50 protein-coding genes (1 of these 50 cut by a window edge) are annotated in these 57671 nt (G+C 43.8%); all 50 read right to left on the bottom strand.

The window, feature by feature from the left end; translation table 11 throughout:
* Positions 1-562: 562 nt before the first annotated feature.
* The gene (locus tag QNH36_RS09485; protein ID WP_144474942.1) at positions 563-1360 is read right to left on the bottom strand and encodes a TIGR00282 family metallophosphoesterase; all 798 of its coding nucleotides are present in this window, start codon (positions 1358-1360) and stop codon (positions 563-565) included.
* 112 nt (positions 1361-1472) lie between these two features.
* Positions 1473-3035, bottom strand: coding sequence for a ribonuclease Y (gene rny / locus QNH36_RS09480; protein ID WP_144475011.1), 1563 nt, complete (start codon positions 3033-3035; stop codon positions 1473-1475).
* A 295-nt stretch (positions 3036-3330) separates the two neighbouring features.
* Entirely contained in the window at positions 3331-4371 is a 1041-nt protein-coding gene (gene recA, locus QNH36_RS09475; RefSeq protein WP_144474941.1) for a recombinase RecA, read from the bottom strand.
* Between the two features lie 283 nt (positions 4372-4654).
* A complete protein-coding gene (locus tag QNH36_RS09470) occupies positions 4655-5902 on the bottom strand; it encodes a competence/damage-inducible protein A (protein ID WP_283905081.1) in 1248 nt (415 codons plus the stop codon).
* Positions 5903-5925: 23 nt separating this feature from the next.
* A complete protein-coding gene (pgsA, locus tag QNH36_RS09465) occupies positions 5926-6504 on the bottom strand; it encodes a CDP-diacylglycerol--glycerol-3-phosphate 3-phosphatidyltransferase (protein ID WP_144474939.1) in 579 nt (192 codons plus the stop codon).
* A 223-nt stretch (positions 6505-6727) separates the two neighbouring features.
* Entirely contained in the window at positions 6728-7609 is an 882-nt protein-coding gene (locus QNH36_RS09460; RefSeq protein ID WP_144474938.1) for a helix-turn-helix domain-containing protein, read from the bottom strand.
* A gap of 20 nt (positions 7610-7629) precedes the next feature.
* The gene (locus tag QNH36_RS09455) at positions 7630-8421 is read right to left on the bottom strand and encodes a DUF3388 domain-containing protein (RefSeq protein WP_144475010.1); all 792 of its coding nucleotides are present in this window, start codon (positions 8419-8421) and stop codon (positions 7630-7632) included.
* 194 nt (positions 8422-8615) lie between these two features.
* The gene (locus QNH36_RS09450) at positions 8616-8873 is read right to left on the bottom strand and encodes a DUF3243 domain-containing protein (RefSeq protein WP_251541946.1); all 258 of its coding nucleotides are present in this window, start codon (positions 8871-8873) and stop codon (positions 8616-8618) included.
* A gap of 101 nt (positions 8874-8974) precedes the next feature.
* Complete coding sequence (gene ymfI, locus QNH36_RS09445; protein WP_251541948.1) at positions 8975-9697, bottom strand: elongation factor P 5-aminopentanone reductase; 723 nt, start codon at positions 9695-9697, stop codon at positions 8975-8977.
* 71 nt (positions 9698-9768) lie between these two features.
* Positions 9769-11061: an EF-P 5-aminopentanol modification-associated protein YfmH gene (gene yfmH, locus QNH36_RS09440; RefSeq protein ID WP_251541950.1), complete on the bottom strand. Its 1293-nt coding sequence runs from the start codon at positions 11059-11061 to the stop codon at positions 9769-9771.
* Entirely contained in the window at positions 11061-12338 is a 1278-nt protein-coding gene (gene yfmF, locus QNH36_RS09435) for an EF-P 5-aminopentanol modification-associated protein YfmF (RefSeq protein ID WP_144474934.1), read from the bottom strand. Before yfmF ends, yfmH begins: the two co-directional genes overlap by 1 nt.
* A 230-nt stretch (positions 12339-12568) precedes the next feature.
* Entirely contained in the window at positions 12569-13654 is a 1086-nt protein-coding gene (locus QNH36_RS09430) for a GGDEF domain-containing protein (protein WP_144474933.1), read from the bottom strand.
* A 186-nt stretch (positions 13655-13840) separates the two neighbouring features.
* Entirely contained in the window at positions 13841-14794 is a 954-nt protein-coding gene (locus tag QNH36_RS09425) for an ABC transporter permease (protein ID WP_144474932.1), read from the bottom strand.
* A gap of 1 nt (position 14795) precedes the next feature.
* Positions 14796-15875, bottom strand: a complete 1080-nt coding sequence (locus tag QNH36_RS09420) for an ABC transporter permease (RefSeq protein WP_144474931.1) — start codon at positions 15873-15875, stop codon at positions 14796-14798.
* On the bottom strand, positions 15872-17395 hold the full coding sequence (locus tag QNH36_RS09415) for an ABC transporter ATP-binding protein (RefSeq protein WP_251541954.1): 1524 nt from the start codon (positions 17393-17395) through the stop codon (positions 15872-15874). Before QNH36_RS09415 ends, QNH36_RS09420 begins: the two co-directional genes overlap by 4 nt.
* A 192-nt stretch (positions 17396-17587) precedes the next feature.
* A complete protein-coding gene (locus QNH36_RS09410; protein WP_251541956.1) occupies positions 17588-18685 on the bottom strand; it encodes a BMP family lipoprotein in 1098 nt (365 codons plus the stop codon).
* 88 nt (positions 18686-18773) lie between these two features.
* On the bottom strand, positions 18774-19499 hold the full coding sequence (locus QNH36_RS09405; RefSeq protein ID WP_144474929.1) for a GntR family transcriptional regulator: 726 nt from the start codon (positions 19497-19499) through the stop codon (positions 18774-18776).
* 309 nt (positions 19500-19808) lie between these two features.
* Entirely contained in the window at positions 19809-22145 is a 2337-nt protein-coding gene (locus tag QNH36_RS09400; protein WP_144474928.1) for a DNA translocase FtsK, read from the bottom strand.
* A gap of 182 nt (positions 22146-22327) precedes the next feature.
* Positions 22328-22540 (bottom strand): YlzJ-like family protein, encoded by a 213-nt coding sequence (locus tag QNH36_RS09395; RefSeq protein WP_144474927.1) that lies wholly within the window; start codon positions 22538-22540, stop codon positions 22328-22330.
* Positions 22537-23298 carry a ClpP family protease gene (locus QNH36_RS09390; RefSeq protein WP_395883494.1) on the bottom strand — a complete coding sequence of 254 codons (762 nt, stop codon included), beginning with the start codon at positions 23296-23298 and terminating at the stop codon, positions 22537-22539. Before QNH36_RS09390 ends, QNH36_RS09395 begins: the two co-directional genes overlap by 4 nt.
* 105 nt (positions 23299-23403) lie before the next feature.
* Positions 23404-23595, bottom strand: coding sequence for a hypothetical protein (locus QNH36_RS09385; protein WP_283905080.1), 192 nt, complete (start codon positions 23593-23595; stop codon positions 23404-23406).
* Between the two features lie 326 nt (positions 23596-23921).
* Positions 23922-25592 (bottom strand): ribonuclease J, encoded by a 1671-nt coding sequence (locus QNH36_RS09380; RefSeq protein WP_283905079.1) that lies wholly within the window; start codon positions 25590-25592, stop codon positions 23922-23924.
* A 195-nt stretch (positions 25593-25787) separates the two neighbouring features.
* Positions 25788-26654, bottom strand: a complete 867-nt coding sequence (dapA, locus tag QNH36_RS09375; protein ID WP_283905078.1) for a 4-hydroxy-tetrahydrodipicolinate synthase — start codon at positions 26652-26654, stop codon at positions 25788-25790.
* A 53-nt stretch (positions 26655-26707) separates the two neighbouring features.
* On the bottom strand, positions 26708-27952 hold the full coding sequence (dapG, locus tag QNH36_RS09370; RefSeq protein WP_144474923.1) for an aspartate kinase: 1245 nt from the start codon (positions 27950-27952) through the stop codon (positions 26708-26710).
* Between the two features lie 39 nt (positions 27953-27991).
* Positions 27992-29041 (bottom strand): aspartate-semialdehyde dehydrogenase, encoded by a 1050-nt coding sequence (gene asd, locus QNH36_RS09365; RefSeq protein ID WP_144474922.1) that lies wholly within the window; start codon positions 29039-29041, stop codon positions 27992-27994.
* A 377-nt stretch (positions 29042-29418) separates the two neighbouring features.
* Complete coding sequence (gene dpaB / locus QNH36_RS09360) at positions 29419-30015, bottom strand: dipicolinate synthase subunit B (RefSeq protein ID WP_144474921.1); 597 nt, start codon at positions 30013-30015, stop codon at positions 29419-29421.
* Positions 30012-30914 carry a dipicolinic acid synthetase subunit A gene (dpaA, locus tag QNH36_RS09355; RefSeq protein WP_144474920.1) on the bottom strand — a complete coding sequence of 301 codons (903 nt, stop codon included), beginning with the start codon at positions 30912-30914 and terminating at the stop codon, positions 30012-30014. The genes dpaB and dpaA overlap by 4 nt, the downstream gene beginning before the upstream one ends.
* A 191-nt stretch (positions 30915-31105) precedes the next feature.
* Positions 31106-31348 carry a YlmC/YmxH family sporulation protein gene (locus QNH36_RS09350; RefSeq protein WP_144474919.1) on the bottom strand — a complete coding sequence of 81 codons (243 nt, stop codon included), beginning with the start codon at positions 31346-31348 and terminating at the stop codon, positions 31106-31108.
* Positions 31349-31456: 108 nt separating this feature from the next.
* Positions 31457-32689, bottom strand: a complete 1233-nt coding sequence (locus QNH36_RS09345) for a M16 family metallopeptidase (protein WP_144474918.1) — start codon at positions 32687-32689, stop codon at positions 31457-31459.
* A gap of 86 nt (positions 32690-32775) precedes the next feature.
* Positions 32776-33741 carry a polysaccharide deacetylase family protein gene (locus tag QNH36_RS09340; RefSeq protein ID WP_144475007.1) on the bottom strand — a complete coding sequence of 322 codons (966 nt, stop codon included), beginning with the start codon at positions 33739-33741 and terminating at the stop codon, positions 32776-32778.
* 168 nt (positions 33742-33909) lie between these two features.
* Entirely contained in the window at positions 33910-36027 is a 2118-nt protein-coding gene (pnp, locus tag QNH36_RS09335; protein ID WP_144474917.1) for a polyribonucleotide nucleotidyltransferase, read from the bottom strand.
* Between the two features lie 294 nt (positions 36028-36321).
* Entirely contained in the window at positions 36322-36591 is a 270-nt protein-coding gene (gene rpsO, locus QNH36_RS09330; RefSeq protein WP_144474916.1) for a 30S ribosomal protein S15, read from the bottom strand.
* A 124-nt stretch (positions 36592-36715) separates the two neighbouring features.
* Positions 36716-37669 (bottom strand): bifunctional riboflavin kinase/FAD synthetase, encoded by a 954-nt coding sequence (ribF, locus tag QNH36_RS09325; protein ID WP_144474915.1) that lies wholly within the window; start codon positions 37667-37669, stop codon positions 36716-36718.
* Positions 37670-37759: 90 nt separating this feature from the next.
* Positions 37760-38677: a tRNA pseudouridine(55) synthase TruB gene (gene truB, locus QNH36_RS09320; RefSeq protein ID WP_144474914.1), complete on the bottom strand. Its 918-nt coding sequence runs from the start codon at positions 38675-38677 to the stop codon at positions 37760-37762.
* A 188-nt stretch (positions 38678-38865) separates the two neighbouring features.
* Complete coding sequence (gene rbfA / locus QNH36_RS09315; RefSeq protein WP_251541969.1) at positions 38866-39246, bottom strand: 30S ribosome-binding factor RbfA; 381 nt, start codon at positions 39244-39246, stop codon at positions 38866-38868.
* Between the two features lie 18 nt (positions 39247-39264).
* Positions 39265-39546: a DUF503 domain-containing protein gene (locus QNH36_RS09310; RefSeq protein WP_251541971.1), complete on the bottom strand. Its 282-nt coding sequence runs from the start codon at positions 39544-39546 to the stop codon at positions 39265-39267.
* Complete coding sequence (gene infB, locus QNH36_RS09305; protein WP_251541973.1) at positions 39546-41864, bottom strand: translation initiation factor IF-2; 2319 nt, start codon at positions 41862-41864, stop codon at positions 39546-39548. The genes QNH36_RS09310 and infB overlap by 1 nt, the downstream gene beginning before the upstream one ends.
* A gap of 19 nt (positions 41865-41883) precedes the next feature.
* Positions 41884-42186: a YlxQ family RNA-binding protein gene (locus QNH36_RS09300; protein WP_251541975.1), complete on the bottom strand. Its 303-nt coding sequence runs from the start codon at positions 42184-42186 to the stop codon at positions 41884-41886.
* Positions 42186-42467 carry an RNase P modulator RnpM gene (rnpM, locus tag QNH36_RS09295; protein ID WP_214704105.1) on the bottom strand — a complete coding sequence of 94 codons (282 nt, stop codon included), beginning with the start codon at positions 42465-42467 and terminating at the stop codon, positions 42186-42188. Before rnpM ends, QNH36_RS09300 begins: the two co-directional genes overlap by 1 nt.
* A 16-nt stretch (positions 42468-42483) precedes the next feature.
* The gene (nusA, locus tag QNH36_RS09290) at positions 42484-43593 is read right to left on the bottom strand and encodes a transcription termination factor NusA (RefSeq protein WP_251541977.1); all 1110 of its coding nucleotides are present in this window, start codon (positions 43591-43593) and stop codon (positions 42484-42486) included.
* Positions 43594-43711: 118 nt separating this feature from the next.
* Positions 43712-44182 (bottom strand): ribosome maturation factor RimP, encoded by a 471-nt coding sequence (rimP, locus tag QNH36_RS09285; RefSeq protein WP_144474907.1) that lies wholly within the window; start codon positions 44180-44182, stop codon positions 43712-43714.
* 269 nt (positions 44183-44451) lie between these two features.
* The gene (locus QNH36_RS09280) at positions 44452-48777 is read right to left on the bottom strand and encodes a PolC-type DNA polymerase III (RefSeq protein ID WP_283905077.1); all 4326 of its coding nucleotides are present in this window, start codon (positions 48775-48777) and stop codon (positions 44452-44454) included.
* 944 nt (positions 48778-49721) lie between these two features.
* Complete coding sequence (locus QNH36_RS09275) at positions 49722-51425, bottom strand: proline--tRNA ligase (RefSeq protein WP_283905076.1); 1704 nt, start codon at positions 51423-51425, stop codon at positions 49722-49724.
* Between the two features lie 96 nt (positions 51426-51521).
* Positions 51522-52784, bottom strand: coding sequence for an RIP metalloprotease RseP (gene rseP, locus QNH36_RS09270; RefSeq protein ID WP_283905075.1), 1263 nt, complete (start codon positions 52782-52784; stop codon positions 51522-51524).
* Between the two features lie 52 nt (positions 52785-52836).
* Entirely contained in the window at positions 52837-53979 is a 1143-nt protein-coding gene (gene dxr / locus QNH36_RS09265; protein ID WP_251541991.1) for a 1-deoxy-D-xylulose-5-phosphate reductoisomerase, read from the bottom strand.
* 93 nt (positions 53980-54072) lie between these two features.
* Positions 54073-54861 carry a phosphatidate cytidylyltransferase gene (locus QNH36_RS09260; RefSeq protein WP_251541992.1) on the bottom strand — a complete coding sequence of 263 codons (789 nt, stop codon included), beginning with the start codon at positions 54859-54861 and terminating at the stop codon, positions 54073-54075.
* Between the two features lie 19 nt (positions 54862-54880).
* The gene (locus QNH36_RS09255) at positions 54881-55657 is read right to left on the bottom strand and encodes an undecaprenyl pyrophosphate synthase (protein WP_283905074.1); all 777 of its coding nucleotides are present in this window, start codon (positions 55655-55657) and stop codon (positions 54881-54883) included.
* A gap of 520 nt (positions 55658-56177) precedes the next feature.
* Positions 56178-56735, bottom strand: a complete 558-nt coding sequence (frr, locus tag QNH36_RS09250) for a ribosome recycling factor (protein WP_251541993.1) — start codon at positions 56733-56735, stop codon at positions 56178-56180.
* Positions 56735-57460: a UMP kinase gene (gene pyrH / locus QNH36_RS09245; RefSeq protein ID WP_079508458.1), complete on the bottom strand. Its 726-nt coding sequence runs from the start codon at positions 57458-57460 to the stop codon at positions 56735-56737. The genes frr and pyrH overlap by 1 nt, the downstream gene beginning before the upstream one ends.
* 129 nt (positions 57461-57589) lie before the next feature.
* On the bottom strand, positions 57590-57671 hold the final stretch of the coding sequence (gene tsf / locus QNH36_RS09240; RefSeq protein ID WP_144474899.1) for a translation elongation factor Ts. It continues 803 nt past the right edge of the window; only the last 82 of its 885 coding nucleotides appear in the window; its start codon lies beyond the right edge, outside the window; it ends in the stop codon at positions 57590-57592.

Below are 57671 nucleotides of genomic sequence, written 5' to 3'. Positions count from 1 at the left end.
CGTTCTCTTGCCTCTTCATAAGGGTGTCTCTCGGGCGGAATGATGCCCTTATGTGGACTCTTAGCTCTTCATAAGGGTGTCTCTCAGGCAGAATGATACCCTTATCCACACTCTTTTCTCGTCATAAGGGTATCTCTCGACAGGAATGATACCCTTATGTGGACTCTTAGCTCTTCATAAGGGTGTCTCTCGGGCGGAATGGTGACCTTATGCGCAATCTTCACTCTTCATAAGGGTGTCTCTCGGCGGCAATGGTGACCTTATGTGCACTCTTCACTCTTCATAAGGGTATCTCTCTGGCAGAATGATACCCTTATCCACACTCTTTTCTCGTCATAAGGGTATCTCTCGACAGGAATGATACCCTTATGCGCACTCTTTTCCCATCAAAAGGGTATTTCTCGACAGCAATGATACCCTTATCCACCCTCCTACCTCTTCACAAGGGTATCTTTCATCCAACTTAATCCTTCTCCAAATAACCAAATTCAGCTCATAAGTAAAGACTGCAGATAAACTCGAATGAGTTTTCCTGCAGTCTCACGATTGTCACTCTAATGTCTTATTCATAAAAAGGGTGGTCTTCATTGATAAGGATTTTCTGGATTTTCACTGCTTTGCCAGTTTTCTTATCCAAATCGATCAATACTGCTGATAGCTGGTTCCTTCCTTCCTTGGCTACTTCGAAACGTGTTGGCAGGCTTGTAATGAACCTTCTGAGAACTGCTTCTTTTTCTACTCCCAAAATGCCATCATATGGACCGGTCATGCCTACATCGGTCAGATATGCTGTACCAGAAGGCAAAATTCGCTCATCTGCAGTTTGGACATGAGTATGCGTACCGACCACGGCGGAAACTTTTCCATCAAGATACCATCCCATTGCCTGCTTTTCGCTAGTTGCTTCTGCATGGAAATCAACGAATATGAGGGATGTGCGCTTTCTAGCTTCTTCAATCAGTTCATCGGCTTTTTTAAATGGGCAATCAATTGGCGTCAAGAATGTTCGGCCTTGCAAATTGATTATTGCCAGTTCCTCCTGGTTGATTTTTAAATAAACAATCCCTTTGCCAGGAACTTCTTCTGGGAAATTAGCAGGCCGTACCAGATATTTAGCTCCATCGATGAACTCAAAAATATCACGGTTATCCCATGCGTGGTTTCCTAGAGTGACAGCCTGTGCGCCCTGCTCGAGAAACTGCCGGTAAATCTTTTCGGTAATCCCTTTACCGCTCGCTGCATTCTCACCATTTATGATCGTAACAGTCGGACGAAATTTCCCCTTCAGCTTTGGCAGGTATTCCGTAACCATATCCCTGCCTGGAGAACCTACAACATCCCCTACAAATAAAATTCTCATTAATCTTCATTCCTGCCTATAAGTTATTTATATAAAAATTGTATCATATCATCGTGATCAGAGGAAAACAGCAATGTGACCACAATATAAAAAGCGGCGCCGAAGCACCGCTTTATTTTGCGTATTCAACTGCACGTGTTTCACGGATGACTGTAACCTTGATATGTCCTGGATAATCGAGCTCTTCCTCGATTTTCTTACGGATATCACGAGCGAGGCGGTGTGCCTGCAAGTCATCGATTTGATCAGGTCGAACCATGATCCTGATTTCTCTTCCCGCTTGAATAGCGAAGGACTTCTCGACCCCTTCATAGGATTCCGAGATTTCTTCGAGTCTTTCAAGACGGCGGATATAGTTTTCAAGTGCTTCGCTGCGGGCACCTGGCCTTGCAGCTGATAATGCATCAGCAGCAGCAACTAGAACTGCGATGATCGATGTAGGCTCAGTATCACCATGGTGGGAAGCAATGCTGTTGATGACAACAGGATGTTCCTTGTACTTGGTAGCGAGCTCCACGCCAATTTCAACGTGGCTGCCTTCTACTTCATGGTCAATTGCCTTTCCGATGTCATGCAGGAGTCCTGCTCGGCGAGCCAATGTTTCATCTTCACCTAGCTCTGCAGCAAGCAATCCGGACAATTGGGCTACTTCCATTGAATGCTTAAGAACATTCTGTCCGTAGCTTGTACGATACTTCAAGCGGCCAAGAATCTTGATGAGGTCTGGATGCAGCCCATGTACTCCCACTTCGAAGGTCGTCTGTTCACCAACCTCGCGAATATGTTCATCCACTTCACGGCGTGCCTTCTCAACCATTTCTTCGATTCGGGCCGGATGAATACGTCCATCCTGGACAAGCTTTTCCAGAGCTAATCGGGCTGTTTCACGTCTGATTGGGTCAAATCCGGATAATATAACTGCTTCCGGAGTATCATCAATTATGAGGTCTATTCCCGTCAACGTTTCCAGGGTGCGGATATTCCGTCCCTCACGTCCGATAATGCGTCCCTTCATTTCATCATTCGGAAGATTCACGACCGACACAGTCGTTTCAGCGACATGGTCAGCTGCGCATCTTTGGATGGCAAGTGAAAGTACCTCTTTCGCTTTCTTATCGGATTCTTCTTTCGCCCTGTTTTCGTTTTCCTTAATCATTAGTGCAATGTCGTGAGCAAGTTCTTGCTCAGTACGCTCCAAAATGATGGATTTAGCCTCATCACGCGTTAAGCTCGAGATGCGTTCCAGTTCAGCCTGCTGATTTCGTACCATCTCGTCCACTTTGCTTTCCATCTCTTCAATATGCTGTTGTCTTTTGGTAAGAGCGTCATCTTTTTTCTCTAAAAGATTCTCGCGTTTGTTCAACGACTCATCTTTACGATCAAGATTCTCCTCTTTTTGCAATAAACGATTTTCTTGTTTTTGCAGTTCATTTCTTCGTTCACGAATCTCACGTTCTGCTTCAGTACGCAGTTTGTGATTTTCATCCTTAGCCTCCAGCAGGGCTTCCTTCTTCATTGCCTCTGCTCCACGCTTCGCATCTTCAATAATTTGTTCTGCGGCGTTTTTGGCACCTGCAATTTTTGCTTCCGCAACGGATTTACGATAAAAATAGCCAACAACTGCACCGACGAATAGGCCAAGCAAAATGGAGATGATTGAAATAATTAGATCCATCATTTTCACCTCCTCTTGCTATGAACTTGTGTTACGTTTTTTAAAGTGTCGGCATGTACATTGTTACAAGCATCAACATACAGCTCTAATGCTTTTAAACGTTTTTAATACCATGAAAATGTAAAATATACATTTTTAATTGTAAAGCTGCCAAATTTTATTGTCAAGGGTTTGTCCCATAAGGATGTCATCGATTTTAATTAATTATTCAATCAATTCTTATTTTTAGAGTGAATTCATACCAAAAAGGCCTCCTGTCATTCAGGAGACCTTGCTAATCCTTAGTGTAAATCTATTAATCCAGTTGAAGTTCTTCCTGGTCTTCGTCTGTTTCAGTCACAGTGAATTCGCCATCCAGACCGTAGTGGTCACGGATTTTCTTCTGAATTTCAAGACGGATGGATGGGTTTTCTTTAAGGAAAATCTTTGCGTTTTCCCTTCCCTGTCCAAGACGTTCACCATTATAGGAATACCATGAACCGCTTTTATCTACGATATCAAGGTCTGATCCCATATCGATGATTTCACCTTCTTTGGAGATTCCTTCACCGTACATGATATCCACTTCAGCTGTACGGAACGGAGGTGCAACCTTGTTCTTGACAACTTTAATCTTCGTTTTGTTACCGACCATGTCATTGCCCTGCTTCAACGTTTCAGCACGGCGCACTTCAAGACGGACACTTGAGTAGAACTTCAAAGCACGGCCGCCTGGTGTAGTCTCAGGGTTACCGAACATGACGCCAACCTTTTCACGAATCTGGTTGATGAAGATCGCGATAGTCTTTGATTTGTTGATTGCACCGGAAAGTTTGCGCAATGCCTGGGACATCAAACGAGCCTGAAGACCGACATGGGAATCACCCATCTCACCTTCGATTTCTGCCTTAGGGACTAGAGCTGCAACGGAGTCAATAACAATGATATCAATCGCGCCGCTTCGTACAAGTGCTTCAGCGATTTCAAGCGCCTGCTCTCCTGTGTCCGGCTGTGACAAAAGAAGCTCATCAATGTTTACACCGAGTTTTTGTGCATATACAGGATCCAGCGCGTGTTCAGCGTCAATGAACGCTGCCTGGCCGCCATTAGCCTGCACCTCAGCAATCGCATGGAGCGCAACAGTTGTCTTACCTGAACTTTCAGGTCCATAGATTTCGATAACACGTCCGCGAGGATAGCCGCCTATTCCCAGCGCTGTGTCCAGCGCAAGAGAACCACTTGGAGAAGTAGAAATCTTGGTATCTGTCTTCTCACCCAACTTCATTACAGAGCCTTTACCAAATTGCTTTTCGATTTGTTTTAATGCCATATCTAACGCCGCTTGACGATCACTCACACAATTTCCTCCTTTTATATAAAAAACGAACTGCATACTGCCTGTCCGCAAATCTCTTATTCAAAGCCTACTATTACTATACCTTTTTCCATGCGGTTTGTCCATTAAAAAATCGAACATTTATTCGTTTTTTTTTGAAGCTGGAATAATCATTAAAACTGAATTTTAAATAGCTTTTTTACTAATTTTGAGTAGGAACATCCCCTTTAAAACACGAATTCGGCAAGTAATCTGCCTATTCGGTACTCCAGGAACCTCGCTAATGAAAAAACACGGAAGCAAATCACTTCCGTGTTTCTGATAATCTATTAATTAGCAGCTGGCAGCCAAACTTCACTGACCTGCTCCTGATTGCAGCTCGTGACCCGCTCAGGTTCAATTTTTCTACATGCACTGGCTTCCCCTTTACATGTACACCAATGAAAACAGTTCCTGCCGGATGCCCTTCAAGAGAGTCAGGGCCTGCCACTCCCGTGAAGCCTAAGCCAATTTCCGAATTGGTGATCGATGCAATATTGACCGCAAGCTCTTCCGCACATTCTTTGCTGACAGCCCCGAAGTTCTCTATTGTAGCAGGGCTGACGTTCACCAGTCCGATTTTAGCCTCATTTGAATAGCATACAATCCCGCCCTTAAAAAGGCTGCTGGCTCCGGAAACAGAGGTCAATTCCTCCTGGAACATCCCGCCTGTAAGGCTTTCCGCTGCTGATATCGTCAAGTTCTTGCTTTTTACTAGTTTGGAAAGTTCCAATATTAGTGAGGTTTCGTCGTAACCATAGAAATACTCGCCGACTCTGTCCATGATTTCCGCTTCCACTTTATCAATTAATTCCTGGGCAGTGCCATTAGCATCATCTCTTGCTGTAAGCCTCAGGGTCACTTCCCCGTCACCTGCCAGCGGGGCAATGGTCGGATTGCTTTGCTGATCGATTAAATCCTCTATTTGTGCTTCCAATGCTGCCTCGCCTATTCCAAAAAAACGCAGGACTCTTGATTCAATCCTTGCCTGGCTGCCATTTATGCCAGTGATAGCTGCCTGGCCATATTTCAGGAACATGGGCTCCATTTCAGAAGGAGGACCCGGCAACAGCATATACTTGTGGTCAGATGTTGACAGGAACATACCCGGAGCCATGCCATTTTCGTTCTTAAGAATAACGGAACCGTCAATCACGAGAGCCTGCTTCCTGTTATTCTCGGTCATTACCCTCTTCGTTTTTTCAAAATAGAGTTCGATCGACCTCATGGCTTCCTCATCAAGCACCAATTTCTTTCCGAGCTGAGCGGCAATGGTATCTTTGGTGAGGTCATCTTTAGTTGGCCCAAGGCCGCCAGTGAAAATGATCAATTCTGCACGTTCCTGGGCAATCCTGATTGCACTTTTCAGCCTATCGGAATTATCCCCGACAACCGTGTGATAGAATACATTGATTCCCAGGTCTGCAAGCTGCCTTGACAGGAACCTGGCGTTTGTATTGACAATTTGCCCGAGAAGCAATTCAGATCCAACTGCTATGATTTCTGCATTCATATGACATCCTCCTGGCAAATCCTTTATTTAGAATTGCTGAATATTTGCTTGTTCTTGGCGAAGTAGTCCCAACCAGACCAGATTGTAAAGAACATCGCCACCCATAAGGCGATATCGGCAAACGGGATTGAGAAAGCTTCAAAGATGATATTATGCAGCAACAAAGCGGAAATCGCGACTGTTTGAGCCCACATTTTGATTTTCCCTGGCATCTTGGCAGCAACAACCTCGCCGCCTCCCGCAAGCAATAAACGAAGCCCTGTCACGGCAAACTCCCTGCTGATGATCACGATGACAATCCACGCTGGGGCATACCCAAGTTCAACAAGCACAATCAGTGCCGAGGAGACCAGAAGTTTATCCGCCAGCGGATCAAGGAATTTCCCCAGATTCGTAACGAGATTATGTTTCCGTGCAAGATACCCATCAACCCAGTCTGTAACAGAAGCGAAAATATAAATCAGCGCTCCTACTAAATGAGTGACCGGCATTGTCGTTCCAAGCAGGGCAATCTCGCCCCAGGAAAATGGAACAACCATCACGATCAAGAATAACGGAATCAATAAAATGCGTGAAACCGTAATTTTATTTGGCAAGTTCATATCCTATTCCTCCAGATGTTAATTACACAGCCATTTGGCTGACTTCTTCATTATATCCAATATGTAAAAAACGACATTAAATATGCCTGAAGCGGCAAGCACCTCAACAAGCTCCGAGAAGCGCTGGAGCTTAGCACTAATAGTATAGCCCGTATAAACAAACGTCCATACGGGCATTTTTGTTGCAGCAGCCTCTAATCGGACTGCATTTTATTACGTTACATTATTTCACAAATTTGATTGTGATCAGCTGGGTCATATCCTCTTCCGGCGAAACGGCGTACTCTAGCTTTTGGTCGTTTACGTAAATTTCCGTTTCGGTAGCCCGTCCGATATTGATGACTGCCTCTGTTTCACTGGTCATATCTTCTGTATGGCTTCCAGTTTTGTCTTTATCCAGCATACCCTGGAAGATCGATTTCCCAGCCCCATTAGAAAGGCCAACCCATGTTTGCCCAAGTGAAACAATCTTGATGGCAAATTTATCGGTATTCTTCAGTTCGTATACCGTCTTGCTGCCATTGCTAGAAGAGACTGTAAGCTCCTGTGCCGGGGTTTCAGGCTCTGCTTCTTCTTCAGCAGGTTTTTCCTCAGCAGGGGTATCAGATTCGCTTGGATCATCATCAGCGGCATCTTCCGCGCTCCCTGCAGGTTCTTCAACGATTGGCTGGTCCTTTTTGGTATTCGCAGTCTGTCCAGCGTCATCGCCAGCGTTTTTGACAATTAAATACCACACGAGAGCTATCGCGCCAATAATGAAGATGCCAATCAATATTTTTGGAAGTACATTCAGAACCTTAGAAGTTTCTGGTGAAAGACTCTTCCTCGATTGGACACGTGACAGCTGTTCTGGCAACTCTTCGTTATATGAAGATGGGATTTCGGATTTATGCTGTTCAAAAAGCTGGTCCGGATCAAGGCCCACTGCTTCGGCATATTGTTTGATGAATGCCCGAACATAGAACTTACCTGGCATCATAGAATAATTGCCTTCTTCAATGCCCAGGAGATAACGCTTTTGAATTTTCGTGATGGACTGCAGTTCGTCCAGGCTGAGACCTTTTGCTTCCCGTGCTTCCTTTAAAATAATTCCTAACTCAGACACGATAACACCTTCCAATACTGTTAAAAATCAAATCCTCCAAAATCGGAATCAGTAAACATGTGATTCTTCTGGACCATATCATATACGATTTCCTCATCGGGGTTATTTCTTAATTCGATAATATAATCAAAATCATCCAATGTATATTCTGTGTTCTGGACAAAAATATCAGGATGTTCCACAACCTTGACTGCAGGAAGGCGCATGATTTCCCTGACAAGCTGCCAGTGCTTTTCATTGGCTCTCCTTGTTGAAACAATACCATCGATGATGAATAGGTTATCAGCATTGTACTCATCCTCAATCAACTGATTGCGAATTGTCTGCTTCAATAATGTAGAGGAAACAAAAAGCCATCTTTTATTGGCACAAACACTTGATGCCACAACAGATTCTGTCTTTCCGACACGAGGCATTCCACGTATGCCAATCAGTTTATGCCCCTCCATCTTAAACAATTCTGCCATAAAGTCGACCAGCAGTCCAAGTTCATCCCTTACAAACCGGAATGTTTTTTTATCGTCCGCATCACGTTGTATGTACCTGCCATGTCTTACCGCCATCCGGTCACGCAGTTTAGGCTCCCTGATTTTAATTACCCTTATTGTATCCATAGTATTTAAAATTGACTCAAGTCTCTCAATTTGATCATCATCTTTCGCAAGGATCAATAGGCCACGTCTTCCTTCATCCACACCATTGATCGTTACAATATTGATGGACAGCATTCCAAGCAAAGAGGAAATATCACCTAGCAGTCCTGGACGGTTAATCATTATTTCATATTCCAAGTACCATTCTTTCTTCTCCATCATTCTCCTCCTCTGCTTTCAGCCAATAATTGCAACACATTTTGACATCGATTATCTAGCTACTATAATATATGATTTTCTAAGAAGATGAAAGGAAAAACAAGCCAGAAATGAAAACTGGCCTAATGCATCTGATATGGACTGTTATAAATAAAAAAAGAGAGGAATGTAAGTCCCCTCTTCATCAAACTCACCTATTTACTTCCGTTGTTTTGAACAAGCTTTACCATCATGGTAGCGATCGCATGCTGCTCGTCCGGGCTTGCTACTGACCAAAGGTCTGAAAGAACTCTTTCCTGTTCGTTCTTAGGGTCGACGTTCTTGGCAAGATAGTCGCCGATCTGGTATGCAAGATCACCCATTACTTCTTTATTCATCCCTTGATCCTGCGCCTGATGAAGACGGTCTCCCAGGAAGTCTTTCCACTGATTCCAATTTTCCAATACAGACATATTGACAACCTCCTTGTCTAAAATAGTACAAGGTTATTTTGCATTGGTTCGCGGAGAATTATTCATCAAGAAACGGGATTAGAAAATTTGTCACAAATTGTTCAGGTCAGCCAGCCGCCGTTGATTGCCACAACCTGTCCGGTAATATAGGAGGATTTCTCAGATAAAAGGAATTCCACGCCATTTGCTACTTCTTCAGGGGTCCCAAGACGGCCGGATGGGACCTCAGCAGCAATCGCTTCAAGTTCCTCGAGGGTAAATCCGTCTACCATTGGAGTCTGGATCGCTCCAGGCGCAACTGCGTTCACCCTAATTTTAGAAGGTGCCAGTTCTTTGCTTAGCGCTTTCGCAAATGCCAACTGCGCTCCCTTTACTGTTGAATACGCCACCTCATATGACGCTCCTGTCTGGCCCCATATAGATGAGACAATCACAATATTCCCATTTTGTTTTTGCCGCAATTTTGGAAGCAGCTTTTTTGTCAGAAGAAGCGGCGTTGTAACATGGATTTGAATCAAGGCTTCTGTTTCTTCTTCTTCCAAATCCTCGAGAAGGCCATATAAAGCATTGCCAGCATTATGTACGATTGCATCAATCGAAAAAATCTGGTTGGCTAATTCAAGATAACCTGTCTTCGAGGCTAAATTGGCCTTGATCGGTATATATTCTCCGCCAAATGAGCCAATCTCGCTTAAAAGCTCTCCAATTCCCTTTTCGTTCTGATTGTAATGTAAGTAAAGCGAATAACCTTCTGATGCCAGCTTGATTGAGATTGCTTTACCGATTGCTCCGCTTGCACCTGTCACCAATGCGAATCTTTTCATGTCTTTTCCCTCTCACCATTTCTAATTAAATATGCGCCGGGAAAGGCCGGCGCACACGCTTCATATGTCAGTTACTTCCCCTTTGGAACTACCTGGCAGACTGTGAATCGGTCCTCTGATATAAGCCGTTCAGCTGCCTGATTGAGATCATCCATTGTGAGACTTTCAAGCACAGGGACTACTTCGAACAAATCCATATCATTGAAAGCGTAACGCGTGAATTGATTTGCGATATATTCTGGTGAATTCACCGCTCTTAAGAAAGCCCCAATTTTTTTCTTTTTTGTCCTTTCGAGGCTTTCAGCAGTGAGTCCCTGACCCGATTTCGCTTCCTTCAGCATCGCTTCAAGCTTACTGGCCAGGACATCCGGCTCATTTGTATCTCCGCCAACCATCGCGAACCCGAAACCTTGCTCCTGTGAATAGTCATAGGAAAACGTGTCGTCAATCAACCCCGAACTATACAATTCAGTGTAGTTATCAGAGCTTTTTCCAAATAGCATATCAAGGAGCACATTAACTGAAAGTTCATTTTTCAGCATTTCGCTTCCTGATTCAGTCGGGTTGGCAGCTTTGATTCCCACAAGGCATTTTGATGTTTGGACGTTCATTTTAAGGACTTGTTTCTTTTCAGCGACTCCAGCCTGTTCTGCATCAAATTTCCGCTGGATTTCAGGCTTGTTCTTATACTCTTTCTTGCTCTGGTTATCTTTTATCTGGCCCATGATTTCATCAGGGTTGACAGGACCAACCACAAACAGCAGCATATTGCTTGGGTGGTAGAAGGTTTCATAGCATTCATACAGCATATCTTTCGTTATATGGGAAATCGATTCGATGGTACCCGCGATATCGATGCTTACTGGGTGGTTTTTATACATATTCTGTATAAGCCCGAAATACAGCCTCCAGTCAGGGTTGTCATCATACATCGTGATTTCCTGCCCGATGATTCCCTTTTCCTTTTCAACCGTCTTCTCTGTGAAATAAGGCTCTTGAACGAAGTCAATCAGTGTTTCAAGGTTTTTCTCCACATTGGAGGTACTGGAAAATAAGTAAGCAGTCCTCGTAAACGATGTGAAAGCATTCGCAGATGCACCCTGCTTGCTGAACTGCTGAAATACATCCCCATCTTCCTTTTCAAATAATTTATGCTCAAGGAAGTGGGCAATGCCATCAGGGACCTTAACGTATTCATCCTTTCCCGGAGGAAGGAAGTGATTATCGATTGAACCGTATTTCGTTGTAAATGTGGCATATGTTTTATTGAAGCCTTTTTTCGGCAGAATGTAGACATCAAGCCCATTATTCAGCTTTTCATAGTACATTTCTTCCTGAAGTTGTTCAAAAGTGATCTTCTCCATTATTTGTCCGCCTCCAATCCAGTTAAGAAGTAAACCGTGTCAAGCTGGACCTTCTTGGCTACATCGACGATTTCTTCTTTTGTGGTTTTACTCATGCCCTGAAGCCAGTCATCGAGGCTAACATTTTGATCTGATACAACATTATGATAAAGGACCTCTACCATGCCTCTTGCAGTATCCATAGTTTCAAGCATTTGGTTTTCAATCACCGCTTTTGTCTGTTCAACTTCCTGATCGGTAAAATCGCCTGCTTGCATGGCTTCCATTTGTTCACGGATTATTTTAACAGCGAGCTCAAAATTTTCGAATTCGATACCAGACATGACCATCATCAAACCCTTGTGGCTTTCAAGACGACTGGCGACATAATAGGCAAGGCTGTTTTTTTCGCGGACATTCAAAAATAACTTGGAATGTGAGAAGCCGCCAAAGATACCATTGAACACCTGAAGTGCATAATAGTCCTGATCACCATAAAGCACATTTGTCCGATAGCCGATATTCAGCTTGCCTTGTTTTACATCTTCCTGATCTTTTACTGTTTTTTCTTCTATGCTGCCAGCATGATGTGTTTCCACCTTCACAGGGACCCTATCCTCGAATTGAAGCAGTTCGTCAGCAGTGGAATGGACTTCGTCTTCGTTCACATCGCCAATAATGTACAAATCCATTTCGTCCTCTGCAAAAGCCTGCTTGTAATACTCATACAAGTTCCCCTCATTAATCTGGGGGATATCGTCTATTTCTCCATTCACATGCAATGCATACGGCTCACCTTTACACATTTCCTGTACAAGCCTGAAATTGGAGTAGCGCATTTTATCATCATAAACTGCCTGAATCCTCTGTTTAAGGGTGCGCTTTTCCTTCTCCACCGTTTCTTTGTCAAAAGCATCATTCTCGGCCAGAGGATTGACAAGGATTTCTGCGATTAATTCCATCCCCTTTTTCAACAAAGGCTCTGGGTCACTCAGGAATTTTTCATTGGCAATTTCAAGCGAGAAGCTAATGACCTGGTACTCCCCTTTTTTGGATACATCAACATAAAGATTGGCCCCATAGAGCTCATCTAAATAGGAGCGCAGCTTTGAAGTTGTCTCGTATGCTTTTGAGCTGCTCTGCAGAACGTATGGAAGCAAAGCACGTTTTGTTACGTTTTCGCTCGTCAGAGGTGTTTTCATCTTCCAGACAATTGTGTTTGTCTTGAACTTTGCTGTTTTTACGATGTGAAGCTTGTAACCCTTCATATCCTTGATTGTTTCTGAAATGACAGCCATTTAAATCCTCCTTTAATGGGAACACGATAAGTAATCTTTTTCTATCCATTCTTCACTGTTTGTAATCCTGCAAAACATCTTTACTCTATGTATACGTTGAGATGCTCATATTTAATATTCCTATAAATACACTCTAACTATACCTTTCCATAGTTGTCTAATTCAAGCAATTGCCAATTCGATTAAATTTGAACACAAAAGCTCCCCTCAAAATGGGGAGCTTTATATTTTCATTCTCTTGCTGCGGCAATTTCCGATACAGCATCAAAACGATATGTATAGCCTGTTTCAAATTTTACCTGATTCCTGCCAGCAGCCTTCGCGCTGTACAAAAGCTGATCGGTATAGCCTAATAGCTTATCAGGCAGTGACACTGTTTGTGAGGAAGCAATTCCGAAGCTCATCGTAATGGTTTTACAATCCCCGGTAAATTCCTCAGCCGCCAGGGTTGAATAAAGATCTTCAAAAAAGGCAACTTGTCTCATTTCATCCATTAAAGGCAAAAGGAACGCAAACTCTTCTCCACCGTATCGAAATGCCTGTGCGTCATGGCGGTCGGCCAGCTCCTGAAAAATCAACCCAATTCGCTTCAATATTTCATCACCGGTCAGGTGGCCAAACTGGTCATTCACCTGCTTAAAATAATCAATATCCCCCATGACAAGCATGAAATCTTCCTTATTGAGAGTAAGCATCCTCAACTGTTCCTGAAAATGCCTATGGTTGTATAAACCCGTGAGATAATCAGTGAACATCAATTCATGGAAAATTTCCTTTTGCTTGAGGTGCTTTCTTTCCCTTATGACAATAAGTGAACCAAATACACCGACAACCCAGATGAACGCGAGATTCAGGATAAACACAAAGGAAGTATAAAATTCAAAATGTCCCTGTGTAACATAAATGATGCTGTATCCAAGAGTTAAAAAGGCAGAGGACAAAATCGCCCCCTTTGTTCTCCAATAGATCGTCGCATGCATGACAAGCAAGTATGAAATCGGAAATAGCGGAGACATGGTTCCCCTGGTTAAAACAAGCAGCCAGATGAGTGCGACATAGTCGAATACAATACCTGCTTTTGTAAGCAATGAAAAATATTCATTGCCAGGAGGCAGCTTGACCAGGGCAATTTGTGCAGAGGCCATATAAATGAATCCCACTGTCAAAAGCAGTGGGAAGGTCTCTTCTGTAAAATCCAGCCTGTCAGCGAGAGGCGGATAATAAAAAACAAGAACACCTATAACAAGGAAAATCCAGCGCAAATAAGAAAATATCTTCTCTGTTTCACGGTCATCCAAATATAATGATAGCTTCATCTTATAGACCTCTTACCGCTATTTTTTTAACCAGCATTTTCCTATATTCTACCATAACGGTTTGAAAAATTCTAAATTTAATGTGTCATTTTCTTCTATATTTTAAAGGTTATCATTTTACTCAAATGTTACTAAACGAATGAATAGAAAAGAGGCACCTCGATAAAGGCACCTCTTGGTAAAAACTTATCTTTTTCCACTGTCGAATGTTTCACCGACGGCTTTTGGAGCCTGTGAAGACTTAGAAAAGATGACCAATGCGATCAGCGTTACGACATAAGGGAAAATCTTCAGCAGAATTGGCGGGATGACAGCCAATTCTGGAATTACCTGTGATACGTTTGCAATTGTACTGGCAAAACCAAAGAAGAATGTCGCTGCCAATACGCCAAGCGGCTTCCACTGTCCAAAGATCAAGGATGCCAATGCAAGGAATCCTAGACCAGATACAGTACCTGTGAACTCACCAGCGTAAGTCACAATGATCAAAGCTCCGCCAAGACCAGCAAACGCACCGGAAATAAGGACTCCACTATAGCGTATTCTTCGCACATTAATTCCTGCTGCCTCTGCTGCCTGCGGGAATTCACCACAGGATCTTAGACGCAGACCGAATCTTGTTTTGTAAAGGATAAACGAACTAATGAAAAGAATGGCCAATACAAACCAAGTAGTCGGATATGTTTTTGTAAAGAAAAGATCTCCAATTATCGGAATATCAGACAAGAAAGGGACATTCGAAGGTGTGAATCCACTAGTGATTCGGATATTCCCGCTTCCAGTCATATTTCTTGCAAGGAAAATCGTCAAGGCAGTCGCAATCAAATTGATTGCCGTACCACTGATGATTTGATCCGCATTCAAGTTAATGCTCGCAAATGCATGCAAGATTGAAAAAAGGATGCCTGCTGCTACAGCAGCCAATAATCCCAGCCAAAGAACGAGCGTATTGTTTTCGATTACACCGCTCAGATAATGGATGGATAAAGCGCCAGAGAAAGCACCGATGATCATCAAGCCTTCAAGGGCAATATTGACAATTCCGCTTCGCTCACTAAAAAGACCGCCCAGGGCTGTAATCAGAAGAGGAATTGTAAAGACAATCGCGTAAGGAAAAATTTGTTCTATAATATGCCACATCTTAGGAATCTCCCTTCTCGACTACAGGACCACTTTTGTCTTTTCGGTTTGAGCTTCTCTTCTTGAATTTGTTCAGCAAGCGCTCAATCAGTACACTTGTCGCTGCGAAGTAGATAATGATCGCAATGATTGTATTCGCCAGTTCAGGAGGAATTTCAGTCATCGCATTCATAAAGCCTGTACCAGAATAGAGGATTCCAAATAAAACAGCTGCGAAGAATACACCAATTGGATTATTGGCACCAAGCAATGCTACTGCAATTCCATCATAACCCTGGGCTGGCAGGATTCCGATCTGGATACTGGAAGCATTACCAGTGTACAGCGCTACTCCTCCGAGTCCGGCAAGAGCACCTGAAATCAGCATAGATAAAATAATATTGCGATTTACTTTCATGCCTGCATATTCAGCTGCAAATCTATTAAAACCTACAGCCTTTAACTCATAACCTAAGGTCGTTTTATCGATAATGAACGCTATAATGATTACCGCAATGACCGCAAGGAACAATCCAAGGTTGATGTATGAACCCTGGAACATATCTGTCAGCCAAGGCGTACGCAGGGTAGCGGATTCTGCCAGCTTCTTGGATTCAGTTTCGAGGAATTCCCCTTTGAAGTATCCAGGAATCACATAATAGATCGTCCAATAAGCAATCCAGTTCATCATGATTGTCGATACAACCTCATGAACATTGAATTTTGCCTTAAGCAAACCAGGAACGAATGCCCAAAGCGCTCCGCCAAGCATTCCCACCAGAATCATGACCGCAAGAAGGACTGGTCTTGAAAAATCATATGTTAGACCAACAGCTGATGCCAATAAGCCGCCAACTAACATTTGGCCGGAAGCACCAATATTGAACAAACCAGTACGGAATGCAAAAGCAACGGACAGACCGGTAAATACAAGTGGAGTTGCCGTAGCCAAGGTATTCCCGATACGTTCAAGGTTCTTCAGGGCACCTTGAAGAAGATAGGAATAGCCTTCAATCGGGTTGCTTCCGATGAAGAGCATCAGGATTCCCCCGGCCACCAGTCCTAATAAAATCGATATTATAGATACGATGGTATGTCTCATATGCTTCTCTCCTTAGCCACGCCTGCCATCATTAGACCAACTTCATTTTCGTTCGTTTCAGCAGCGATCACTGTTCCGACCAGTTCACCGTTGTTAACGATTGCTATACGGTCAGATAGCTGCAAGATTTCATCCAGCTCAAGAGAAACAAGCAATACTGCATTCCCCTTATCACGGTGTTCTACGATTCTCTTATGGATATATTCAATAGAACCTACGTCCAGCCCGCGAGTAGGCTGTACACAAATCAGCAGTTTCGGATCCAGCTCAAGTTCCCTTCCAATGATCGCTTTTTGCTGATTGCCGCCTGATAGTGTCCTGGCGATAGAGACTGCACCTTCGCCTGATCGCACATCAAAGTTGGTCAATATGTTTTGAGCATACGTTTTCATAGCGTTTTTGTTCAATATCCCATTTTTTGAAAAAGGCTTCTTGTTATAGATTTGCAGAACCATATTTTCCTGTAACGAGTAGTCCAGAACCAGTCCGCGTTTGTGCCTGTCTTCCGGAATATGGCTCATTCCCTTTTCAAGTCGCTCGCGAACAGGCAAGCTGCTGATCTCTGTGCCATCAATCTGGATAGAGCCTGATTCCGCTTTTCTTAATCCTGTGATTGCTTCAATAAGCTCTGTTTGGCCATTGCCTTCGACCCCGGCGATCCCAACAATTTCACCAGTACGGACTTCAAGTGAAAAATCTTTAAGGCCCATTACTTTTCTATTGTTTTTCACAGATAGAGAATCTATTTTAAGTACTACCTCTCCAGGAGCACTTTCTTTCTTATCCACTTTGAATGAAACATGACGGCCAACCATCATTTCTGCAAGGCTTGCCTCACTTGCTTCAGCCACATTGACAGTGCCGATTCCCTTTCCACGGCGTATTACCGTACAGCGGTCAGCTACTGCTTTAATTTCTTTCAGTTTATGAGTGATAATGATGATAGACTTTCCTTCTTTAATAAGATTGCGCATAATCTTCATCAATTCATCAATTTCTGCTGGTGTAAGAACAGCTGTTGGTTCATCCAATATCAAGACGTCTGCTTCTCGGTAAAGCATCTTTAAAATTTCTACCCTTTGCTGCATACCTACTGAAATATCTTCAATTTTCGCGTGTGGATCCACATTCAATCCGTAATGCTTTGATAATTCTTCAATTCTTTTTGCTGCTTTGTCGATATCAAGCACCATGCCTTTAAGCGGCTCGCTGCCCAGTATGATATTTTCTGTTACGGTAAAATTCTCAACCAGTTTAAAGTGCTGGTGCACCATCCCGATTCCTAAACGGTTGGCCACATTGGGATTCGTGATGCGCACTTCTTTTCCATGCACTTTAACGACGCCTTTTTCAGGCTGATACATCCCGAATAAAACGCCCATCAAGGTTGATTTTCCTGCACCATTTTCCCCTAACAGTGCATGGATTTCCCCTTTTTTCAATGTAAGGGTGATATTATCGTTGGCTACGATACCCGGGAACTCTTTCCGGATATTTAACATTTCTACAACATAACTCATAGTAGCACTCACCTTTGTATTAGACTCTATACCTTTTTTAAATAGGGAGTCCCCTATACTGGAACAGAATTTCTGGTAAAACTTCAAAAGACTTTTGAAAGATTGAAAATATTCAAGTCCTTATTTCAAAAATTTACCGTTCAGACTTTAATAGACAAAAGAGACGGAAACAACCGTCTCTTTCACTCTATTTTACTTAAACAAGTCACCTTGTTCAGCAGAGACTTTAACCTCTTCAGACTTGATCTTTTCATATACTTCCTTAACCTTGCTTACAGTTTCATCGCTTAGGTTAGGGTTCTTGTCAGGAAGACCGATACCATCGTTCTTGGCATCGAAAGTCAGAGTTTGTCCGCCAGGGAATTTGCCATCAAGTTCAGCCTGAACCATGTCGTAAGAAACCTGGTCAAGCTTCTTCATTGCAGAAGTCAGGATAACTGACTTGTCGCCTTCGTACTTACCATCTTCGTACTGGTCAACGTCTACACCAACGATCCAAACTTTTTCGCCTGATTTAGCGCGGTCTTTCGCTTCTTTAATAGCACCTACTCCAACACCGCCAGCAGCTGTGAAGATTACATCAACGCCACGGTCATAGTACTGAGCAGCAATTTGTCCGCCAGCAGCAGCATTATCAAATGAACCTTGATAGATAACGTTTTCTTGTTTGATTACTACATTTGTTCCAAGGTTTTCGTTAGCATACTTTAGACCTTGCTGGAAGCCCCAGTTGAACTTCTGTACAGCAGGGATTTCCATACCGCCGATGAAGCCAGCTTCACCTTCTTTTAATTCAAGAGCAGCTGCTACACCAGCAAGGAAGCCTGATTCGTGCTCTGCGAAGAATACAGCGACTGTGTTATCTTTTACAACAGGGTTGTAGTCTCCATTATGTGGATTTCCGTCAAGAATGACGAACTTAGCATCTTTATATTTATCTTGGGCTTGGAAAACAGCAGTTTCGAACTTAAAGCCAGGCGTAACGATGAACTTATATCCTGCGTCGTAAAGGTTACCCATTTCTTTTAAATATTCAGCTTCAGTTGTTCCTGCAGGCTTAAGGTACTTTGTGTCGACTCCGAATTTATCTTCAGCCTTCAGGATACCTTCCCATGTTCCCTGGTTGAATGATTTGTCATCAATTGTACCAGCATCCGTAACCATACCAACTTTTAAATCTGACTTCTTGCTGTCGCCGCCTTTTTCATCGCTATCGCTGCCACAGCCAGCTAACATTGTGCCTGCTGCCAAAAGCAATGACATTACCAAACCAAATTTACGCTTTTTCAAGGTTTGTACCCCCTAGAGAATGTTTGTTGGATTTCGCAGGAATGTTCTGAAAAACCGAACAGATAGCGTTTTCATAACTCAGAAAAAATTAAACTCTCTTTCTCAGGACATGAAAACTGAACTTATCGGCTTTAAAGTAATTTACGGAATAAAGGATTGGTACGTCATTTTCATCGAAATGCATCTGCTTTAAAACAAGCAGGGCAGTTTCGGGTTCACATTCCAGGATCGGTGAAATTTTTTCATGATAGCCTATCGGCTCGATTTGTGCGACCGCATATGTAACCTTCCTGTTCGACATGACTTCAAGGAGATGAAGCAGTGATTCATCTTCATATGAAAAGTCACCAGACAGGATTTTTCCGGGGATTTTGTCCAGACAATAGACAACAGGTTCCCCATTTGCGGTCCTTACTCGTTCAATCAAAGTGATTTCATCATCCACAGAGCATGAAAAACGACGGATATCCTCTTCAGTTGGCCCGGTAGTCGTAGAGTTCAAAAAGATGGTTCCTGGCTTCATCCCGGCCTGTTCAATCATTGCGGTAACACTGTTAAGCTGCTCGATTCCTGAAGAAAACAATGGTTTAGCGTTCACGAAAGTACCTACACCATGCCGGCGGATAATCACATTTTCTTCTTCAAGAATCCGCAAGGCTTCCCTTAGTGTAGCTCTGCTTACGCCAAGCTGTTTGGCAAGATCGAATTCTGATGGGAGTTTTTCTCTTTCTTTATAAACACCCTTCTGAATATCCTGCTTCAGGTGATCGATTACTTGTAAATACAGGTGCCGGTTATCTGATTTGATCGACATGAGGCGTTCCTCCAACCTTTTTGCTCAAAGACATCAGACCTCTGATGTATAGCATTCCTACTAATCGAAAATACTATAACACTTTTTTAAGGATAAATAAATAGAGTTTCAACATTTTGTCGAAAAAAGCTAGAAAGACCAAAATTGTCAATTTTTTCGGGACAAATAACCTATATTTCTGATATAATTGTAGTTTGAAAGCGTTTTTAATAGTATGACACTATTAGGTTTTACAAGTGCTAAATCCCCAGAAACAATAATAAAAGCCGGATGCACGCATCCGACTTTTTGCCCATTCACAGTCAATTCTTATGCTTCTTCTGACTTAGCAACCAGAACATTACGTGGTTTGCTGCCTTCATATGGCCCGACAATTCCGCGAAGTTCCATCTCATCAATTAGTCTGGCAGCACGTGAATATCCAATCCTGAACCTTCTCTGGAGCATAGATACAGATGCTGTCTGCATCTCGACGACAAGGTCCACAGCATCACTGTACAAATCATCCTCGACTTCCGAGGTATTCTCTGGAACATCTTCAGGAATCATTTCTTCCTGGTATTGCGCCTTCTGTTGCCCGATCACATAATTCACAACTTCTTCTACCTCATCATCTGACAAAAATGCTCCCTGTACCCTGACAGGCTTCGATGCGCCAACCGGCAGGAACAGCATGTCTCCTCTTCCCAGCAGCTTCTCGGCGCCGCCCATATCCAGTATCGTCCTTGAGTCTGTCATTGAAGATACGGCAAATGCGATTCTTGAAGGAATGTTCGCTTTGATGACGCCGGTAATGACATCGACAGAAGGCCTTTGGGTAGCGATGATCAAATGGATTCCAGCCGCACGGGCCATCTGTGCCAGCCGTGTGATCGAATCTTCGACATCTGAGGATGCGACCATCATCAAGTCTGCCAGCTCGTCCACAATGACAACAATGAAAGGCAGAAGCGGCTGGTTGGCCTCTTCCTCATTATTGTACCGCTTGATATATTCATTATAGCCTTCTATGTTTCTTGTTCCGGTATGTGAGAAGAGTTCATAACGCCTTTCCATCTCATTGACCACTTTCTTGAGCGCCTGAGATGCCTTTTTCGCATCCGTTACCACTGGCGCCAGCAAATGAGGGACACCATTGTAGACATTCAGTTCGACCATTTTAGGGTCGATCATCATCAGTTTGACCTCATGAGGCTTGGCCCGCATCAGGATACTTGTGATGATTCCGTTTATACAGACACTCTTTCCGCTGCCTGTCGCTCCGGCAACAAGGAGATGGGGCATTTTATTCAATTCTGCCAGCACTGCTTCGCCTGTAATATCACGTCCAAGTCCAATCTGGAGCTTTGACCCTGGTTTATTATGCTGCTTTGATTCAATGACTTCCCGTAAAGAAACCATTGCCACCTCTGAGTTGGGAACTTCGATCCCGATTGCAGACTTACCTGGAATTGGCGCCTCAATCCTGATATCCTTTGCAGCCAAAGCAAGCGCTAAATCATCATTCAAGCTAACAATCCTGCTGACCTTCACTCCGACATCCGGATGGACTTCATATTTTGTAACGGCTGGCCCGAGATGGACCTGGGTAACCCTTGCTTTCACCCCAAAACTATGGAATGTTCGCTCAAGCTTAGCCGCATTTGCATGAATCATTTCATATTCGCCGCTTTGGTCGGTTTTATTCGGGAGTTTCAATAAATCAATTGGCGGCAGCTCATAAGAAGTATTCTCTACCTCTGTAAAAGTAATCGGCTGCTGCAGGTCCTCTCCATCGTCTTCGGATTTAGTTTCCGCTTTAGCTTTCTTTTCAGGCTGCTGTATTTGTGTTTCAGACGGAGTTGCATATGCCCGTTCTGCAAAGCTGGAGATGATTGGTTCTGGAGTCGGTTCCACAGGAATGTCAATTGTTTTTTCCACAGAACCCTCTTCCATGGCTGTCTGCTTACCTTCATTTTTAGCCTTTTTAGCTTCTTTGTTTTGGACTGATTTCTTTTGCTGCTGATTTTCTTTCCATTGCTTCAAGTCCTCAATGAATGAAAGCCATTGATCTCTGATGAACCCGCCCATAGGCGCAATAATCTTACTCGTAACTTCTGTAAAGGTTCTGCCTGTTACAAGAATTCCGCCAATGATAATTAAAAGAAACGCAATCAGCTGGGAGCCTGCTGCATCGAATAAATAGTAAAACAACGCAAACATCACTGCGCCGATCATTCCGCCGCCAAGGTCTGTGGTGCTTGTCTCGCCTTTCGCTTCCATGACAAATAATTCAAAGGTATTCTTGATGACACTGGGGTCTTTAAACTTCCCCCCATTGGATAAGAGCTCAAACAAGGTCACATGACTCAGCAACAAAATCGCACCGATAATCAAGTATGTACCAATCAATTTAGTGTGGAAAATGAAAGGGAGTCGTCTTTTCCACATTATAAAGATGCTGAATACGACAAGTCCAACGAGACTGAGCATGTACCATTCGCCGAAGAAAAAGCGGAAAAACATCACGATTGTTCTTCCGACAGCGCCCAGATCTGCCATCGCAATGATGGCCAATGCGAGCAAGGCTAACCCGGCAAGTTCATATTGAACGGTTGTTTTTACTGCATTCTTCTTTCTCGATTGCCGTCTTTTCTTTTTGGCCATTATATATCACCTGAATCTATATAGCTTCACTTACAGCATAAACAACAAAACGAACCTTCAAACTTCAGTAAGAAGAAAAGCAGCCCTATCCGGCTGCCCAATGCTGAGTGTATCCATATTATATCATATTTGCCAGTTGAAACGGCACTTCGTTTTAATAAGCGCATAAAAACAATACCATTCTAAGAAAGTGAAAGGGTCGACCCGGGTCTGCATATTGGGTCCATATAGTGATTCGGATCCGTACTCATGACCCTGACGATCCGGTATTCATTATTTTCTGTCCATTCAGCCATTAGCGGGATTCCGTTGTAGGAAATCATAACCTGGTTAATCGCTTCTTCCTCGCTATAAGGGAATATCTGTTCATGGGGCATCATTGTATACAGGATCATTGCACGATCACTTCTGTCTTTGGCTTATTTATATCGATCAGTTCATTGAGCTTCTTCATTGCTTGTCCGATGCCGCCGACTTCATGGATCAAGCCCATGTCCACTGCATCATGGCCAACGACATTTGTTCCAATGTCCCTGGTCAGGTTTCCTTTGGCAAACATAAGCTCTTTGAATTTTTCCTCAGGAATGTTCGAATGCTTCGTCACAAAATTAACAACTCTCTCTTGCATTTTATCCAGGTATTCAAAGGTTGCAGGAACCCCGATTACCAGACCAGTCAATCTGATTGGATGAATGGTCATCGTCGCTGTTTCAGCGATAAAAGAATAATCACAGGAAACTGCGATCGGCACACCGATTGAATGGCCTCCTCCTAACACGATCGAGACTGTCGGCTTCGAAAGGGAAGCAAGCATCTCTGAAATGGCTAGACCCGCTTCTACGTCACCGCCAACCGTGTTCAGGATGACAAGAAGGCCTTCGATATTCGGGTTCTGCTCAATAGCAACAAGCTGCGGAATAAGATGTTCATACTTTGTTGTCTTGTTATGAGGCGGCAGCTGCATATGGCCTTCAATTTGGCCTACAATCGTCAGGCAATGGATTTTCGAATCCTGGGACAGCTGCGGTACATTCGTCTGGCCAAGCTGCTGGATCTTTTCAAGAAGGCCTGATGGTTTATTTTCCTGTTCCCCCTCTGGTCCTTGTTGTCCTTCCTGGGTTTCTGCACTGTTTATATTCATTTCCTTATCCATCCTTAAATGCTCCCTTCAGGCATGATAATTTTAGTATGAACATCATCCTCAATTTCATTCCGGAAGCGGTTTTTATGAAGGATGTTTTCAAGCAAATCAATTTACCTAAAGGGCTTTTTCAGTTGAACCTATCGAAAAACAGCAAACAATAAAGAGGGTATCCCAAAAGGTATAAAATTTTGGGACACCCTCTTTATTTAGGTCGGCTTGTAAAATGGGTCCGTTGATTTCCATTCCAGGCACTTCGCTTTCCGCGGGGGAAGAATTATGAAAAAGCTCAAGTGCCAGCTTTTTCAAAGACCAAATTCTTCTTGGCTGGCGCTGAGCCTCCTCGTCGCTTTGCTCCTGCGGGTTCTCACCTGACCAGCTCCGCCCGCAGGACATTGAATTGGCATCCTCGAGCCTGCCCACGCACGATGGAAATGCGTTAGCATTTTCGCAGGAGTCTTCGCGCCTTCCACTCCAATCAACTCAGGTTTCAAAATTTATTTACAAATAAAATTAAAACAAGATCATTCCTCTTTAGGGATTATTTAATTGCCACCAAAAAACATGAGGAAATGAAAAAAGGCGGACTCTCAATTGATGTTATACAACTTATTGAGACACCCTCTTTTCTCTTATTATTTTACTTCCATTAAGATTGGCATGATCATAGGACGGCGTTTTGTTTTTTCAAATAAATATTGATTTAAGGAATCGCGCATTTCCTGCTTTAAGCCAGCCCAGTCGAAGGGTTCTTTTAGAAGGTTTTTTTCAACAATATCCCTTATAAGGGAGGCTGACTCTGCCATCATTTTTTCCGATTCGCGTACATATACAAACCCACGTGAAATAATTTCTGGCCCTGCAGCAATTTTCCTGTCTGCTTTATTCAGTGTCACGACAACAATTAATACACCATCCTGTGAAAGCAGTCTCCGGTCACGGAGTACGATATTCCCTACATCTCCAACACCGATTCCATCTATCAATATGTTTCCTGCCTGCACTTTTTCTGTGGCCTTTAGTTTACCGCCTGAAATCTCAATCACATCTCCACGGTCAGGTATGAAAATATTTTCTTCAGGTATGCCACATGACTGAGCTACTTTTTTATGTGCTTTCAACATTTTATATTCACCGTGTACAGGAATGAAGAATTTCGGATTCATCAAATTGATCATGAATTTTAATTCTTCCTGGCTTCCATGACTTGAAACCTGGACACTTTTCTTGCTCGCCACTACGTTCGCTCCGGCCCGGTAAAGCATATCCATTGTTTTGTAAATGAATACTTCGCTTCCCCTTAGAGGAGAGGCAGCGAACAGGACAGTGTCCCCTTCCTTGATATTCACCTGAGGATGGGCTTGCTTAGCCATTTTCTGCAGGGCTTCTATTGGCTCTCCCTGGCTGCCAGTCGTTAAAATAACTACTTCAGCATCGCCGTACTTCTTCAGGTCATCCACTGCAATGAGCAAGTCACTTTCAACTTGAAGATAGCCGAGCTCCAGAGCGATATCAAAAACCCTTTTCAGGCTTTTTCCCACCACCGCTACCTTGCGGCCATGCGAAGCTGCACTATTGAAAAGATGTTGGACCCTGTTTAAATCCGAAGCAAAACAGGCAGCAATGATGCGGCCATTTGCCTTATAAAAAACGCTCGATAGTTCCTCTATAACAGTTGTTTCAGAAGGCGTATAACCAGGTTTTTCAGCCTCTGTACTGTCCGAAAGAAGGCAGAGAACCCCTTGCTCGCCAATGGCGGCCATCCTGCCGATATCCGGCTTATACATCGGTGCTGCAGCCTGGTCGAATTTATAGTCCCCTGTATGTACAATGGCCCCTTCCGATGTATGGATACAAACTCCGACAGAGTCTGGGATACTATGGTTTGTCTTGAAAAATGAAACAGAAACCACGCCAAAGTCCAGTTTGGTATCTGCCGTAATTTCATGGAATTCGACTTTGCCGACAAATTCCTGCTCACTCATTTTTTCCTTTGCCAGCGCAAGAGTAAGCTTTGTTCCATATACCGGGACATTCATTTTCCGCAGGACGTAGGTCAGCGCTCCTATATGGTCTTCATGGCCATGAGTCAGGAAAATTCCTTTTACTCTTTCACTGTTAGCACTCAAATATGAAAAGTCGGGAATGACGATGTCGATCCCCAGCATTTCATCCTCCGGAAACATCAACCCGGCATCCACCACAAAAATATCATTGTCCACTTCGGTGACATACATATTTTTGCCGATTTCCCCTACGCCACCTAGCGCAATGATTTTAATAATTTCGTTTTTCTTTTTAATCAATTCCCTGCCCCTCCTATGAGTTTTCTCCCGAACAAAATCAGTTAAAATCATTATACTTGATGGCAGAAAATCTTTACAACTTTATTCTCCGGCTCTCTATTGGCAGTGGGCTTCCATATCCAGGTCATAAAAAGAAAAATACAAAACACTTATACACAATAAAATAAGGCCAGCCTTACCAGGCCGGCCCTTGTACTATTCGAATAATTTCGCTACCGCTGTTCTTTCTTGCTCTGTCAATGGAACCATCGGCAAGCGCACTGAGCCGACGTCGAGCCCTTTCAGCTGCAATGCAGTTTTAACTGGTCCAGGGCTCGGTGCGGCAAACAAACCTTGCATGACTGGAAGGAGACGCTGGTGCATTTTCGCTGCATCCTCGTTTCTTCCACTGAAGAATGCATCAACCATCGCTTGCATCTCGTTGCCAATCACATGGGATGCTACAGAGACGATGCCCACCCCGCCAATAGCAAGCACAGGAAGTGTCAACCCGTCGTCACCGCTGTAAAGAAGGAAATCATCAGGTGTGCTGGCAATGATTTTCGTCATCGCGTTAAGTTCGCCGCTTGCTTCCTTGACGGCCACGATATTCGGGATTTCTGCCAGCTTGATCACCGTTTCAGGAAGAATATTGACTACAGACCTGCCCGGGATGTTATACACCATCACTGGCAATGAAGTAGCTTCAGCTGCTGCTTTGAAATGCTGGTAGAGTCCTTCCTGGTTTGGCTTGTTATAATAAGGGGCAACGATCATTATCGCGTCCACACCAATTTCTTCGGCTTTTTTCGTCAATTCGATAGTAGCATAAGTGTTGTTGCTGCCTGTACCTGCTATGACGGGAACTCTTTTGTCAACGACTTTCACGACATGCTGAAATAAAGCGATTTTTTCTTCCTTTGAAAGAGTCGGAGATTCACCTGTCGTTCCCGCGACAACCAGTGAATCTGTACCGTTCGAAATCAAATGGTTGACTAGCTGGGTCGTTTTAGCGAAATCAATGTGACCTTTATGATCAAATGGGGTCACCATTGCTGTAGATACTCTTCCGAATTGAACCATTCCTGTTCACTCCTATTCTCAAAAGCTTCCGTCTGCCAAGGCTGGAAGCCATTTTATATATCGTGTCTTTCGAACTCTATTGTTTCTTCTTCGAGCTGGAAAGCATCATGAAGTGCATTCACTGCCTTCCCCAAATCATCCTGTTTGACCAGGACCCAAATGGTTGTGTGGCTGTCAGCGGATTGGAGAATCCGGATGCCCTTCTCAGACAGTGCTGTAACGATCTTCGAGGTCACACCTGGAACACCTGCCATACCTGCCCCTACGACAGAGACCTTCGCACAATTCTTCTCTATCTGCGGTGTGTGGCCTAATCCTTCGAGGACTTTCACTGCCCGGTCTGTCATTTCATCCAGCACAGTATACACTACTCCATTAGGGGAAATATTGATGAAATCCACGCTGATGTTTTCATTGGCCATAGCCTTGAACACTTCTGATTGTAGATTGTATTGGTCCTTTTTGGCAAAAACTTTGATTTGGCTGACATTCGAAACATGGGCGATGCCTGTAACAGGACGCTCCTTGATGTCAGTTCCTTTATTTTCACGATTCAGGGTTGTAACTAATGTCCCGAGGCCATCAGAATACGTGGACCTGATCCTGATCGGTACTTTTGCCTGCATGGCAATCTCGACAGCACGAGGGTGGATGACCTTCGCGCCCTGATATGCCATATTGCACACCTCTGTATAGGTCACCACAGAAAGAGGCCGTGCGTTATCCGCAATCCTCGGATCAGCTGTCATGATTCCTTCAACATCGGTAAAGATGTCAATCCATTCAGCGTTCAAAGCCGCGCCTAATGCTGCTGCGGACGTATCACTGCCGCCTCTGCCAATCGTTGTTACGTCTCCATTTTTGGCTGCTCCCTGGAATCCTGCTACAACGACTGCATCAACATGGTCCAGTTCCCGCAGCAAACGGTCACACTTCATATCCAGGATCCTTGCGTTCGTATGCTCGCTGTTGGTCCTGAACCCTGCCTGTGCACCAGTAAGGGCAGTCGCATTGATGCCATTTTCTATCAGCATATTTGTAAAAACCACACTCGAAATCGTTTCACCGCAAGAAAGCAGCAGGTCGTGCTCGCGCTTGCTGATCCTGCTCCCATTTCCACCAATCAGGCTGAGGAGAGTGTCTGTAGCGTACGGATCACCCTTCCTGCCCATCGCAGAAACAACCACAACTGCTTTATATCCGTCAGCAACCGCATTTTTAATATGGCCTATTGCGTGACTGCGGCTTTGCTCATCACGAACAGACGTACCGCCAAATTTTTGAACGATTATTTTCATCGTAACACCTCAGAAATTCTGTCATTTAACCTAATGCAATTATTTTACAAGACCGAGTTTTACAAGACTTTCAGCAATCTGGACAGAGTTCCACGCAGCACCTTTCAGCAGGTTATCTGATACTACCCACATATGGAAGCCTTTATCGTTGTCAAGGTCCTTCCTTATTCGGCCAACGAATACATCGTTTTTTCCTACACAGAATGCAGGCATAGGATATAACTGCTGGTCCGGATTATCTTGAAGGACAACTCCTGGAGCATCTGCGAGCAATTCCTTCACTTCAGATGCGGCTACTCCGCCTTCGCCAATTTCGATGTAAACTGATTCAGAATGGCCAGTACCGACAGGGAGCCGCACACAAGTAGCAGCAACCTGAAGCTCAGGCATATGCATGATTTTCTTGGTTTCATTGATCATTTTCATTTCTTCATACGTGAACCCATTTTCAACGAATGTGTCAATCTGCGGAATGGCATTGAAGGCAATCTGGTAGTGCTTTTCTCCAGATTTAACAGGAAGGATCTTTGGCTCATATTCTTTGCCATCCAGAATCGCCCTAGTTTGTTCCTTCATCTCTTCCACGGCTGCTGCACCTGCACCAGAAACTGCCTGGTAGGTTGAGACGATGATCTTATCAAGGCCGTATTTCTTGCGGAGCGGCTCCAGTGCCACGACCATCTGGATTGTCGAGCAGTTTGGATTAGCGATGATTCCATTATGATTGCGCAAATCTTCTTCATTAACTTCTGGTACTACCAGCGGAATATTTTCTTCCATCCTGAAGGCACTTGTGTTATCAACAACGATTGCTCCGCGCTTGACAGCCTCAGGAGCCAATTGTTTCGATACACTGCCGCCTGCGCTGAAAAGAGCTATATCCACTCCTTCAAAGCTTTCCGGTTTTGCTTCCTGAACTGTTATTTCGTTACCTTTATAATGAACCTTCGTACCAGCAGATCTTGCTGAAGAAAGCAGTAATAGTTCCGAAACTGGAAAATCCCTGTTTTCAAGCGTTTGGATCATTTGCTGCCCAACTGCTCCTGTTGCTCCAACTACTGCTACTCGGTAACCTTTTCTCTCTGACATATCTGTTTCCCCTTCCACTGCCATTATCGTTTTAATATCCGTTAAAAGCCGGTTGTTTGAACATAAGTATAACGGCGGCTTATAAGAAATGCGCAAGCGCCCAGGCCAGCCCAGAAACCCATCCTCACTCCGTACGAAAGCTTTTCGCATGGTACTTTGGGACGTTCTCCGGAGTTAAAACAGGCCAGGCGCAGATTCTGGACATTTTTTACTTGTCTTAAAAACCGCCTTGTATATTATCCTATATTTTATCATATTCAATCATTAAGGAAAGAAAGATTTTGCTTCACTGCCGGAGAAAAGCGTTTCCAGTTAGACTAGTCAGGTCGTTTATCTTGATTTCTGCTGATTTGACGGTATCCTTCCTTGGATTTTCCCTAGTTATCCTTATAACGTTCAACAAGAACTGGCTGCAATTGCTTTCCTTCCATTGCCTCCAAAACCGTTTCGGAGAGCATCTCCATTCTGGCAACCATTGAATTTGGTTTTTTTACCGGATCATCCTGGCCAAAAGGAATCATGAAAATATTTTTGGTTGCCATTAGTCTCATCAGGTTGACGCCATTGAGTCCCAAGGCATCGTTCGTGGAAATGCCGAGCACTACTGGTTTTTGGTTTCTTAAAGTCGCTTTCGCAGCCATCAAAACTGGTGAATCAGTCATGGCATTTGCAAACTTGCTCATCGAGTTTCCGGTGAGAGGCGCAATGACCATGCAATCCAGCGGGATTTTGGGCCCAAGAGGCTCTGCCTTCACAATTGAGTCGATCACCTTATTGCCGGTAAGCTCCTCAATCCGCTGTACCCAGTCCTCCCCTTTTCCAAAACGTGTTTCAGTATTTTTTACGGTGAAGGTGACAACAGGCAGAACTTCTGCACCTGCATTCACTAATTTTTCAATTTCGGGAAAAACAGCATCATACGTACAATGAGAACCTGTCAATCCAAATCCGATCTTTTTTCCTTGTAAACTCATACTTCTTTCTCCTTTCGGTTAGAAAAGTCTTCCATAAGCAGCTGAGAAAGAACATTCGCCAGAATTTGCCCAGCAGTCTTTGGGGCTACGATGCCCGGCAAACCTGGCGCAAGCAAAGCCTTGATTCCCCGTTTTTCAGCATAGCGAAAATCCGTTCCACCTGGTTTCGATGCAAGGTCAATGATCAAGGTATGGGCGGGCATCCTCGAAATGACAGAAGCAGTAACAATCTGGTTAGGAATGGTATTGATGCAAATATCGCTATCAGAAACTGCCTTTCCTATGTCTGATAAAAGGAAAGGTTCTAATCCCATTTCAGTAATCCTTGCAATATGCTCGCTTTTCCGGGCACCTACCTTAACCTTTGCTCCAAGCGCATGGAAGGTTCTCGCAACACTCATACCGACCCTGCCAAGTCCCAGAACAGAAACATTGGAACCATGTATCGTAAAATCCGTGTGCTGGATTGCCATCATGATCGTTCCTTCCACTGTCGGAATCGAGTTATAAATTGCGACATCATCACGGGAGAATAGCTGTACGAGTTTGCGGTTGGCCTGGCTGGCGATCCCCGTCAAGTACGAGTTGCTGATACCAGAATAAACCTTACAGTGTTCCGGAGTCCGTTCAAGCATTTCTTTTATGATTACAACTCTTTCATTTGAGAAAATGGTTTCGACCTGACCCTCCAGGCTAGTTCCGGGAACAGGCAGGATCAAAGCATCCTGTACTGAAAAATCAACTTCATCTATCTTTTCTTTTGAGGCACCTGTGAAAGCATGGTCCAACTGCTCGAAGCCTATTAAAGAAAGCTTTGCATCAAGCTCTGTCAGCTTGCGAATAATCTCCAGCTGTCTAGCATCACCGCCGATAACCGCGATTTGCATACCTGTCAGCATGAGAACAATCACCTTCTTTTCCATTAATCCTGGATTAAAATTTCTATTCAACATGAACTACTTCAACATCATATGTATCAAACGCGGAATAGGTGAGTTTTCCATAAAAGAAAAGCACCCACAAGCGACTGTGAACTCACTAATCTTTTAATAATCAGCAAAAAAAATAAGCCGGCATGAAAGCCCGCTTTTTACTCATCATCTGGTATATCGATGATGATCATATCTGAACCGATTTTCTTGATGTGCTTCCATGGCACCCTTACCTCCCCGGATTGCTTGCGGAGGCCAAACCATTTTAATGATGGAATGATCAATGCTTCGATTTGCCCTGTTCTTTCGTTGATTTCCAAATCTGTTTGACCAAGTACTCCTAACCTCTCTGCCCTTTTCACATCGACAATTTCTTTGCCGCCAAGTTCACTCAGTTTCATGATGGACCTCCCCGTCACTTTGTCCTTATTCTATATTTATCGTTTCGGAACCCTTTTTAGAATATAAAAAACAGCAGCTTCTTAAAGAAACTGCTGTCCTGGAATTCATTATTGTGTTGGGAGCTCGCCGCTAGGGCTGATCAGGGATACTGAATATTGGTCTGTGAATATCTTATTGGCCATGCCGTCAACACGGTCCTTTGTGACCTGATCGATTTGTTCGACGATTTCATCAAGAGAGCGATGCCTTCCAAGCAGAAGCTCATTTTTCCCATTCCTGCTCATCCGGCTGTTTGTGCTCTCAAGGCTTAACATCAAACTGCCTTTCAGTTGTTCTTTGCTGTTATTAAGTTCTTTTTCCGTAATGCCGTCTGCGCGAAGCTTATCGAGCGTCTCCTGAATGGTCTCATACAAAACATTCAGCTGATTTGAACCAGTTCCTCCATAAATTGTGACCATCCCGCTATCCCTGTATGCGGAATGATAGGAAAATACAGAGTAGGCTAGACCGCGCTGTTCCCTGACTTCCTGAAATAATCTGCTGCTCATGCTTCCGCCGAGCACATTATTCAGGACAATCAAGTTGTATACGTCAGAATGGCCGATCTGCAGCCCTTCGAATCCCAGGCAAAGGTGGGCTTGCTCAGTCTCTTTCTTGCGTGATATTTGTTTCGTATGGAATTCCGGCTTAATGTATTCCAACTCTTCCTTGCTCGCTTCGTAAGAGCCAAAGAATTGTTCAGCATTTTTAATGAATGATTCCGGGACATTCCCGGCAATTGAAATGACTACATTCTCAGGCCTATACATGTCATGCATGTATTGCTCTAATTTTTCTCCTGTAAAGGTTTGGAGCGTTTCCTCAGTACCCAGGATCGGATACCCCAGTGGATGATCACCGTAAATAGCCTGGCTTAGCAAATCATGGACGATATCATCTGGCGTATCCTCATACATTTTGATTTCTTCATTGACTACATTCTTCTCTTTATTCAATTCTTCAGAATCAAAAGTAGAATGAAAGAACATATCCGCCAATACTTCAAGGGCATATTGGGCATGGTTATCCAATACTTTTGCATAATAGCATGTATATTCCTTGGAGGTGAAGGCATTCACCTGACCGCCGATGCTGTCAAATGATTCGGCTATTTCTCTGGCAGACCTGGTTTTGGTGCCTTTAAAAAACATATGTTCAAGGAAATGGGAGATTCCATTATTATCAGGATTTTCATTTCGGGAGCCCGTTCCAATCCAAACTCCTATGGCTACTGACCGGACTGTCGGGATTTGTTCTAGTACAATTCTTACCCCATTTTGGCATGTATATTTCTTTATCATTATATTCCTCCTCTGGAACCTGCTGCTAAAAAACTACTGCATTTACTTAGTATAGTCCATTTAACTTACTTTTTCCAAATACAATGCTATTCTTTCATATTTTTTGCCGGGAGGATGCGATTTTCACTTAACAATTCCGATACAGTTCCTATTTGCAAGCCCTTACTCTTGATTTCCGTGATCAATTGGTCCAGCGATGAAGCAGTCGCCTCGGTGGGGTGCATCAGGATCAATGCTCCGTTATGAACCTTTCCCATCACCCTGCTAATCAGCTTTTCCCGGGTGGGCTTCTGCCAATCGATCGTATCCACGCTCCACATGACTGTGCCTAAGTTATGAGCTGCTGCAATGTCTACTACTTCGTCTTTATAAGAACCGCTTGGTGGTGCAAACCATTTAGTCTTTTCACCAGTCACAGCTTCAATGACCTCATCTGTCTTCCTGATTTCCTCATTAATTTTAGGTGCTGATAGTTGTTTCATATCAGGGTGCGTGAAGGAGTGGTTGCCAATTTCATGGCCTGCATCAGAAATCATTTTCGCCATACCCGGATTATTTTTTACCCATCTTCCCTCCAGAAAGAAACTTGCGGTCACATTATGCTTTTTTAATGTGGCAAGCATACCGGAAAGATACTCATTTCCCCATGCCACATTGATGATAAAGCTGACCATAGGTTTTTCTGGATGTCCTTTGTAGACTGCTTGAGGCGGCAAGTCACTCAAATGGATTTCAGGCGGCACTTGAACAAAAACAAGCTTGTCAGGATTGAATTTGCCTGCCTTTTTCATCCTGGCGTATGATTTTTTCACATCGACTTTTAGTCCGTTATAGCCCGGAATTACCTTCCAGACTGGATCCTTTCTTGCGTCAGAGGGTTCAACCTCATAATCTTTTGCCTTCATTTCAATTTCCGCCATCAAGGAATCTTCCTGTCCTGAAACAGCCATGCTTCCCGTTTTAAGTCCTGCTACATATGTATGGGAAAATGGATTATTAACCATGGTCCAGGCTGAAATCAGCATGATAGAAACCAGCGCAATTTTTCTCATTCTCATTCTATGTGCCTCCTCTTCTGTTAGGGCATCCAAAGCTATGTATGTTCGTCTTTGATTAAAGATGGCCTTATTTTATTTTATGAAGCAGAAGGACAAGGTAGAACGAGTGTGATTTGTTCACATACATAAAAAGGCCGGGGATTTCCCGGCCTTGTTTTTATCTTATGATTGTTTTTCAGCTTTTTCGCGCTGTTCTTTCAATACTGCTTTGCGTGAAAGATTTACTCTTCCTTGTTTGTCAATTTCGGTGACCTTGACAAGGAGTTCATCGCCAAGCTTCAGGACATCTTCGACTTTTCCTACTCGCTCTTCAGCAAGTTCGGAAATATGGACCAAACCATCTTTTCCAGGGAAAATTTCCACGAAAGCACCGAACTTTTCGATACGGCGGACTTTTCCGAGGTACATTTGGCCAACTTCGACTTCACGGACGATATCTTCGATGATTTTCTTTGCTTTTTGATTCATTTCTTCATCAACGGAAGCAATGAAAACTGTACCATCTTGTTCGATATCGATTTTTACGCCGGTTTCTTCGATGATCTTATTGATTTGCTTGCCGCTTGGTCCAATGACATCACGGATCTTATCAGGATTGATAGACATTGTGATGATTTTTGGAGCGTATTTTGATAAGTTGCCGCGCGGCTCGTTGATTGTTGCCATCATTGATTCAAGGATTTGCATGCGGCCTTTTTGAGCCTGCTGCAAAGCCTCTTCAAGAATCTCACGTGACAAGCCTTCAATCTTTATATCCATTTGAAGAGCAGTAACACCCTTGGAAGTACCTGCTACCTTGAAGTCCATATCGCCAAGGTGGTCTTCCATGCCCTGGATATCAGTAAGGATTGAATAGTGCTCACCTGACTTGATTAGACCCATTGCAATACCCGCTACAGGTGCTTTAATTGGTACACCTGCATCCATCATCGCTAATGTACTTGCACAAATACTCGCTTGTGAAGTTGAGCCATTTGACTCCAATACTTCTGAAACAAGACGGATTGTATATGGGAAATCTTTTTCGTTTGGAATGATTGGTTCTAGTGCTCTTTCACCAAGTGCACCGTGCCCGATTTCACGTCGGCCAGGTCCGCGGATCGGTCCTGTTTCACCAACAGAGAATAATGGGAAATTATAATGGTGCATGAATCGTTTTTCTTCTTCGATTCCAAGGCCGTCCAGAATCTGCACATCTCCCATTGCACCAAGAGTACAAATGCTCAATGCCTGAGTTTGGCCCCTTGTGAATAATCCGGAACCGTGGGTTCTAGGAAGCATGCCTACCTCAGAAGAAAGCGGGCGAATTTCATCGACGCCACGTCCATCTGGACGGACTTTTTCCTCTGTGATCAGGCGGCGAACTTCACCTTTTACAATTTTATCAAGGATTTGTTTGACCTGCTTCAGCTTGTCGTCATCCGCTTCCTGCTCTTCATAGCGGGCGACAACAGCATTTTTCACTTCTTTGATCGCGTCTTCACGTGCATGCTTCTCCTGGACCTGGATAGCAGCAACCATGTCTTGCTCACAGATTCCGCGGACTTCAGCTTCAAGCTCTTTATCCAATTCAAAAAGTTTTATTTCTCTTTTTTCTTTACCAACCTGTGCGACGATTTCCTGTTGGAACGCAATCAAGCGCTTGATTTCATCATGTCCGAACATGATTGCTTCAAGCATCACTTCTTCAGGTACCTCTTCAGCACCTGCTTCAACCATGTTGATTGCATCCATTGTACCAGCCACTACGAGGTGCATATCACTTTTCTCGGTTTCTTCAACTGATGGATTAATCACAAATTTACCATCGATCCTTCCCACAGTAACACCAGCGATTGGTCCTCCAAATGGAATATCAGAAACTGAAAGTGCCAAAGATGACCCAAACATAGCAGCCATTTCTGATGAACAGTCTTGGTCAACACTCATGACAATGCTGATTACCTGAACATCATTTCGGAATCCATCCGGAAATAGCGGGCGGATTGGTCGGTCGATTAAACGGCTTGCAAGGATCGCTTTCTCACTAGGGCGGCCTTCTCGCTTAATGAAACCGCCAGGGATTTTCCCGACAGCATATAGTCTCTCTTCATAGTTAACAGTCAAAGGGAAGAAGTCCAGATTCTTCGGTTCTTTTGACGCAGTAGCTGTACTTAATACAGCTGTATCTCCATAACGGACAAGGACTGCACCACTTGCCTGCTTTGCAAGCTGTCCGATTTCGACTGTCAGCTTGCGTCCTGCCCAGTCAAAGGAAAAACTTTGTTTTTCTTGTACCATGCTTTTTAGCCCCTCTCTACCACTAAATACACCCTGGCTGTGCCCGGGTATTTATTTAAACATGTTTGTCATATAACCAATATACCTTAATAAACAATGATAAAACCCATAAACCTCCCTATCCAGCTTTAGATAAAAGCTAGTCCATCAACAGGTACTTTTCAAGGGAGTTACGTTAAAATGTCTTTTATGTTATATTATCTCCAAAAAACGAGCACTTCATATCAATCAAAGGTTATGTAAAGGACAAAAAATTGCCTAATAAAAAAGCGGGATAAATCCCGCTTTTACAGACTATCTACGTAGACCAAGCTTGTTGATTAACTCGCGGTAACGAGCAACATCCTTGTTACGAAGGTAAGTCAAAAGGTTACGACGCTTACCTACCATCTTTAAAAGACCGCGACGTGAGTGATGGTCCTTTTTGTGAACGCGTAAGTGATCGTTCAATGTGTTGATTTCTGCAGTAAGGACAGCGATTTGAACTTCTGGAGATCCAGTGTCACTTTCGTGAACTTTGAATTCATTGATCAGTTCATTTTTACGTGCTTTTGAGATTGCCATCCATGTTCACCTCCAATTTTATAATCCCCTGTTACCGAGCAAGCGTCGGTGACTCGACTTGCCAAGCAAAGGTTCCTTTTTGATACGTTAATAAGAATACATCTTTTTACGACAAAAAGCAAGTCTAACCCTTGTTTTTTTCAAAGTGAAGGATTGCTTCCTGTTTATCTTTTTCGATTTGGGCAACAAGCTGCTTAATCCCCTCGAATTTACGTTCACTTCTCAGTCGGAGGTGCCACTCAATAATGGCCGATTCCCCGTAAATTTCTTTGTTGAAGTTAAAGATATGGACTTCTATCGATGGTTTTGCTTTTTTCTCCAGATGGAAGGTTGGTTTATAGCCGACATTGCAGACCCCTTCATGCCATTTGCCGTCAACCTTGATTTTCACGGCATAAACACCTGTTGGCGGGAGGATGTATTCTTCATCCATCAGCACGTTCGCAGTCGGAAACCCGATTGTGCGTCCTCGCCGCTCACCATTAATCACGATTCCCTTTGTTGTAAAGTATCTTCCTAGCAAATGTGGCATTTCATCTACTTTTCCATCTCTTAAGAATCCGCGGATCAAGGTAGAGCTTACCTTTTCATCTTCAGGAGTTGACAGTTTGGATACTATTGTGAAATCAAATTTTGACCTTGAATGGAACTGGATTGTTTCCATATTCCCCTTGCCCATCTTGCCATAGGAGTAATCAAAGCCAGCCACGACGTGACGGACATTCAGTCCAATGATATATTGATCGACGAACTCCTGGGGCAATAGACCTGAGAATTCGGTCGAGAAGGTGATCACGAATAAATAATCTACTCCCATTGCTTCAATCAATCGGGCCTTTTCTTCCAATGGCGTGATATATTCTATGTGTTGGATGCTTTTTCCCAGCACGACTGAAGGGTGGGGATCAAATGTCATAACTGCACTCTTGATTCTCTTGGCTTCGGCCACTTTTTTCGCTTCTCTGATCACCTGTTGGTGGCCCAGGTGAACTCCGTCAAAATAGCCTAATGCGATGGCCATTGCCGGAAAATCTTCTATTTTATACCCATGAGGATGGTTTAGCTTAATCAATTCCACGATTTAACTCACCTTTTCTGACCCAGCTGCTCTTTTAATCAGGACTTTCTTATTGATTGCTGATTACGTATCCTAATGTGGCAATACTTTTTATTGCTCATTTCTCAATACTTTGTCAGGTTTCATCATCCCGTGTTTGGTTGGGTGTGCCCTGTAGATAGCGAGCGCTTTTCCGTCTTCTGTTTCTGCTACAATAGGGCCTTCAACCCCTTCAAGATCCTTTGGAATTTGAAGCAATGCCCCATTTTTCACTTTCTCTGCTACTTTATCATTAATGCGATATTTCGGCAAATAAGAAATACCAGTTTCCAAAGGGTATAGAGCTGTTTCGAGCCTGGATTCCTCCGCCATTTCTTCAAGCTGCGCGAATGTAAAGCAATCTTCCAGGGAAAAGGAGGCCGACTGAATCCTGACAAGCGAAGACATATGTGCCGGATATCCTAATTTTTCACCAATCGTAACCGCTAAGGTCCGAATATATGTACCTTTGCTGCAAGATACCCTGAACTTAAAGCTGACCAGCTCGCCAGCATAAGAATCTCGATCATCGAGCAGTTCTATGCTATAGATCGTCACCTTCCTGGTTGGGCGTTCGACTTCGATTCCTTGCCTTGCATATTCATAAAGTTTCTTTCCGTTCACTTTTACCGCCGAATACATCGGTGGAGTTTGCTCAATTTCACCCACAAGTGAATGAAGGACACTTTCTATTTCCTTTTTTGTCAGTGTCCGGTCCACTGATTTTTCATCAACCTTTTCTCCTGAAGCATCTTCGGTCGTTGTGGTGAATCCAAGGGTTACTTCACCCTCATAGGCTTTTCCTGCATCTGTAATGTATTCTGCTATTTTCGTTGCCTTGCCGACACAGATTGGCAGTACCCCGGTTACATCAGGGTCCAGAGTCCCTGTATGGCCCACCTTCTTCGTCCTTAACAGCTTTCTTAGTTTAAACACACAATCATGTGAAGTCATTCCAGCTGGTTTAAAAAGAGGCAGAATCCCTTCCATATCCCTTCCTCCTTAAGTATTTATGTATTTTGCTCTGTTAACAAAGACTGTTGACTTCGTGCCAGGAGTAAAAACAACATTTCGACTTTAACAGAGCCATGTATTTAAAAATAAAAAATCTCGAAAAAAATGGATAGACGTTTTGTCTATCCATTTTTTTCGGTTAAGTTTCCAGACTAAATAACCTTTTAGTCAGTATCTTTATCTTGCTCTTCTTCTCCAGGCTGTTCATCTCTTTGCAGCTCATGGATTAGTGAATTGATGCGATTTCCGTAAGCCATTGTTTCATCAAACTCAAAGATCAGTTCAGGCGTCTTTCTCAGTCGGATTCGCTGGCCAATTTCTGTCCTGATGAAGCCTTTGGCTTTTGCTAATCCTTTTAGTGTATCTTCTCTCTGTTGTTCATCGCCTAAAACAGAGATATACACCTTCGCCTGCTGTAGGTCTCCGGTAACCTGGACATCCGTCACGGTCACGAAACCGACTCGCGGATCCTTGATTTTACGGCTGATGATGTCGCCCAATTCTTTTTTCATTTGTTCGCCAACACGATTTACTCTATGACCCATTTTCAATCACCTCTTTAATCAAAGCCATTCTATATCGGTGATGGTACGTTCGATCTCAGGAAAAGAATCAATCATTTTCAAGGCATTATGAAGCTCTCTCTCTGTAGCCACCTTTGATGCAGAGACAGCAGCAACCGCTATCGTTGTCCGCTGCCAGACATCGTGGTGGTCCACTTCAGAAACTGAGACATTGAACTTTTGCTTCAGCCTTGTGATAATCCGCTGCAGTACAGCTCTCTTTTCTTTTAGAGAATGAGCATCATAGATGATGCATTCACAGGCTGCTAAGCCTACTACCATTAACGTTCCACTTCTTCCATGATATATGCTTCAATTACATCGCCTTCCTTGACGTCATTGAAGTTTTTAATGGTAATACCGCACTCATAACCCTGCGCTACTTCCTTGGCATCATCTTTGAAACGTTTAAGCGCATCGACTTCCCCTTCAAAAATGACGACTCCGTCACGGATCAGACGAACGCCGCTGTCACGCGTGATCTTGCCATCAGTGACATATGAGCCAGCAATTGTTCCGATTTTTGATACTTTGAAAGTCTGGCGGACTTCAGCCTGGCCAATGACTTTTTCAGCATAAACCGGATCAAGCATGCCCTTCATCGCTGATTCGATCTCTTCGATTACCTTATAGATAATGCGGTGAAGTCGGATATCGACACTTTCAGAATCTGCAGCGCGTTTTGCGTTATTGTCCGGACGGACGTTGAAACCGATGACGATACCATTTGAAGCTGCTGCAAGGGTGATGTCAGACTCATTGATCGCACCAACACCAGTGTGAATGATTCTTACATTTACACCTTCAACCTCCAGTTTTTGCAATGCTGCTGCAAGTGCTTCAACTGAACCTTGAACGTCGGCTTTAATAATTAGATTTAGGTCTTTCATTTCCCCTTGTTTCATATGTTCAAACAATGTATCGAGACTTACGCGCGTTTTTTCGCTGCGCTGTGCCTGCAATGCCTGCTGTGAACGTGTTTCGCCAATTTGGCGTGCAGTTTTTTCATCTTCAAACACAACGAAGCGGTCACCCGCCTGTGGTACATCATTCAACCCTGTAATTTCAACAGGAGTGGACGGGCCAGCTTCTTTAACGCGACGGCCTAAGTCGTTCACCATAGCACGCACACGTCCGAATGTGTTTCCGACAACGATCGGATCCCCGATTTTCAAAGTACCATTCTGGACAAGCAATGTCGCCACAGAGCCGCGCCCTTTGTCGAGCTGAGCTTCAATCACGGTACCGATTGCATTTCTATCTGGATTTGCTTTGTATTCTTCCACTTCACCTACAAGAAGAATCATTTCAAGTAAGCTGTCGATCCCTTCACCAGTCAATGCCGAGATTGGTACAAAGATTGTATCCCCGCCCCATGCTTCCGGTACAAGACCATACTCTGTCAGTTCCTGCATTACACGGTCAGGATTTGCAGCTGGTTTATCCATCTTGTTGACGGCAACGATAATTGGTACTTCGGCCGCTTTAGCATGGTTCAATGCTTCCACTGTCTGTGGCTTGACACCGTCATCGGCAGCAACAACGAGAATCGTGATATCCGTAATTTTCGCACCGCGTGCACGCATTGTTGTGAAGGCTGCGTGACCAGGTGTGTCAAGGAATGTGATTTTCTTGCCATTATCTTCGACCTGGTAGGCACCGATATGCTGAGTGATTCCGCCAGCTTCGCCAGCAGTCACCTTAGTATTTCGGATAGAGTCCAGCAGCGTTGTTTTACCATGGTCAACGTGGCCCATGATGGTAACAACTGAAGGTCTCTCAACCAATGCTGCAGCCTCGTCCTCAGTGAAGTATACTTCAAGGTCTGTTGAATCGATCTTGATTTCCTCTTCTACTTCAACACCATAGTCAGTAGCAATCAATTCGATCGCGTCTTTATCGAGATCCTGGTTGATTGTTGCCATGACACCAAGCATAAAGAGCTTCTTGATGATTTCTGAAGGCTCACGGTTAAGCTTCTTGGCCAGTTCAGCTACTGTGAGGGATTCACTGAAGGTAATCTTTGATGGAAGCTCTTTTACCTTCTTTGGCTGTTGTTGCACCTGCTGTTGGTTCTGTCTGCCTTTATTCTGGTTCTGCTGCTGGTTCCTGTTCTTGTTGTTCTGTTTGTTCTTATTGTTTTTGTTGAACGGCTGGGAATTACCAGGCTTTTTAGCTGCTGCTGATGTTTTCACCTTTTCAGGTGTTGTCGCACGGCGCTCATCATCAGAAAACGCGCTGGCAGTCGTCTTAAGCTGCGGTTTCTGCTGTCCGTTATTGTTTCTTTGCTGGTTTTGGGCCTGATTGCGATTCTGGCCCTGGTTTGGCTTTTGGCCATGATTTGGTTTTTGTTGGCCCTGGTTGCGGTTTTGGCCCTGGTTGTCGCCCTGTGAAGCCTTTGGCTGATTTTGCTGCGGCTTCTTTGCTTCCTGATTACCATCTTTCTTTTGGTAGATCGAATCAAGCTTCTTTACAGTTTCATCTTCCATTGCAGTCATATGGTTGGAAACTTCAATATTCATTTCTTTTAATTTTATAATCACGTCTTTACTCGATAAATTATGCTTCTTTGCATATTCATAAACGCGTGTTTTACTCATATTTTCACCCCCGCTAGAATTAATCGAGCAACGTCAACAGTTTTTTTGCAAAACCCTCGTCCAACAGGGCTACTACAACACGTGCATCCTTTCCAATTGCCTGGCCAAGCTGGAACCTGTCCGGAACCACCTTGCAGGGAACGTTATAGGAATTGCACTTGTCGGTAATCTTTTTTGTAGTATTTGCGGATGCATCCGCTGAAAGCAAAATGAGTTTCGCTTTTCCGCTTCTGATTTCTTTGACGGAAAGCTCTTCCCCTGAAATAATTTTCCGCGCTCGATTGGCTAAACCAAGCAGTGACATCCATTGATTAGAGTTCATCAGGATCGTCTGCTCTCCTTTTCGATGAGGTCATTCAGCTCATCATATATTGCATCGTCCACTTGTGTTTCAAGCTGCTTGGACAATATATTTCGTTTTCTTGCTAATTCCACTGCTTCTTTTTCTTTTGAAAGATATGCACCACGGCCTGATTTCTTCCCTGTCAGGTCAACGGACACTTCTCCTTCTTTGGAGCGAACGATGCGAACTAGTTCTTTTTTCGGTCTCATTTCACCGGTTGCGACACATTTTCGCATAGGAACCTTTTTACGGCTGTTCACGATCATTCACCTCACATTAATCGATGTCTTCATTTTCATAATCATCATCAGCAGATAATAGCGGCTCATTGTCGCGTGGATAGATCCCGGACTCCCTAGCCTCAGTTTCCGCCTTGATGTCAATTTTCCATCCAGTCAGCTTAGCGGCAAGTCGCGCGTTTTGTCCGCGTTTTCCAATCGCCAGCGATAGCTGATAATCAGGAACGATTACCGTTGTTGCTTTTTCCTCTTCATTGACAATGACATCAAGTACTTTAGAAGGGCTCAATGCATTTGCAACAAATACTACTGGATCCTCAGACCATTTGACGATGTCGATTTTTTCGCCCTTAAGCTCATTAACGACAGCCTGGACCCGATTACCGCGAGGACCGACACATGATCCTACTGGGTCAACTTCTGCGTTATCAGAATGGACAGAGATCTTTGAACGATCACCTGCTTCACGTGCGACTGACTTAATTTCAACAGTGCCGTCATAGATTTCAGGTACTTCAATTTCGAAAAGTCTCTTTAACAGTCCCGGATGGGTTCTGGAAACGAAAATTTGTGGACCTTTAGTGGTTTTTTCAACCTTGGTGATAAAAACTTTGATGCGGTCATGAGGCTTGTAATGTTCGTTTGGCATCTGTTCATTCGCTGGCAGAATCGCCTCGATCTTACCCAGGCTCACATAGATGAACTTTGGATCCTGACGCTGGACGATGCCTGTCATGATATCCTCTTCACGATCGATGAATTCTGAATAGATGATACCTCTTTCAGCTTCACGGACACGCTGGGTGACAACTTGTTTGGCAGTCTGTGCGGCAATCCTGCCGAAGTCCTTCGGTGTGACTTCGAGTTCAACTACATCTTCTACTACATAGTTAGGATTGATTTTTTGTGCCTCTTCCAGTGAAATCTCCAGGCGAGGATCGAAGACTTCATCAACGACTTCCTTTCTGGCAAAAACACGCATTGAACCATTTCCCAAATTCAAGTCGATCCGGACGTTTTGGGCTTGATTAAAGTTGCGTCGGTACGCAGAAATAAGTGCTGCCTCAATTGCGTCAATTAAAACGTCCCTGGAAATCCCTTTTTCTTTTTCAAGAATTGTAAGAGCATCCAACAATTCGCTGCTCATGAGATATAAATCCCCCTTTTTTAACTACCCATCTTTTTAAGGCTTTTTTCAGAAACTATGTAACCCGATCATCCAAATTGGCCTTTAAACTAATTAACTGAAGATATTTCTGGACAGATTATGAAAAAGTGACTGCTAGCCTTGCGCCGGCAATCTTATCAAAAGGTATTTGAACTGTTTTCTTTCGGGTTTTAATCTTCATTTCCACAGTTACGGTTTCACCATTATAATCGGTCAAGATCCCCTCAAACGCCTTTTCCCCATCAATTGGTTCATACGTCTTTATAAAGACATTCTTGCCGATTGCTTTTTGATAATCCTTTTCCTTTTTCAAAGGGCGTTCTGCACCTGGTGAGGATACTTCCAAAAAGTAGTTATGCGGGATTGGATCAATGGCATCAAGCTTCTCGCTAAGGCGCTCACTGACGATGCCGCATTCCTCGATATCAATTCCGTTGTCCTTATCAATGTATACGCGCAGGAACCAGTTCTTTCCCTCTTTGACGTATTCAATGTCTACTAATTCCAAGTTATTTTCATTTAAGATGGGAGTTACTAGCTCTTCCACTGTTTCTGTTACCTTGCTCATAAAATCCCTCCTTTGACATAACATGACTTCATACTTTTTTGGTTATTATCCCACGAAAAAGTGCTTAACAAACAAGAAAGAGCGGGTTGCCCCACTCTCCTCTGCCAGAGTTATCCTTAGTATTTCCAATAAAAATATAACATAACCAGATATTTATTGCAAACAAAGGGTGTCTCAACGTTGATTTCATGCAGTTAGCCATGGTTATTGTCTAACAAAAATAGACCCCGGAAACGGAGTCTATTTTATTCATTACTAGTAAGTCAGCTTTAGAATAATGACAATTGGTTCTGGTCGGGCATTCCTTCCAGGCAGCCATGATTATCGAGATATTCCAAGATTGTCTTTGAAATCTTCCCGCGCTGCTGGAGGTCTTCTTTTGACAGGAACTCTCCCTGTTCACGCGCATTGACAATATTGATCGCAGCGTTTGTACCAAGTCCTGGAATCGCATTGAATGGCGGAATCAATTTATCATCTTCAATGATGAATTCTGACGCACTAGATTTGTACAAGTCTACTTTCGCGAATCCAAAGCCTCGTTCGCACATTTCAAGTGCCAGTTCCATGACGGTCATCAAGTTCTTCTCTTTTGTGGAAGCATCAAGCCCCTTGGCGTTGATTTCCTCGATGACTGCACGGATACTTTCAGAACCGCGGACCATAGCGTCTACATCGAAATCATCGGCCCTGACTGTGAAGTATGCTGCATAGTACATAAGCGGATGATGCACTTTGAAATACGCGATCCTGACAGCCATCAAAACGTAGGCAGCTGCGTGAGCTTTAGGGAACATGTACTTGATTTTTTTACAAGAATCAATATACCACTCAGGCACCTTGTTCTTCCGCATTTCCTCTTCCATTTCATCCGTCAGGCCTTTACCTTTACGGACGGATTCCATGATTTTAAACGCGAATGCCGGCTCTAGGCCCTGATAGATCAGGTATACCATGATATCATCACGGCAGCCGATTACCTCACTAAGATTACAGATATTATTATGGATCAATTCCTGGGCATTGCCGAGCCAAACGTCCGTTCCATGGGAAAGGCCGGAGATCTGGACAAGCTCAGAGAATGTCGTTGGCTTCGTATCTTCAAGCATCTGGCGTACAAACCGCGTACCGAATTCCGGTATCCCGAGGGAACCAGTCTTGGACATGATTTGTTCCTCTGTCACTCCCAATGATTCTGTACCGCTGAAAATCTTCATCACTTCAGGATCATCAGTCGGGATTGTCTTAGGATCGATTCCGCTTAAATCCTGAAGCATCCTGATTACCGTCGGGTCATCGTGACCGAGAATATCCAGTTTTAACAAGTTATCGTGAATTGAATGGAAATCAAAGTGGGTTGTTTTCCATTCAGAAGTGCTGCTGTCTGCCGGGAACTGGATTGGCGAAAAATCAAAAATATCCATGTAATCAGGCACAACGATGATGCCGCCTGGGTGCTGTCCGGTTGTTCGTTTGACACCCGTACACCCAGATGCAAGGCGGTCGATTTCCGCCCCCCTCAGATTAAGGTTGTTGTCACCCTGATAGCCTTTTACATAACCATAAGCCGTTTTATCAGCAACGGTACCGATTGTCCCGGCACGATAAACATAATCTTCACCGAACAGGACTTTGGTATAGTTATGGGCACGCGGCTGGTACTCACCTGAGAAGTTCAAGTCGATATCGGGAACCTTGTCTCCTTTAAATCCGAGGAAGGTTTCAAACGGAATGTCATGACCGTCTTTTTTATATTTAATTCCGCAATCAGGACAATCTTTGTCGGGAAGGTCAAAACCTGAACCGACGGACCCATCATTGAAGAACTCTGATTTTTTGCACTTAGGGCATACATAGTGCGGCGGAAGCGGATTGACCTCGGTGATTTCCGTCATCGTTGCAACGAAGGAAGATCCGACCGATCCACGCGAACCTACAAGATAGCCGTCATCCAGTGACTTTTTAACTAGTTTGTGAGAAATCAGATAGATAACAGCAAATCCATTATCTATGATACTCTTCAGTTCTTTTTCAAGGCGCGCCTCTACGATTTCCGGAAGGTCGTCCCCATAGATGCTTCGGGCCATTCCATAGCTCATGCTGCGCATTTCTTCATCGGCGCCTTCAATTTTCGGCGTGTAAAGATCGTCTTTGATTGGTTTGATGACATCGATCATGTCCGCAATCTTATTCGAATTTTCAACGACAACTTCTTTCGCTTTTTCCTCTCCCAGAAACTTAAAGGCGTCAAGCATTTCATTTGTGGTCCTGAAATGCACGTCAGGAAGCTCATGGCGGTTCAGCGGATTGGCACCACCCTGGGAATTGACCAGGATTTTGCGGTATATCTTATCATTTTCATTCAAGTAGTGCACATTTCCTGTAGCCACTACCGGCAAGTCCAGCTTCTCGCCAAGCTTGACGATATTGTTAATGATATCCTCAAGCGCTTTCTGATCCCTGACTAATTCCAGCTCCAGCAAGTGAGCATAAACCGCTTTTGGATGGACTTCAAGATAGTCATAGAACTGCGCTGCCTCTTCGACTTCTTCCGGTCCTTTTTGCATCATGCCTTCAAAAACTTCCCCTTTGTCGCATCCGGAACCAATCAGGATCCCTTCGCGATGCTTATTCAGCAAAGAACGCGGAATTCTTGGCACTCTGTAAAAGTAATCAATATGAGAAATCGAAACCAACTTGAAGATGTTTTTCAAACCAACTTCATTTTTAGCCAACAAGGTAGCGTGGTATGGACGCGCTCTCTGGAAAGCTTTCCCCTGCCCCATATTGTCATTAAGCTGGTCATGGTATTCCAGTCCTTTTTCAGCGGCATCCTTCAGCATTTTCAACAAAAGGTACCCAGTCGCTTCAGCATCATAAATCGCACGGTGATGCTGTGTCAATTCAATATCGAACTTTTTGGCAAGGGTATTCAATCTGTGGTTCTTCATATCAGGATACAGGAAGCGGCCCAATTCCAGTGTATCTATTACCGGATTTGGAGCTTTTCCTATCCCAATCTTTTTATAGCCGACATTCAGGAAGCCCATATCGAAAGATGCGTTGTGGGCAACAAGTACACTGTCTGCTGTCCACTCATGGAACCTTTTCAGGACTTCACTAACCTCTGGTGCATTCCGGACCATATCATCTGTGATGCCGGTCAGATTGATCGTTGTGGCGGACAGCCTATGGTGTGGATTTGCGAACGATTCGAACCGGTCGATGATTTCACCGCCGCGGATTTTGACAGCCGCAAGTTCAATGATCGTATCATATACAGCTGACAGACCAGTTGTTTCGACGTCAAAAACGACATACGTATCGTCAGCCAGCACTCGATGAGCGTCATTATAGGCAATCGGCACCCCATCATCCACGAGATTGATTTCTACACCATAGAGGATTTTGATATCATTTTTCTTCCCGGCTCCATATGCCTCCGGGTAAGACTGGACGACTGCATGGTCTGTGATCGCCACGGCCTTGTGTCCCCACTTTGATGCCTGGGCGACCAGTGCGCTTACAGGAGTCACTGCATCCATCTGGCTCATTGGACTGTGGAGGTGAAGCTCGACTCTTTTTTCGCCTTCTGGCGCAGAATCGATTCTTCCTTTAGGTTTGATTTCATTCACGTCATTTCCAATCATGACAAGATCGCGAACAAAAGTATCGTTCTGGATGCTTCCTCTTACCTTTAGCCACATCCCCTTTGATATGCGCTGGTAAATAGCTGCATCTTCCTTATCACGAGAAAACATTTTTACCATGATGGAGCTGGTGTAATCGGTAATCTTGAAAGTCAGAAGCGTCCTGCCGCTGCGAAGCTCTTTTGTCTCGGCAAAGAAAACATAACCCTCGACGGCTACACGGCGCTCTTCATCAACGATGTCCTCAAGCTTGCGGAAATCAGCATCATCTTTGATTGTCAAGCCGATGGTTACTGGCCCGTCCTGAGCTGGTCCATCACCCTGAGCTTTTTCTGCTTCCTTCTTCTGCATTTCAATCATCGCCATCAATCCGCGTTCCTGGTCTTCTTTTTCCTTTGCCTTAATGAACTTTTCATATTCATCAGAAGTGCTTTCTTCACTGACGACAGTATCTACCGTCAATGGCGGAAAACCGAAACCCTGGTAGATTTCTGCAATAATGACTCCGTATTTTCTCTTTAGAGCAAGTCCTTCTGCTTCATTCCTGGCTGTTAGAATGATTTTTGTCCCCTGTACTTTTGGTACCTGTTCATTCAGGAGCTTCAACAACGGAGGTGCTATACCATCGATTTCCTTGATGCACATCTTCCAGTAATCAAGGATTTGCTGCTCGCTGATTGCCTGCTCCAGCACTCTCACCGAATACGAGATTTTAGCAATATGTGAAAAAGTCTGCTCCAGTTTTCCTGTGAAGCTGCTAAAAAGCTGACAAGGAATGATTCTTTCAAATTGGAAAAAGAAATGCCATTTTCTTGCCTGCTTTTCAATTAGAACCCTATCAATCTCAGCATTTTGAAATTGGGTGACAATGGCATCTTCTGTAAGCTGCAGTTGCTGCAGCAGGAGCTGAAACCTTTCTTTTTTCCCTGACGAAAGATCACTCATGTTTATTTCTCTCCCATCTGAAAAGCTTGAATTCTATCTATCGGGCAAAAAGGCCCGTTGAAAACTAGTTAAGTTTTATTATTGAGTGTTTAATAGCAAAGGTTATTATAACATAAAATGGTTGCGCGGTTACCTGTGTTTGATATTTCCATTTCGATTCATCAATACATTCCTGACAATTAATTTCGAGTGGTTAAAATCAAGACAAAATTAACCTTTTTTCACTTATGCGAGTTGGGAACGGGGCTGTTGATTTCCTTTCCAGACTTCGCTTTCCGCGGGGGAAGAATTATGAAAAAGCTCAAGTGCCAGCTTTTTCAAAGACCAAATTCTTCTTGGCTGGCGGTGAGCTTCCTAGCTGTCGTTGGCGTCTGCGGGGTCTCACCTGTCCAGCTGATCCCGCAGGACATTGATTAGCTTCCTCGAACCTGCCCACGCACGAAGAAAATGCGTTAGCATTTTCGAGGAGTCTACGCGCCTTCCACTCCAATCAACAGGGCTTCTAAACTCATTATGGTTTACCTTTTCGAAACCAGGTTCATGAGGATATTAAACCGCTTGATAAAAAGCAATACACAAACTGAAAGAACTATTCTCTTAAACATGGTTGATAATTTCTTAAAACAAGTTCTAATTTCATTAATCTCTCACCGAAGCGTCTCGAGGGGCTAGGCGCTGGAGCTGGAGCTGGATTAAGACACCTATATTACAGTTATCCACACAAAAATGCTTTTGTACAGCTATAATCGGACATATAATCTTCATACAAAGTCCTTGGATAATAAAAATATAATTATCTGCGTGTAAGAACAAAAAGCGCAAGCGCCTTGTTCAGCCCCGACAAGCGCTGGAGGGCCTGACAGTGAAGTCGTTCTTTGACTTCATTGGCAGGAAATTTCCTATACAATGAAAAAAGCGGACCCTGAAAAGGATCCGACTTCTGATTATAGTTCTTTCAAAATGTTTTTCAGTGTATCTGCCAGTTCATCTTTGTGTACTTCCTGCATTTCACCGTTTTTGCGGATTTTTACTTCGACGATTCCTTCACTGGCTTTCTTGCCGACGGTGACTCTTACTGGCAAACCAATGAGGTCCGAATCAGCGAATTTCACTCCTGGGCGTTCCTGTCGGTCATCCAGCAGGATTTCCATTCCAGATTGCTGCAGGCTGGAATACAGTTCTTCAGCCAGGTCTGCCTGGGCACTGTCCTTCATGTTCACAGCGATCAAATGGACATCGAATGGAGAAATATTCGTTGGCCATACGAGTCCATTTTCGTCATTGAATTGCTCGGCAACTGCTGCCATTGTACGGGATACCCCGATCCCATAGCAACCCATGATCATCGGTTTGGACCTTCCATTTTCATCAAGGATTTCAGCATTCATTGATTCACTATACCTTGTGCCAAGCTTGAATACATGGCCTACCTCGATTCCCTTTGCGAAAACGATCGTTCCCTGCCCATCAGGTGATGGATCTCCTTCTTTAATAAAACGAAGATCAGTAAAGGCTGCAACCTTGAAATCACGGTCAGGGTTTACATTTGTATAATGGTAATCTTCTTCATTGGCACCGCAGACACCGTTGACGATTGCTTCAACAGCATGATCTGCAAGCACCTCTACGCCATCCACTCCGATTGGTCCCAAGGAGCCGACTGAGCAGCCAAGTACTTCTTTAGTTGTATTGGTGTCTGCTAATTCAACATTAGCAGCTCCATAATAATTTTTCAGCTTGATATCATTCACTTCATGGTCGCCACGTACTAAAACAAGTACAAAGCGATCATCTACTTTGAACAGCAGTGACTTGATGCAGTCTTTTTCTTCTACATTCAGGAAGCTTGAAACTTCTTCGATTGTCTTCTTGCCTTCTGTGCGAACCTTTTCCAGCTCCTTAGCCGGCTCGCCGCTCTTTTCGTACACTGCAGTGACTGGAGCCATTTCGATGTTCGCAGCATAATCGGACGTATCAGAATAAGCAATGGTATCCTCTCCAATATCCGAAAGGACCATGAACTCGTGCGTGTCCTTTCCTCCCATTGCTCCCGAATCAGCAATGACCGCACGGAAATTCAAGCCACATCTCCGGAACACATTGGAGTATGCCTGGAAAATGCGTTCATATACCTCATCCAGACTCTCCTGTGTCGCATGGAATGAATACGCATCCTTCATGATGAATTCGCGGCCGCGAAGGAGTCCGAATCTTGGGCGCTTTTCATCGCGGAATTTCGTTTGGATCTGATAAAGTGTCAGCGGCAGGCGCTTATAAGACTTTACTTCGTCACGCACAATGCTGGTGATGACCTCTTCATGAGTTGCACCGAGGGCAAACTCACGATCATTCCTGTCCTTCAGTCTCATTAGCTCTGGTCCATAAGAATACCAGCGGCCGGATTCCTGCCAGAGTTCCGCTTGCTGAAGTGCAGGCATGAATAACTCTGCCGCACCGGCATGATTCATTTCTTCCCTGATGATTGCCTCTACTTTTTGCAGGACCTTTCGCCCTAAAGGCATGTATGTATAGATACCGCTGGCATTTTGGCGGATGAAGCCGGCTCTTAGCAATAGCTGATGGCTTTTTACATCTGCGTCTGCTGGTACTTCTCTTAAAGTAGGAATAAGCGACATACTTTGCTTCATTGATTAACACCTCATTATGATAATTTCATATCTTTTGAAAAAATCTTCCTGCCCGATGAATCCCGGGCAGGAAGTCCATTTCTATCCTTCTGTTTTTTACAGGAAAAACCTTTGAATATCGTTCCATGTGACCACTAGCATCAGAAGCATCAATAACGCGAATCCAATGAAGTGGACCATTCCTTCTTTTTGCTTGTCGATTGGTTTTCCTCTAAGGGCTTCAACTGCAAAAAAGGTCAGCCTGCCGCCATCCAAAGCTGGGAATGGAAGCAAGTTCATGATCCCAAGGTTAATGCTCAGGATCCCAGCCCATTTCATTAAATAGAAAATCCCTGACTTGGCTACAGTATCAGTGGACACATAGATTCCTACCGGGCCCGACAAGGCGTCAATCGAAAATTGGCCAGTCAGGAGTTTCCCCAGCATGGAGAAAATTTCAGTTGTCCAGAAATACGTTTCCTTGACTCCGTATGAGATCGATTTTAATGGTGATTTTTCAACAGGGCTATAAACACCAATCAAACCGATTTTTTCACCTTCTACGTCTTTCACTTCAGGCGTAACTGGCACATCCATGCTCTGTCCTTCACGGTTAATCGAGAAATCAAGCTCATTTCCAGGGTTTTTGCGGATGATTTCCACAACATCCTGCCAGCTTGAAACTTCTGAGCCTTCAATGCTGTTGACTACATCACCTTCCTGAAGACCCGCCTTAAGGGCACTGCCATCAGGAGTCAGCTTGCCAAGTACCGGTTCATTCGATGGAATCCCCTGGAACAAAGCAAGGATAATGAAAATCACCATTGCCAAGATAAAATTCATCATCGGTCCTGCGAAGATTGCCATTGTTCTTTGGCCAAGTGTTTTAGAAGCGAACTGCCTGTCAAATGGCGCAATCTGTGTTTCTACGCCGTTTTCGACAAGTACCGCTGTTTTACTGACAGGAAAGGATGTCAGAAGGCTGTCGTCCTCCCCTTCCTCGTAACCTTTAATAAAAAGCTCGTGTTCAATATCCGCTTTTTCAACTTCGATGACTCTTGCATCAGGATACTTTTCCTTGTTCGTAAGGATGATTTTTTGAACTTCATCATTCTTATTAAAAAGCAAACCCACTCTGTGCCCTGGCTTGATTTCAATCATTTCAGGGTCTTCGCCAGCCATTCTCACAAAACCGCCGATGGGGAGGAGACGGATCGTATAAACCGTTTCATTTTTCTTGTGCGAGAAGACTTTAGGACCGAATCCAATCGCAAATTCCCGGCAAAGGATGCCAGCCCGTTTGGCGAATATCAGATGCCCAAGTTCATGGAAGAATACGAGGGCGCCAAAAATAACAATGAAGGCTATAACTGTATTCAAATTATCTAACCACCTTTTTTAAGGATAAGAATCCACTTTGATAGACTCACCTTTATACTAGCGAATTTACAAAGTTTCTTGTCTCTCTGTCAACCTCTTGGATTGTTTCGAGGTCTGGAGTTTCAATGATGCCATGGTGTTCCATTGCTTTCTCTATTAAGTCTTCAATTTGGAGGAAAGTGATTTTGTCCTCTAAAAAGGCGGCAACCGCGGCTTCATTTGCCGCATTCATCACTGCAGGCATCGTACCTCCTGCCCGCCCGGCATCATAAGCAAATTTCAGGCAGCGGAATCGTTCAAAATCCATATCCTTGAAATGAAGCCTTCCTATTTCGGCCAGGTTCAGCCTCTTTCCTGACACAAGCGGCAGCCTGTCTGGGTATGTAAGAGCATACTGAATCGGCACTTTCATATCTGGCGTCCCAAGCTGGGCGATGATACTGGTATCATGGAATTCAACCATCGAATGGATGATACTCTCCCTGTGGAGCAGAACCGAAATATCGTCATAAGGAAGAGAAAATAGCCAGTGTGCTTCGATTACCTCTAAACCTTTGTTCATCATTGTCGCGGAATCAATCGTTATTTTTGCTCCCATCGACCAGTTAGGGTGGTTCAAAGCATCTGATTTTGTCACACCATGCAGTTCTTCCCTTGCCTTGTCCCTGAAGCTCCCTCCAGATGCTGTAAGGATTAGACGCTCAATATTCTTTTCTTTTTCTCCCTGTAAAGCCTGGAAGATGGCGGAATGTTCACTGTCGACCGGAAGGATGGCCACGTTATGGCGTTTTGCTTCTTCCATGATGATATGGCCTGCGGTGACAAGTGTTTCTTTATTTGCAATCGCGATGGTTTTGCCTGAACGAATTGCTTCGAGTGTCGGCTTTAACCCTACACTGCCAAGTACAGCGTTAACAAGAACATCAGCCTTGCTAAAAATCGCTGTTTCTTCAAGACCAGCCAGTCCATGTACTATTTTGACCGATGGAAATTCTGGCTTTAAACGGTCAGCATCATCCTTCTCCTGTACCGAAACCAGTTCTGGCTGAAATTCATTGATGATTTTGCCGCAAAGCTCTATGTTCCGGCCAGCAGACATTGAAACAAGTTTGAATTCCTCAGGATGTTCCCTGATGACTTCAAGTGTCTGGATCCCAATCGATCCTGTCGCACCCAACAAGCTGATTCTTTTCACAATTCTTTCACTCCTAATATCTTCAACGGGGTTTTAATGTCCACCCCCGGAACGATCATGCGTTTAGGTTCCATCTTAGAATAAAAAAATCAATCACAACAGATGGATTAAGTGGATTAATGGCCAGACAAACAGCAGACTGTCAAACCTGTCTAGCATGCCGCCATGTCCAGGAAGGATGTTGCCTGAGTCCTTTACATTATAATGACGTTTCAAAGCAGACTCGACAAGATCGCCTATTTGTCCAAAAACTGATAAGAAGGCAGTCGCAGCCAATAGGATAATGGCCGATACGTCCATATCACCGAATATGCTGAACAGCAGCGCAACGACAAGCGCGGATGCTACACCGCCAAAAAAGCCCTCGGTCGTCTTGTTCGGGCTGATTTCTGGCCAAAGCTTATGTTTGCCAATTGCCCTTCCGATAAAATACGCTCCTGAATCGGTCGCCCAAATGATGAAAAGCGAATAAAATACATAAATCAGGTTTGCTTCCCGTGTTTCAATGAAGAAATAAAAACCAAGTCCAACATAAAGAGTCGACATAATCGAAAAGGCAACATCTTCAAAAGTGAAGCGATTTTTAGTGATGACAGTATATGTCAAAAACAAAAGTACTCCAAGGAAGAAAAGCTCCAATTTTGTATAATCAATCTCATTTAAAAAGCCGCTGTACTGACTGGGAATCAGGAAAATCCATAATAGGAGCAGAGATAGAATCCCCGGAACTGAGAAAAGATTTAACTGCTTCATTTTCAGCGCTTCATATAAGGCTACGGAAGCTATTAAATATACCATTGCGATGAATGGCCAGCCTCCGAAAATCACGATTGGAAGAAAAATAGCTGCTGCTATGACTGCTGTAATGATTCTTTGCTTCATTTACTTATTCACACCTTTTTTATACTCCTCCAAAACGCCGCTGACGGCCCTGGAATGCTTCTATTGCTTCAATTAAATGTTCTTCGTTAAAGTCGGGCCAAAGTACGTCAGTGAACCAGAACTCCGTATAGGCAAGCTGCCAGAGCATGAAATTGCTCAAACGGATTTCTCCGCTTGTCCTGATCAATAAATCGGGATCATTCATGTCCTTTGTCATCAAATATGAAGAGAAGGCTTCTTCGGTTAAATCATCTTCTGAAATCTTGCCATTTTTTATATCGATCATGATTTTTTTGACACCATCTAAAATTTCTGCCCTGCTACCATAATTAAGGGCAAAATTCAGAACAAGGCCTGTATTATCCTTTGTATCCTCCATCGCTTTCCCGACCGCTTTTCTTGTATGCTCTGGAAGCTTATCCATATAGCCAATCATTTCGACACGGACATTTTCTTCAATCAATTCAGGAAGGAAGGTACCCAGGAACTCTTCTGGCAGCTTCATCAGGAAATCAACTTCCATTTTCGGCCTTTTCCAGTTTTCTGTAGAGAAAGCATATACAGTCAGAGTTTTGACTCCAATTTCATTGGCCAGTTTTGTTATTTTGCGGACAACCTTCATTCCTTCATGGTGGCCAGCTACACGGGGCAACGCACGTTTTTTGGCCCAGCGTCCGTTTCCATCCATGATAATGGCTACATGGGACGGGACTTGATGTTCTTTTATCTGAAGTATACGATCTCGGAAACCGGAAGGACTTGGCTCCTTCTTCCACGGATTCATTTTATTTAACATTGTGACAGCTCCCCCAAAAGATTATCTTTAGCACCATTCATTCAATCCGGCTGACTTTTCCCGGAAATGGTCTGGCACTGAAGCTGGACTGCTCACCAAAAGCCATAGAGTAATCCTTTTCTTCTCTCTTTCTTTTCCATATGCCACTATCATACCAAAAAAGAATAAAGATATCTCTATAAACGGATGGACTATGCGTGATATTATTTTGTTTTTGTCTGCTCCATTTCAATAGCAGCCTTATAAACAGACTATGTTGTTCAAAAGTAAAACAGAATAATACGGCTGATATTATTATATTCTATCATTCAGGCCGTTTACGTAAACTCATTGTTTTATGTACTTTACGAAAATATGCAGTTTTATCAGAATGAAGGCTGATTCCACTTCCCAAAAGTCTCTCTAGCAAAACCCTGACTTAGTTGGCTGGTGCCAATTCCACTTTTCTTCATTCCCGCTAATATGTATAGAGAAAAAACCCCCTGGAAAACAGAGGGTTTTCGATGATCATTACCTGGAATTAAACTTCCATGATTTCTTTTTCTTTGTCTTTCGCAATCTGATCGATCTTGGCAATATGCTCATCAGTAAGCTTTTGAATATCGTCAGAGTATCCACGAAGGTCATCTTCAGTGATTTCTCCGTTTTTCTCTAGTTTCTTCAAATCTTCATTTCCATCACGGCGGATGTTGCGGACAGCGATTTTTGCTTCTTCAGCTTCCTTTTTCACGAGCTTCGCAAGTTCTTTCCGTCGTTCTTCTGTTAGCTGAGGAATCGCGATTCTGATGATGGATCCATCATTAGCTGGGTTTAGCCCCAAATCAGACTTTAGGATTGCCTTTTCAATTTCGCCAAGGATTGACTTATCATACGGCTGGATGACCAGAAGACGTGCTTCCGGCACAGAGATTCCCGCAAGCTGATTGACCGGAGTTGGTGCACCATAATAATCCACCTGAATCCTGTCTAAAAGAGAGGCATTTGCCCTCCCTGCACGGATGCTGGCAAGTTCGCGTGTAAAAGCTTGGATCGCTTTTGACATTCTTTCTTTTACATTAGCAATAGCTTCTTTTGGCATTAGTTTTTCCCCCTCACGATTGTTCCGATTGTTTCACCCATTACTGCGCGTTTAATATTCCCCTTTTCCATAATTGAGAATACAATTAACGGGATATCATTGTCCATACATAGGGATGACGCAGTTGAATCCATGACAGCAAGACCTTCCTTCAACACATCCAAATAAGAAAGTTCTTCGTATTTAGTCGCATTCTTATCAACGCGCGGATCAGCAGAGTATACACCATCGACGTTATTTTTCGCCATAAGGATTACATCTGCTTCGATTTCTGCAGCCCGGAGTGCAGCAGTAGTATCCGTCGAGAAGTACGGATTCCCTGTTCCGGCAGCAAATATAACAACGCGTTTCTTCTCGAGATGTCTGATTGCCCTTCTTCTGATATACGGTTCTGCAACCTGACGCATTTCGATGGAAGTTTGAACCCTTGTCTCGATTCCCGCTTGTTCCAGACTGTCCTGCAATGACAGGGAATTCATGACGGTAGCAAGCATGCCCATATAGTCTGCCGTCGCTCTGTCCATTCCCATTTCTTCGCCGATCTTGCCTCTCCAGATATTTCCTCCGCCTACTACTACAGCGACTTCCACATCCAGTTCAGCAATCTCCTTTACCTGGTCTGCAACATTTTTGATTACCGACGGATTGATGCCAAATCCTTGTTCTCCGGCTAATGCTTCTCCACTTAACTTTAAAACAACTCTTTTGTATTTAGGGCTGGTCATAGGGTACCTCCATATGTAATTTAAGGCTTTCCGAAAGCAGGCATGCTCACGGAAAAAACCTAATTAAAGCTATGTCCAAAAACAGGGAACACTGGAGTGTTCCCTGCAATTACATAGGCTAGTGAAAGATTATTTCTTGTTTACCTGATTCATTACTTCTTCAGCAAAGTTATCTTCACGCTTTTCGATGCCTTCGCCTACTTCATAACGA

The sequence above is a fragment of the Mesobacillus sp. AQ2 genome, assembly GCF_030122805.1.
Taxonomy (GTDB): domain Bacteria; phylum Bacillota; class Bacilli; order Bacillales; family Cytobacillaceae; genus Mesobacillus; species Mesobacillus oceanisediminis_A.
The sequence above is the reverse complement of the archived record's forward strand: the minus strand, read 5'-3'. Positions and strand labels throughout refer to the sequence as shown.

What these genes read in the sequence shown, in the direction of transcription:
- QNH36_RS09485 (WP_144474942.1), bottom strand. Translation starts at nt 1,360, where the DNA reads ATGAGAATTTTATTTGTAGGGGATGTTGTAGGTTCTCCAGGCAGGGAT.
- rny (WP_144475011.1), bottom strand. Translation starts at nt 3,035, where the DNA reads ATGGATCTAATTATTTCAATCATCTCCATTTTGCTTGGCCTATTCGTC.
- QNH36_RS09470 (WP_283905081.1), bottom strand. Translation starts at nt 5,902, where the DNA reads ATGAATGCAGAAATCATAGCAGTTGGATCTGAATTGCTTCTCGGGCAA.
- pgsA (WP_144474939.1), bottom strand. Translation starts at nt 6,504, where the DNA reads ATGAACTTGCCAAATAAAATTACGGTTTCACGCATTTTATTGATTCCG.
- QNH36_RS09455 (WP_144475010.1), bottom strand. Translation starts at nt 8,421, where the DNA reads ATGGAGAAGAAAGAATGGTACTTGGAATATGAAATAATGATTAACCGT.
- QNH36_RS09450 (WP_251541946.1), bottom strand. Translation starts at nt 8,873, where the DNA reads ATGTCTGTATTGGAAAATTGGAATCAGTGGAAAGACTTCCTGGGAGAC.
- ymfI (WP_251541948.1), bottom strand. Translation starts at nt 9,697, where the DNA reads ATGAAAAGATTCGCATTGGTGACAGGTGCAAGCGGAGCAATCGGTAAA.
- yfmH (WP_251541950.1), bottom strand. Translation starts at nt 11,061, where the DNA reads ATGGAGAAGATCACTTTTGAACAACTTCAGGAAGAAATGTACTATGAA.
- yfmF (WP_144474934.1), bottom strand. Translation starts at nt 12,338, where the DNA reads ATGGCTGTCATTTCAGAAACAATCAAGGATATGAAGGGTTACAAGCTT.
- QNH36_RS09430 (WP_144474933.1), bottom strand. Translation starts at nt 13,654, where the DNA reads ATGAAGCTATCATTATATTTGGATGACCGTGAAACAGAGAAGATATTT.
- QNH36_RS09425 (WP_144474932.1), bottom strand. Translation starts at nt 14,794, where the DNA reads ATGTGGCATATTATAGAACAAATTTTTCCTTACGCGATTGTCTTTACA.
- QNH36_RS09420 (WP_144474931.1), bottom strand. Translation starts at nt 15,875, where the DNA reads ATGAGACATACCATCGTATCTATAATATCGATTTTATTAGGACTGGTG.
- QNH36_RS09415 (WP_251541954.1), bottom strand. Translation starts at nt 17,395, where the DNA reads ATGAGTTATGTTGTAGAAATGTTAAATATCCGGAAAGAGTTCCCGGGT.
- QNH36_RS09405 (WP_144474929.1), bottom strand. Translation starts at nt 19,499, where the DNA reads ATGTCGATCAAATCAGATAACCGGCACCTGTATTTACAAGTAATCGAT.
- QNH36_RS09400 (WP_144474928.1), bottom strand. Translation starts at nt 22,145, where the DNA reads ATGGCCAAAAAGAAAAGACGGCAATCGAGAAAGAAGAATGCAGTAAAA.
- QNH36_RS09395 (WP_144474927.1), bottom strand. Translation starts at nt 22,540, where the DNA reads ATGATCCTGTATACAATGATGCCCCATGAACAGATATTCCCTTATAGC.
- QNH36_RS09390 (WP_395883494.1), bottom strand. Translation starts at nt 23,298, where the DNA reads ATGGATAAGGAAATGAATATAAACAGTGCAGAAACCCAGGAAGGACAA.
- dapA (WP_283905078.1), bottom strand. Translation starts at nt 26,654, where the DNA reads ATGGTTCAATTCGGAAGAGTATCTACAGCAATGGTGACCCCATTTGAT.
- dapG (WP_144474923.1), bottom strand. Translation starts at nt 27,952, where the DNA reads ATGAAAATAATCGTTCAAAAATTTGGCGGTACGTCTGTTCGTGATGAG.
- asd (WP_144474922.1), bottom strand. Translation starts at nt 29,041, where the DNA reads ATGTCAGAGAGAAAAGGTTACCGAGTAGCAGTAGTTGGAGCAACAGGA.
- dpaB (WP_144474921.1), bottom strand. Translation starts at nt 30,015, where the DNA reads ATGAGTTTACAAGGAAAAAAGATCGGATTTGGATTGACAGGTTCTCAT.
- dpaA (WP_144474920.1), bottom strand. Translation starts at nt 30,914, where the DNA reads ATGCTGACAGGTATGCAAATCGCGGTTATCGGCGGTGATGCTAGACAG.
- QNH36_RS09350 (WP_144474919.1), bottom strand. Translation starts at nt 31,348, where the DNA reads ATGAAACTGAGTGAACTTGGCGGCAAAGAAATTGTCGATGTGAAAAGG.
- QNH36_RS09345 (WP_144474918.1), bottom strand. Translation starts at nt 32,689, where the DNA reads ATGATAAAGAAATATACATGCCAAAATGGGGTAAGAATTGTACTAGAA.
- QNH36_RS09340 (WP_144475007.1), bottom strand. Translation starts at nt 33,741, where the DNA reads ATGAGAAAAATTGCGCTGGTTTCTATCATGCTGATTTCAGCCTGGACC.
- pnp (WP_144474917.1), bottom strand. Translation starts at nt 36,027, where the DNA reads ATGGTACAAGAAAAACAAAGTTTTTCCTTTGACTGGGCAGGACGCAAG.
- rpsO (WP_144474916.1), bottom strand. Translation starts at nt 36,591, where the DNA reads ATGGCAATCTCAAAAGCACGTAAAAATGAACTGATCAATGAATTCAAA.
- truB (WP_144474914.1), bottom strand. Translation starts at nt 38,677, where the DNA reads ATGGAAGGGATTCTGCCTCTTTTTAAACCAGCTGGAATGACTTCACAT.
- rbfA (WP_251541969.1), bottom strand. Translation starts at nt 39,246, where the DNA reads ATGGGTCATAGAGTAAATCGTGTTGGCGAACAAATGAAAAAAGAATTG.
- QNH36_RS09310 (WP_251541971.1), bottom strand. Translation starts at nt 39,546, where the DNA reads ATGGTAGTAGGCTTAGCAGCCTGTGAATGCATCATCTATGATGCTCAT.
- infB (WP_251541973.1), bottom strand. Translation starts at nt 41,864, where the DNA reads ATGAGTAAAACACGCGTTTATGAATATGCAAAGAAGCATAATTTATCG.
- QNH36_RS09300 (WP_251541975.1), bottom strand. Translation starts at nt 42,186, where the DNA reads ATGAACTCTAATCAATGGATGTCACTGCTTGGTTTAGCCAATCGAGCG.
- nusA (WP_251541977.1), bottom strand. Translation starts at nt 43,593, where the DNA reads ATGAGCAGCGAATTGTTGGATGCTCTTACAATTCTTGAAAAAGAAAAA.
- rimP (WP_144474907.1), bottom strand. Translation starts at nt 44,182, where the DNA reads ATGAGCAAGGTAACAGAAACAGTGGAAGAGCTAGTAACTCCCATCTTA.
- QNH36_RS09280 (WP_283905077.1), bottom strand. Translation starts at nt 48,777, where the DNA reads ATGAGTGATCTTTCGTCAGGGAAAAAAGAAAGGTTTCAGCTCCTGCTG.
- QNH36_RS09275 (WP_283905076.1), bottom strand. Translation starts at nt 51,425, where the DNA reads ATGAAGCAAAGTATGTCGCTTATTCCTACTTTAAGAGAAGTACCAGCA.
- QNH36_RS09260 (WP_251541992.1), bottom strand. Translation starts at nt 54,861, where the DNA reads ATGAAGCAAAGAATCATTACAGCAGTCATAGCAGCAGCTATTTTTCTT.
- QNH36_RS09255 (WP_283905074.1), bottom strand. Translation starts at nt 55,657, where the DNA reads ATGTTAAATAAAATGAATCCGTGGAAGAAGGAGCCAAGTCCTTCCGGT.
- frr (WP_251541993.1), bottom strand. Translation starts at nt 56,735, where the DNA reads ATGCCAAAAGAAGCTATTGCTAATGTAAAAGAAAGAATGTCAAAAGCG.
- pyrH (WP_079508458.1), bottom strand. Translation starts at nt 57,460, where the DNA reads ATGACCAGCCCTAAATACAAAAGAGTTGTTTTAAAGTTAAGTGGAGAA.